At 61.0% G+C, this 57,671-nt stretch carries 46 protein-coding genes, 2 tRNA genes and 1 other annotated feature (2 of these 49 only partly in view); of the genes, 15 read left to right on the forward strand and 33 right to left on the reverse strand.

Features of this window, described 5'->3' with window-relative positions; all coding sequences use genetic code 11:
- The 8 genes from T518_RS00285 to uvrB form a co-directional block, all read right to left on the reverse strand.
- A protein-coding gene (locus T518_RS00285) for a restriction endonuclease subunit S (RefSeq protein WP_036373507.1) crosses the window boundary here: on the reverse strand, positions 1-619 show its 5' end (the start). It extends 665 nt beyond the left edge of the window; only the first 619 of its 1,284 coding nucleotides appear in the window; it begins with the start codon at positions 617-619; the stop codon falls past the left edge of the window.
- 1 nt (position 620) lies between these two features.
- Positions 621-2,036, reverse strand: a complete 1,416-nt coding sequence (locus T518_RS00290) for a class I SAM-dependent DNA methyltransferase (protein WP_036373510.1) — start codon at positions 2,034-2,036, stop codon at positions 621-623.
- Positions 2,033-5,341, reverse strand: a complete 3,309-nt coding sequence (gene hsdR, locus T518_RS00295) for a type I restriction-modification system endonuclease (protein WP_036373513.1) — start codon at positions 5,339-5,341, stop codon at positions 2,033-2,035. The genes T518_RS00290 and hsdR overlap by 4 nt, the downstream gene beginning before the upstream one ends.
- 159 nt (positions 5,342-5,500) lie before the next feature.
- Positions 5,501-6,949, reverse strand: a complete 1,449-nt coding sequence (locus tag T518_RS00300) for a sodium:solute symporter family protein (protein WP_036373515.1) — start codon at positions 6,947-6,949, stop codon at positions 5,501-5,503.
- A 58-nt stretch (positions 6,950-7,007) separates the two neighbouring features.
- Positions 7,008-7,340, reverse strand: coding sequence for a hypothetical protein (locus T518_RS00305; protein ID WP_036373518.1), 333 nt, complete (start codon positions 7,338-7,340; stop codon positions 7,008-7,010).
- Positions 7,341-7,390: 50 nt separating this feature from the next.
- Positions 7,391-8,635: an RNA-guided endonuclease IscB gene (gene iscB / locus T518_RS00310; RefSeq protein WP_036373520.1), complete on the reverse strand. Its 1,245-nt coding sequence runs from the start codon at positions 8,633-8,635 to the stop codon at positions 7,391-7,393.
- 387 nt (positions 8,636-9,022) lie between these two features.
- Positions 9,023-11,851 carry an excinuclease ABC subunit UvrA gene (uvrA, locus tag T518_RS00315; protein ID WP_036373523.1) on the reverse strand — a complete coding sequence of 943 codons (2,829 nt, stop codon included), beginning with the start codon at positions 11,849-11,851 and terminating at the stop codon, positions 9,023-9,025.
- Positions 11,852-11,921: 70 nt separating this feature from the next.
- Positions 11,922-13,988: an excinuclease ABC subunit UvrB gene (gene uvrB, locus T518_RS00320; RefSeq protein WP_036373526.1), complete on the reverse strand. Its 2,067-nt coding sequence runs from the start codon at positions 13,986-13,988 to the stop codon at positions 11,922-11,924.
- Between the two features lie 264 nt (positions 13,989-14,252).
- Between uvrB and T518_RS00325 the strand changes: the two genes are divergently transcribed.
- The 7 genes from T518_RS00325 (at position 14,253) to T518_RS00355 (ending at position 21,006) form a co-directional block, all read left to right on the forward strand.
- On the forward strand, positions 14,253-14,744 hold the full coding sequence (locus T518_RS00325) for a PTS sugar transporter subunit IIB (protein ID WP_036373528.1): 492 nt from the start codon (positions 14,253-14,255) through the stop codon (positions 14,742-14,744).
- 86 nt (positions 14,745-14,830) lie between these two features.
- Positions 14,831-15,649 (forward strand): PTS mannose/fructose/sorbose transporter subunit IIC, encoded by an 819-nt coding sequence (locus tag T518_RS00330; RefSeq protein WP_036373531.1) that lies wholly within the window; start codon positions 14,831-14,833, stop codon positions 15,647-15,649.
- Positions 15,621-16,496 carry a PTS mannose transporter subunit IID gene (gene manZ / locus T518_RS00335; protein ID WP_172674652.1) on the forward strand — a complete coding sequence of 292 codons (876 nt, stop codon included), beginning with the start codon at positions 15,621-15,623 and terminating at the stop codon, positions 16,494-16,496. Before T518_RS00330 ends, manZ begins: the two co-directional genes overlap by 29 nt.
- Before the next feature lie 183 nt (positions 16,497-16,679).
- A complete protein-coding gene (locus T518_RS00340) occupies positions 16,680-17,645 on the forward strand; it encodes a sugar ABC transporter substrate-binding protein (RefSeq protein WP_036373537.1) in 966 nt (321 codons plus the stop codon).
- A complete protein-coding gene (locus T518_RS00345; protein ID WP_081828371.1) occupies positions 17,646-18,998 on the forward strand; it encodes a sensor histidine kinase in 1,353 nt (450 codons plus the stop codon). It abuts the gene before it with no gap.
- Entirely contained in the window at positions 18,995-19,687 is a 693-nt protein-coding gene (locus T518_RS00350; protein WP_211248158.1) for a response regulator transcription factor, read from the forward strand. Before T518_RS00345 ends, T518_RS00350 begins: the two co-directional genes overlap by 4 nt.
- Complete coding sequence (locus T518_RS00355) at positions 19,684-21,006, forward strand: ABC transporter substrate-binding protein (RefSeq protein WP_036373539.1); 1,323 nt, start codon at positions 19,684-19,686, stop codon at positions 21,004-21,006. Before T518_RS00350 ends, T518_RS00355 begins: the two co-directional genes overlap by 4 nt.
- 66 nt (positions 21,007-21,072) lie before the next feature.
- On the opposite strand, the gene T518_RS00360 is transcribed toward T518_RS00355, so the two are convergent.
- From T518_RS00360 to T518_RS00400, 9 genes are all read right to left on the reverse strand, one after another.
- A complete protein-coding gene (locus tag T518_RS00360) occupies positions 21,073-21,876 on the reverse strand; it encodes a Cof-type HAD-IIB family hydrolase (protein ID WP_036373543.1) in 804 nt (267 codons plus the stop codon).
- A gap of 18 nt (positions 21,877-21,894) precedes the next feature.
- The gene (gene leuS / locus T518_RS00365; protein ID WP_036373546.1) at positions 21,895-24,375 is read right to left on the reverse strand and encodes a leucine--tRNA ligase; all 2,481 of its coding nucleotides are present in this window, start codon (positions 24,373-24,375) and stop codon (positions 21,895-21,897) included.
- Positions 24,376-24,421: 46 nt separating this feature from the next.
- Positions 24,422-24,626 (reverse strand) — a binding site (T-box leader).
- Positions 24,627-24,673: 47 nt separating this feature from the next.
- On the reverse strand, positions 24,674-25,615 hold the full coding sequence (locus T518_RS00370) for a YitT family protein (RefSeq protein WP_036373548.1): 942 nt from the start codon (positions 25,613-25,615) through the stop codon (positions 24,674-24,676).
- 43 nt (positions 25,616-25,658) lie between these two features.
- Positions 25,659-26,465, reverse strand: a complete 807-nt coding sequence (locus T518_RS00375) for a Nif3-like dinuclear metal center hexameric protein (RefSeq protein ID WP_036373551.1) — start codon at positions 26,463-26,465, stop codon at positions 25,659-25,661.
- Positions 26,459-27,148 (reverse strand): tRNA (adenine(22)-N(1))-methyltransferase, encoded by a 690-nt coding sequence (locus T518_RS00380; RefSeq protein ID WP_036373554.1) that lies wholly within the window; start codon positions 27,146-27,148, stop codon positions 26,459-26,461. The genes T518_RS00375 and T518_RS00380 overlap by 7 nt, the downstream gene beginning before the upstream one ends.
- Before the next feature lie 106 nt (positions 27,149-27,254).
- Positions 27,255-27,330 (reverse strand) — tRNA-Asn (locus T518_RS00385).
- Between the two features lie 131 nt (positions 27,331-27,461).
- A complete protein-coding gene (gene rpoD, locus T518_RS00390) occupies positions 27,462-28,583 on the reverse strand; it encodes an RNA polymerase sigma factor RpoD (protein WP_036373556.1) in 1,122 nt (373 codons plus the stop codon).
- Between the two features lie 47 nt (positions 28,584-28,630).
- Positions 28,631-30,412, reverse strand: a complete 1,782-nt coding sequence (gene dnaG, locus T518_RS00395; RefSeq protein ID WP_036373558.1) for a DNA primase — start codon at positions 30,410-30,412, stop codon at positions 28,631-28,633.
- A 235-nt stretch (positions 30,413-30,647) separates the two neighbouring features.
- Positions 30,648-31,655 (reverse strand): deoxyguanosinetriphosphate triphosphohydrolase, encoded by a 1,008-nt coding sequence (locus tag T518_RS00400; protein WP_036374411.1) that lies wholly within the window; start codon positions 31,653-31,655, stop codon positions 30,648-30,650.
- Positions 31,656-31,854: 199 nt separating this feature from the next.
- Between T518_RS00400 and T518_RS00405 the strand changes: the two genes are divergently transcribed.
- Positions 31,855-32,421 (forward strand): LptA/OstA family protein, encoded by a 567-nt coding sequence (locus T518_RS00405; protein ID WP_148485421.1) that lies wholly within the window; start codon positions 31,855-31,857, stop codon positions 32,419-32,421.
- A gap of 107 nt (positions 32,422-32,528) precedes the next feature.
- On the opposite strand, the gene glyS is transcribed toward T518_RS00405, so the two are convergent.
- The 3 genes from glyS to ppx form a co-directional block, all read right to left on the reverse strand.
- Positions 32,529-34,583, reverse strand: coding sequence for a glycine--tRNA ligase subunit beta (glyS, locus tag T518_RS00410; protein WP_036373564.1), 2,055 nt, complete (start codon positions 34,581-34,583; stop codon positions 32,529-32,531).
- A gap of 2 nt (positions 34,584-34,585) precedes the next feature.
- A complete protein-coding gene (gene glyQ / locus T518_RS00415) occupies positions 34,586-35,464 on the reverse strand; it encodes a glycine--tRNA ligase subunit alpha (RefSeq protein ID WP_005841847.1) in 879 nt (292 codons plus the stop codon).
- A 289-nt stretch (positions 35,465-35,753) separates the two neighbouring features.
- Positions 35,754-37,301 (reverse strand): exopolyphosphatase, encoded by a 1,548-nt coding sequence (gene ppx / locus T518_RS00420; protein ID WP_036373572.1) that lies wholly within the window; start codon positions 37,299-37,301, stop codon positions 35,754-35,756.
- 246 nt (positions 37,302-37,547) lie between these two features.
- Between ppx and T518_RS00425 the strand changes: the two genes are divergently transcribed.
- Both T518_RS00425 and ppk1 read left to right on the forward strand, forming a co-directional pair.
- Positions 37,548-39,092 carry a Ppx/GppA phosphatase family protein gene (locus T518_RS00425; RefSeq protein WP_036373574.1) on the forward strand — a complete coding sequence of 515 codons (1,545 nt, stop codon included), beginning with the start codon at positions 37,548-37,550 and terminating at the stop codon, positions 39,090-39,092.
- 1 nt (position 39,093) lies between these two features.
- Complete coding sequence (gene ppk1, locus T518_RS00430) at positions 39,094-41,151, forward strand: polyphosphate kinase 1 (protein WP_036373577.1); 2,058 nt, start codon at positions 39,094-39,096, stop codon at positions 41,149-41,151.
- A gap of 63 nt (positions 41,152-41,214) precedes the next feature.
- Here the strand turns inward: ppk1 and recO are convergent, their stop codons facing one another.
- From recO to T518_RS00455, 5 genes are read right to left on the reverse strand one after another with little or no spacing between them, the layout of a single operon-like run.
- Positions 41,215-41,952 (reverse strand): DNA repair protein RecO, encoded by a 738-nt coding sequence (recO, locus tag T518_RS00435; RefSeq protein WP_036373580.1) that lies wholly within the window; start codon positions 41,950-41,952, stop codon positions 41,215-41,217.
- A 1-nt stretch (position 41,953) separates the two neighbouring features.
- Entirely contained in the window at positions 41,954-42,619 is a 666-nt protein-coding gene (locus tag T518_RS00440) for a DUF502 domain-containing protein (protein WP_036373582.1), read from the reverse strand.
- Complete coding sequence (gene era, locus T518_RS00445; RefSeq protein WP_036373586.1) at positions 42,619-43,524, reverse strand: GTPase Era; 906 nt, start codon at positions 43,522-43,524, stop codon at positions 42,619-42,621. Before era ends, T518_RS00440 begins: the two co-directional genes overlap by 1 nt.
- A gap of 48 nt (positions 43,525-43,572) precedes the next feature.
- Complete coding sequence (gene ybeY / locus T518_RS00450; protein WP_036373589.1) at positions 43,573-44,037, reverse strand: rRNA maturation RNase YbeY; 465 nt, start codon at positions 44,035-44,037, stop codon at positions 43,573-43,575.
- Positions 44,034-45,047 carry a PhoH family protein gene (locus tag T518_RS00455; RefSeq protein WP_036373592.1) on the reverse strand — a complete coding sequence of 338 codons (1,014 nt, stop codon included), beginning with the start codon at positions 45,045-45,047 and terminating at the stop codon, positions 44,034-44,036. Before T518_RS00455 ends, ybeY begins: the two co-directional genes overlap by 4 nt.
- 203 nt (positions 45,048-45,250) lie before the next feature.
- On the opposite strand from T518_RS00455, the gene bioB reads away from it, so the two are divergent.
- Positions 45,251-46,261 (forward strand): biotin synthase BioB, encoded by a 1,011-nt coding sequence (gene bioB, locus T518_RS00460; RefSeq protein ID WP_036373594.1) that lies wholly within the window; start codon positions 45,251-45,253, stop codon positions 46,259-46,261.
- 84 nt (positions 46,262-46,345) lie between these two features.
- Here the strand turns inward: bioB and T518_RS00465 are convergent, their stop codons facing one another.
- From T518_RS00465 to T518_RS00480, 4 genes are all read right to left on the reverse strand, one after another.
- Positions 46,346-46,741, reverse strand: coding sequence for a desulfoferrodoxin family protein (locus T518_RS00465; protein ID WP_036373597.1), 396 nt, complete (start codon positions 46,739-46,741; stop codon positions 46,346-46,348).
- Between the two features lie 82 nt (positions 46,742-46,823).
- Complete coding sequence (locus tag T518_RS00470) at positions 46,824-47,729, reverse strand: DUF2156 domain-containing protein (protein ID WP_036374413.1); 906 nt, start codon at positions 47,727-47,729, stop codon at positions 46,824-46,826.
- A 121-nt stretch (positions 47,730-47,850) separates the two neighbouring features.
- A complete protein-coding gene (gene dhaM / locus T518_RS00475; protein WP_036373598.1) occupies positions 47,851-48,240 on the reverse strand; it encodes a dihydroxyacetone kinase phosphoryl donor subunit DhaM in 390 nt (129 codons plus the stop codon).
- Positions 48,241-48,336: 96 nt separating this feature from the next.
- Positions 48,337-52,113 carry a phosphoribosylformylglycinamidine synthase gene (locus T518_RS00480; RefSeq protein ID WP_036373601.1) on the reverse strand — a complete coding sequence of 1,259 codons (3,777 nt, stop codon included), beginning with the start codon at positions 52,111-52,113 and terminating at the stop codon, positions 48,337-48,339.
- 314 nt (positions 52,114-52,427) lie between these two features.
- On the opposite strand from T518_RS00480, the gene T518_RS00485 reads away from it, so the two are divergent.
- From T518_RS00485 to T518_RS00500, 4 genes are all read left to right on the forward strand, one after another.
- Positions 52,428-52,907: an Lrp/AsnC family transcriptional regulator gene (locus tag T518_RS00485; protein ID WP_036373605.1), complete on the forward strand. Its 480-nt coding sequence runs from the start codon at positions 52,428-52,430 to the stop codon at positions 52,905-52,907.
- On the forward strand, positions 52,904-54,091 hold the full coding sequence (locus T518_RS00490) for a pyridoxal phosphate-dependent aminotransferase (protein ID WP_036373608.1): 1,188 nt from the start codon (positions 52,904-52,906) through the stop codon (positions 54,089-54,091). The genes T518_RS00485 and T518_RS00490 overlap by 4 nt, the downstream gene beginning before the upstream one ends.
- Positions 54,092-54,298: 207 nt before the next feature.
- Positions 54,299-54,535, forward strand: coding sequence for a hypothetical protein (locus T518_RS00495; RefSeq protein ID WP_036373611.1), 237 nt, complete (start codon positions 54,299-54,301; stop codon positions 54,533-54,535).
- A 71-nt stretch (positions 54,536-54,606) separates the two neighbouring features.
- Positions 54,607-54,681: transfer RNA gene (locus tag T518_RS00500), tRNA-Arg, on the forward strand.
- Between the two features lie 81 nt (positions 54,682-54,762).
- Here the strand turns inward: T518_RS00500 and udk are convergent.
- From udk to T518_RS00520, 4 genes are all read right to left on the reverse strand, one after another.
- Positions 54,763-55,383, reverse strand: coding sequence for a uridine kinase (udk, locus tag T518_RS00505; RefSeq protein ID WP_036373614.1), 621 nt, complete (start codon positions 55,381-55,383; stop codon positions 54,763-54,765).
- Between the two features lie 97 nt (positions 55,384-55,480).
- Positions 55,481-56,323 carry a metal ABC transporter permease gene (locus tag T518_RS00510; protein ID WP_036374416.1) on the reverse strand — a complete coding sequence of 281 codons (843 nt, stop codon included), beginning with the start codon at positions 56,321-56,323 and terminating at the stop codon, positions 55,481-55,483.
- A complete protein-coding gene (locus tag T518_RS00515; protein WP_036373617.1) occupies positions 56,323-57,180 on the reverse strand; it encodes a metal ABC transporter ATP-binding protein in 858 nt (285 codons plus the stop codon). Before T518_RS00515 ends, T518_RS00510 begins: the two co-directional genes overlap by 1 nt.
- Before the next feature lie 22 nt (positions 57,181-57,202).
- On the reverse strand, positions 57,203-57,671 hold the 3' portion of the coding sequence (locus T518_RS00520) for an ABC transporter permease (protein WP_036373619.1). The gene runs 284 nt beyond the window's last position; only the last 469 of its 753 coding nucleotides appear in the window; the start codon falls outside the window, past its right edge — the gene reads right to left on this strand; it ends in the stop codon at positions 57,203-57,205.

Genomic DNA, 57,671 nt, shown 5'->3' on the forward strand with positions numbered 1-57,671 from the left:
GCAGCGCAGCCTTGCGCGTTTCATGGGCGTCGAAGACAGACTGCACCTTTGCCTTGGCAGCATCGAGCTTGGCAAACAACGACTCAATGCGCGCCACAAGGCGCTGCTGCTCAGATACCGTTGGATATGGAACAGGCATGTCTGAAAGAACTTTTCCGGTGACTTGTAAAAAAGTACTACCTGTCGCATGCTCATATAGATAAGATTCTGACTGAATGAGATAGTATCTGATCCAGTCGACTGCTCCTGCAATGGTTCGTATGCCTGCCACGCCACGGCCTAAACAATACTCACCATCAGATACAACAGGTCGCCCCAATGTTGCGCGGATACATAAAACCAAATCATTTTTCCTAGAAAGTTTTGTCACTACCTTTGTGTATTTATGGGGAGTAAGTTCCTTAGCCCCCATATCAGCAGCACCGCCAATCAGTGGCGTATACGAGCTATCATCCGTTGTATCAAATCCACGCGGCGACTGTCCCATGATGATATCAGACAAGCCATCGAGTCTTACCCACTTCCATCCCTCTGGCAACTCATACGGCTGCTCTTCCTCTGGCACAAGGGCGGCGGCAAGGCGTTCTTCTGGTGTCATTTCTTTCTTGTTCTTGGCCATGTCACTTCTCCTTTGCGGCGCGCAGTTCGTCGGCGACTTCCCGCAGGAGCTTGGCGGCTTCTCGAAGGCTGGCGATGGCGCTCTCGGCGCTCTCGACGGGGTCGGGCAGGTCTTCGTAGTCGATGATGGAATCGTCTTTGATGAGGCCGAGGTCGAGGCTGTCGTCTTTGGCGGCGATCTCTTCGCGCGTGTACGAGTGCCAGCGCTCGTCCTCGACGCTGTGGCGGTCGGCGGCCTCATAGGCCTTGACGAAGCCCGCGAAGTCCTCGCGCTTGAGCGGGTGCGTCTTGCCGAAGGACGGCATGTTCGTGCGCAGGTCATAGAACCAGACTTCGTGCGTGTTCCCCTGGTCGGACGTGCCGCGCGTAAAGAAGAGCACGTTTGTCTTGACGCCCTGCGCATAGAAGATGCCCGTCGGCAGGCGCAGGATGGTGTGCAGGTCGCACTTCTCCATGAGGTCGCGGCGGATGGCCTGACCGTCGCCGTCGGCGAACAGGACGTTGTCGGGCAGGACAACGGCGGCACGCGCTCTGCCGTTTGCCTTAAGGCTGCGGTAGATGTGCTGGAGGAAGTTGAGCTGCTTGTTGCTCGTCGTGTAGGTGAAGTCGTCGCGCGTCGCGCGCTCGCCGCCCTTCTTCGTGCCGAACGGCGGATTCGTCAGCACGACGTCGTAATCCTTGAAGCGCTTGCCGAAGTCCGAGAGCGTGTCGCCAAGGTAAATCGGGCCATCGATGCCGTGCAGCATGGCGTTCATGAGCGCGAGGCGGTGCGTGTCGTGGACGAGCTCGCAGCCGGAGAAGGCTTCCTCGACTTCGAAGTTGGCCAGCTCCTCGGTGAGGTCGGCGTAGTCGTCCGTCATGTCCCTGACGTACTGCGCAGCGGCAATCATGAAGCCGAACGTGCCGCAGGCCGGGTCGTTGCAGCGCTCGCCGGGCTGCGGCTTCACGAGACGCGTCATGACGTCGATGAGCACGCGCGGCGTGAAGTACTGGCCCGCGCCGGATTTCTTCTCGTTGGCGTTCTTCTCGAGCAGTCCTTCATAGAGGCTGCCGAGCCCCTCTTCCTTGGCGGAGAACCAGTCGAGCTCGTCGATGCTCGTGATGATCTTCTCGAGGTTCTTCGGCTCGTCGATGTTTGTCGCGGCTCCGGCGTAGATCTCGCGCACGCGGCCCTGCGTCTCTGTGCCAAGCTTGTCGAGGACTTTCTTGTAGTGGTTCTTGAGGTCGAGGCCGCGCAGGTCGCGCAGCGCATCCCAGCGGCAGTCCTCCGGGATCGGATCCTCGGTGTACGTCTCCTTCGCCATCTTGAGGAAGAGGATGTAGGTCAGCTCCGTCACATACTGATGATACGTGATGCCGTCGTCGCGCAGGACGTTGCAGAGATTCCAGAGCTTCGCTACGATTTCTTGTGTGTTCATGCGGATTTTCCTCCATCGTCATAGTCGTCATAAAGGTAGGTGTTGAGCTTGTCGATCACTTCCGCCAGATGGCCGTCGAAGATCCTGTCGTAGCGCGGCTGGCCTCCGTCTCTCCTGAAACGGCTGTCGTCGCGGAACATCTGCATGCCGATGACGTAGTTCTCGTCGGCGAGGAAGTATTTCTCGATCTTGCGCAGGACATTCTCCTGCGGCTTGGTCAGCTTGCCATGATGGCGCAGCTCGTCGATCAGGCGGCTGACGGCACCATGGATGCGCTCTTCGTGGCTCTTCAGCGGCGTGCCGATCGTCGCACGGCGAATGAGGCTGATGATGTCGGCCGTGACGGCTGCGCCATCGCCGCCCGCGATGGCGTCGGAGAGCTGGCGCTCGGTGAAGTGGAGCGCGCTGAGCTGCTTGCGCAGGCTCTTGAGGTCCTGCACGGTGAGGTCCTGCGGCCGCGTGCAGATGATGTTGAGCGCCTCGACCTTGTCGCGGTTCTCGCGCACCCATGCGGTGAAGGACTCGAGGTAGTCCTCCGGCCGCGTCTCGCCCTCGCCGTAGCCGTGGTAGACCCTGGTGACTTTGTCGGTGTGGTCGTCGATGACGATGCCCTTGCGCGTGTGGTGGATAGACTCGAGCGCCTCGATGGCGGCACGGTTCGCCAGGAGGACGGTGCGCGCCTGCTCGGGCTGCATATCCTTCACCGCATTGATGAAGGCGGTCAATGAGGCAGGTGCTTTCCCGTCGATGGCGAGCGAGGCGGCGGCCTCCTTGTCCTGTGACGTGTCGAGCAGTTTGCTCTTGCGGCGCAGCCGGCCCGTGAAGCGGCCGAGGCGCGCGCTCAGTTTCTTCTGGCGCAGCGCGCTGTCAGCGGCCAGCGATGCCTCTTCGAGGCCGTCGAGCAGTTTTGCGAATGTCTCCTTGGGGTTCGCTGCGACGGGCTTCATGTCGCTGACCTTCTCGAGCGCGGCATACGTGCCGACGGGGTCGTAGATGTCGAAGGCCGCCTTGTGGATGGCGGGACAAAGTCGCGTTGCGCGGCCGAGCATCTGCTCGAAGAGGATGCGCGACTTGACGCGGCGCAGGAAGACGAGCGTCGTTATTGCGGGGACGTCGATGCCCGTCGTGAGCAGGTCGACCGTCACGACGATGCTCGGATACGCTTCATTCTTGAAGTGCTGCACGGCCTCGCGTATCTTCTTCTGGTTGCCGTTCTCGATGGTGCCCGTGATCTTGCGGATGGCATCGGCCGGTGCCATGCCTTCATAGAGCTCCCTGAGCAAGCGCACGATGAGGTCGGCGTGCTGGTCGTTCGCGGCGAAGATCATCATCTTCCCCTGCGAGGGCTCCGTCGGGTCGAAATTCTTGGCAATCTCCTTGAGCACTTCCCGGTTGAAGTTCTCGGTGATGACCTTGCGATTGAAGTCATCGATGTCGAAGTCGAGCTCGTCCTCGAGCTGCGCGCCATTGAGGAGTTCGCCCGTCTCCGGGTCGATCATCGCGACCTGCTCCCCCTTCTTGTAGTGGATGCCCTTCGTCGAGAGCTCCGTCTCGATGTGGATGGGCGCATTGTGGTCGACGAGGTAGCCGTCGACGACGGCCTCGCGGTAGGAATACGTGAAGACGGGCGCGCCGAAGATCTGCGTCGTGTGCAGTGCCGGCGTGGCCGTCAGCGCGATCTTCACGGCGTCGAAGTACTCGACGACATTGCGGTACTTGCTCAAGTAGTCGCGCTGGTCGCGGTAGAGGGCCGCGTCCTCGCTCATATCGCGGTCGAGGATGTAGCCGCGGTGCGCTTCGTCGATGATGACGAGGTCGAAGTCCGTGACAGCTGGCATCGACTCGCCTTCCTGATAGAGGATGCGGCGCACGAGGCTCTGGACCGTCGCGATCTGCACGCTCGTCTCACGCTCGATGGCGGCATCGTCGGCGATGCCCTGGACGTTGTAGATCTGTGTGAGTGTCTGGAGCTCGGCGAGCTTGACCTCGCGGAAGGTGTCCTCTGCCTGTGAGCCGAGGACGTTGCGGTCAACGAGGAAGAGGATGCGGCGGAAGCGCCGCGTCTTGAGGAAGCGGTAGATCAGCGCGAGGACCAGGCGCGTCTTGCCCGTGCCGGTTGCCATCGCGAGCAGCATCGAGGTCTGTCCGTCAGCGAGCGCCTGCTCGACGGCCTCGACGGCCCTTATCTGATAGTCGCGCAGGCTCAAGCCCTGCGGGTCGCGCAGTTCGTCGTAAGGCTCGGCGGCGAGTCGCTTCTCCCCTTCTGACTTGTCGTGTTTCAGGAGCGCGAGGATGCCGTCTGGCGACACCCAGCCGTGCAGGACGTGCGGGATGTTCATCGGATCGCGCAGGTCCTGGAACCAGATGCCCGACTTCTCCTTGTACTGCTCGATGTAGGGACGGCCGTTCGTCGCAAAGATGAACGGCACCTGATAGTCGCCCCACTTGCCAACGGTGTACGGAGCCGCGCCCTCGGCGACCGTGGCATAGCGCTTGCCCTGACCGTCGAGGACGGCGGAGACATCCTTGTACTCAGCCTTCGCCTCGACGACGGCGACCATCTTCTCGCCGCAGAACAGGGCGTAGTCGACGGGGCCCGTGCACGTCGGCCACTCGGCGATGGCGATGTTACGCCCTTTCTGCGGCCGCGTGCCCGCGCTGTGGCGCAGGTGTTGCGTGTCCGCCTCCCAGCCGACGCGGCGCAGCTGCTCGTCGATGAGCAGGCGCGTCTCGGCCTCACTCTTGTAGCGGTGTGCAGCCGCAAGGTTCGCGCGCTTCTGGCGCTTCTCGCGCGTCAGCCGCTCTGCCGAGGCCGACTCGATGGCCTTGGCCGCCACCTCTTCGTCATGGGCCGCTTCTTTCCGGCGTTCCTCGGCCGTCTCGCGCGCCTCCATGACCTCCGGCGGCACGAAGTCGCGGTGCTCGTAGTGGTAGTCGCCGTACGTCTCGTAGAACCACTCTGCCAGCGTGTAAGCAAGCGGCAGCAGTACCTTGCAATCCTCGACCGACTCATAGCTCTCGTGGACGGCGAGGTTGCGCTTCTTGCGCAAGGCGTGCAGGATGGCCGTGAGGTCCTGCGTGATGTAACCCTCGCGCTCGAGCAGGTTGATGCGGTGCACGGCGTCATCCTTCAGCGGGTGCTCGATATCGTCGATGTCGTAGATGAGCTGGACGACCGTCTCCCCGATCATGCCGAGCTTCATGAGGCAGGCATTCGCGTCCGACTGCCAGTAGCGCTCCGCCTGCTGCCCGAAGCGCGCGAGCACCGGGAAATGTTCGGCCAAGAACGAAAAGTTTGATTCCATTGTACAAGCCCCCCCTCTGCTGACTTTGACGGTCAAGTCCTATCAAACAACAAGAGCCCCCGCCGTGAGAGACAGCAGGGGTTCCTGAATATCTTCATCATCTTGTTAATTATTCCACAGAAATTTGAAAAACCCTGCCTGCGCTGCTTTGACGAGTCATCAGCGATGGCGCAGCCAGCACGGGATGAGGCAGAGGGCGCTGACGGCGAGGCCGAAGAAGAGCGGGTTGCCGGCGGCGCCGAGGAAGACGGCGATGAGGGCGGCGGCGGTCGAGAGGGCCATGGAGAGCGTGGCGCTCATGGCGGTGATGGTGCCTGGCGCAAAGATGGCGAAGCTCAGCGGCAGGAAGATGCCGCCGCTCCGGAGGGCCATGGACAGGAAGTTCCAGAAGAGGACCTGACTGCCCTCGTTGGCCAGCGCGATAAAAGCGGCCAGCGTGATGGTCAAAAGGACGATCAGGCGCGTGACGGCGAGCTCTGAGAGGTGGTACGGATGGTTGGGTGTCGGGATTTCCGTGATGTCGATGATCTGGTTCTCAGGATCTTCGGCGAGCTTGTGGATCTTGCGCGCGCGCAGCGTCACGCGAGCGCGGTGGAAGATGTCGCGCGAGAGCATCGTGCCGATGCCGAGCGACAGGCCGGCAATCGAGCCGATTAGGGAGAGCATGATGCCGCCCATGGCGATGCCGCCGAGCAGGGATGGCTGCTCCGTCAAGAGGTACGTCGGCAGCGAGAGGATCGGCATGATCTCAGGATGCGCCGCGCCCATGTAGATGCCGACCATCGCGCAGGGCAGTCCGACCGGCAGGCTGATGAGCGCTGCCGTAAAGGCCGCGACGGATGCCGTGCGCGGATTCGAGGCCGAGAAGATGGCCTGGATGTACGACTGCGTGCAGAGCATGCCGATGACGACGGACGAGAAGTTCGCGAGGATGTGGCTCATGTCGCCGCGCAGCAGGTTGAAGGTCCCCTCCGGCAGGGTTGCCGAGACGGCAGGATCGGCAAAGAGCGAATGCGAGGCCATGATGCCGGCGATGGCCATCGTGACCCAGATGACGATCATCTTGAGGATGCCTCCGACACCGGCACTCTTCATGCCGCCGAAAAAGGCATAGGCTGCGACGGTCAGGACGAGCAGGATCGTCGCGGGCAAAAACGAGATGCCGAAGATCGCGGCGATGATGTAGATGGCCGGCAGGCAGCTTGCCACCGCGCTGAACAGGATGCCGATGGATGAGACGACACTCGAGAAGATGCCGCAGGTCACGCCGAAGTTCTGGGCGAGGAACTGCGGGATCGTCTCGAGTGCCGTGCGGCGCAGGGGCTTGGCATAGAAGAGGCCCATGATGATGAGTCCGACGCCGGAGCCGATGGTGAACCACCAGGCCGACAGTCCGACGGTCGCGGCGAGCTGCGCCGTGCCGACGGTCGCACCGCCGCCGACACATGTGCCCGCGATGCCGCCTGCGACGAGCGGCACACCGGCCGACCGGCCGCCGACACTGAAGCCTTTCGTCGAGTGGACGGACCGGGCCGCCCGGATGCCAAACCCCAGCACGACAGCGATCGTCGCGCAGATGGCGATGATCTGCAAGAGAGAAATATCCATGAAATACACACCTCAAAAAAAGAAAGCCCCCCGCTCGATGAGCTGGGGCAATGAAAAATCATTCAAACCAGATCCAGAACACGCCGATGACCGCGATGGCGATGGCCGCGATGTTGCGGTGATAGTAGTCGGCGAGCCAGCCGATGTGCGTCACATCGTAGAGCCAGCCGAGCACGCGCAGCGCGATGTAGTGGATGATACAGCCGACGAGATAGGCGAGGCCGACCTCGATGGCGATGACCAGCATCGTGATGGACAGGCCGATCATCGCGAAGATGCCCGTGAAGAACAGGCCGATGATGATGAGGGCCGCCACGATGACGAAGAGCGAGCCGCCGAGCGCAACGCCGATGCCCGCAAGGGCTGCCAGGAATCCCTTCAAGCTATCCATAAGAACTCCTCCTTTTAAAAATATGGTCAAATGTGTCCGGAAGTGTTTGTCTAAGCACATTTGAACCAATATATCTTGTCATATCTCCACAAAAGCCTTGCTTTCAGAGCATTAACCCGTTTGCAATGCTTTGTAGGGGATTGGAAATTCAACTGGTTTTTGTCGGGATACATTGCGGTAACGTAACCCGTATGAGTTTCACCGTTGCGATAAGTGTAGGTCACATAATCCCGATGATGGAAACCGCAGACTTCATCGACTCCAGCTTTGTTTTTGCGACGCATAGGCTTTATAGTCCACTCTTCGATGTCTATGTTCTCTGGCTTCAAGTCAGTTATACAGACTGCATCATTGGAGTGAGTCTTTGCAATATCCCAGTCTTCACGTTTATTGGCGGTGTTGCCGCCAGTAGTCAAAACTAGCGAACCTCTTTGTTGCAGTTGTTCTCTGAACCAATGCTTGCCCTGCATAACACGCTGGGCATCATCAAGTCCTTCGACATGACCTGTGGAGCCAATCAAAGCATAGTACCTATCTGCAAACTGTGATTCCCTGCCAAAAGTTTTAGCATGGCATTTAGGGCATAGTGTTATCAGATTACTTATAGTATCAGCCCCGCCGGTCTTTCGTGGAGTAATGTGATGTACTTCAAAACGAGTTTTGGTCTTGCCGCATTCCACACACTTGCAGCCATCACGATGAATAGCTGCCAGCCGAAGATTGTTGTCCAGCCTGTTCGACTTCTGGTATTGCCAACGATAAGGCTTGTAGCCATCGGTTAGTGCCCGAATGTCAATTTTTACGTCTTCCAACCAGTAGCCGTCAATGCGAACCCACTGCCTAAGTCTGTCAATTACTCGAAGAATTGCCTGTTTTCTTTGGATTATCGAAGGCATTAGCCTGCCGCTACGCCTTGATGATGCACGGTTTAGAAACCTGGCGGGGCGATACTGCTTATGGTATCTATGATACCTGCGATAGCCACGACGAACGGTCAGCAAATGCTTGACATCCTTGCGCTGCTCGATAGTGCCTTTGAACAAAACCTTGTTTCTGGTCTGGCATTTCTGCACCAGAGCCATGCCGACATGATTCGCACCATCGTCAATACCACAACGAATTTCATCATTGTTGGGATTATCCATGACTTTATTCAATTGAATTATCATTGGAAACTTCGATACCAGTCGAGCTTTATATTGACGAACAAGCCGCCAAGCATTCTGCTCGATTGTTGGGTCAAGTTGTTTTCTTTTCGCGTCCAAAACGAACGCATATTTCTTGATTTTTGGCATCTCTGCCACCTTTCCTTTTGGAAGAATTTTCCTTCTTGCCCATGTCGTCAGGAAGCCCATGTGTTTCCCTGTTATCACCGCAGGACATTAGCGATGTTTCTTAGTTGGCACTCTCAGAGCAGCGGACTGATGGTTTACATCCGCAGGTGAGTCTTTAGCTTATTCTGATAACTTAGTTCATCCCGCAAGCAGCTTTCGCTGAACACGGTCACTGGGGCTTGAAACGGCTTCATAAGCATCTATGCATGAGATATTTGTCCACTTATGCGTAGATTTATCGATACTATCGACTACTTATTAGTTCGTCCTTTCAAGTTCTGTCATGCAACTTCATGATTCACCTTCATTATAGGAAGAACGTCTGCCCTCCGCAAGATGCTTTTTGCATCAGCCGTTCTTTTCTTCGAGCAAGGGCCTGAGGAACTTGCCCGTGTACGACTCCGGCACTTTGACGATGTCCTCGGGGCGCCCCGTCGCCACGATGGTGCCGCCCTTGTCGCCGCCCTCCGGGCCGAGGTCGATGATGTAGTCCGCCGTCTTGATGACATCGAGATTGTGTTCGATGACGACGACCGTGTCGCCGCCTGAGACGAGGCGCTGCAGGATGTCGAGGAGCTTGTGGATGTCGGCCGTGTGCAGGCCCGTCGTCGGCTCGTCGAGGATGTAGAGCGTCTTGCCCGTCGAGCGGCGCGAGAGCTCTGTCGCGAGCTTGACGCGCTGCGCCTCGCCGCCCGAGAGCGTCGTCGCAGGCTGGCCGAGCTTGATGTAGCCGAGGCCGACGTCCTGGATGATCTTCAGCTTGCGCGCGATGCGCGGCACATTGGCGAAGAAGTCGACGGCCTCGTCGATCGTCATGTCGAGGACTTCGGAGATGTTCTTGCCCTTGTAGCGGACCTCGAGCGTCTCGCGGTTGTAGCGCGCGCCCTTGCAGACCTCGCAGGGCACGTAGACGTCGGGCAGGAAGTGCATCTCGATCTTGAGGATGCCGTCGCCCTTGCACGCCTCGCAGCGGCCACCCTTGACGTTGAAGCTGAAGCGGCCGGCCTTGTAGCCGCGCATGCGCGCCTCACTCGTCTGGCTGAAGAGCTCGCGGATTGCGTCGAAGACGCCCGTGTACGTCGCCGGATTCGAGCGCGGCGTGCGGCCGATCGGCTGCTGGTCGATGTCGATGATCTTGTCGATGTTCTCGAGTCCCTTGATCTTCTTGTGCTTGCCCGGCTTGCCCTTCACGTGGTAGAGGCGCGAGGCGATGCCCTTGTAGAGGATCTCGTTGACGAGCGTCGACTTGCCCGAGCCCGAGACGCCCGTGACGAGCGTCAAGGTACCGAGCGGGAACTTGACCGTCAGGTTCTTGAGGTTGTTCTCGGCGGCGCCGACGACCTCGATGAACTTGCCCGTGCCTGGCCGGCGCTTGGCGGGGACCGGGATGAACTTGCGGCGCGCGAGATAGGCACCTGTGATGGAGTCTGGATTCTCCTTGATCTCCTCAGCCGTTCCCTCTGCGACGACGCGCCCGCCGTTCGCGCCGGCGCCCGGGCCGATGTCGATGATGTGGTCGGCCGCGTACATCGTGTCCTCGTCGTGTTCGACGACGATCAGCGTATTGCCGAGGTCGCGCAGGTGCTTGAGCGTCGCGAGCAGGCGGTTGTTGTCGCGCTGGTGCAGGCCGATGCTCGGCTCGTCGAGGACGTAGAGGACGCCCTGAAGGCCCGAGCCGATCTGCGTCGCGAGCCGGATGCGCTGTGCCTCGCCACCGGAAAGCGTCCCCGCCGAGCGCGAGAGCGTCAAATAGTCGAGGCCGACGTCCAGGAGAAAGTTCAGGCGCGCGTGGATCTCCTTGAGGATCTGGCGCGCAATCTTCGCCTCGCGCGGCGTCAGCGTCAGCTGCGTGAAGAAGGCGTCGGCCTCGCGGATCGTCATGCGCGTGACCTCGTCGATGTTCTTGCCGCCGACGGTGACGGCGAGCGTCTCCGGCTTTAAACGCGCGCCGTGGCAGGCCTTGCAGGGGATTTCGGTCATGTAGTTCTCGTACGACTCGCGCATCTCGTCGCTGTCCGTCTCGTGGTAGCGGCGCGCGAGCAGCGGCATGACGCCCTCGAACGGCACGAAGTACTCCTTGTCCTCGCCGAACATGTTCGTGTAGCGGAAGTGGAAGCGCTCCTCGCCCGAGCCGTAGAGCAGGGCCTGCTTTGTCTTCTTATCGAGCTCCTGCCACGGCGTCTCGAGGCTGTAGCCGCGATTCTCGAGGATGGCCTTCATCACGCACATCGCGTACGAGTGCAGGTTCTTCGAGAGCGGCGCAAAGACACCGCCGCCCACACTCAGCCTCGGATCCGGAAGGACGAGCTCTTCATCGAACTCCATGTGGCTGCCGAGGCCCGTGCAGACGGGGCAGGCGCCGTAGGGATTGTTGAACGAGAACATGCGCGGCGTGAGTTCCGGCAGGCTGATGCCGCAGTCCACGCAGGCAAAGTTTTCGCTGAACATCAGGAGCTCGCCGTCCACGATCTGCACATAAGCGACGCCCTCGCCGAGCTTCAGTGCCGTCTCGAGCGAGTCGGCCAGGCGCGCCTCCATGCCCTCGCGCACGACGAGGCGGTCGATGACGACCTCAATCGTGTGCTTCTTGTTCTTCTCGAGCTGGATGTCCTCACCGAGCTCCATGACCTCGCCGTCGATGCGCACGCGCACATACCCCTCGTGGCGGATGTGCGCGAGGATCTTCTTGTGCTCGCCCTTCTTGCCGCGCACGACCTGCGCCATGATGAGCAGCTTCGTGCGCTCCGGCAGCGCCCGGATCTGGTCAATCATCTGGTCGACGGACTGCTGCGTGATGGACTTGCCGCACTTCGGGCAGTGCGGATGCCCCACGCGCGCGAAGAGCAGTCTGAGGTAGTCGTAGATCTCGGTGACCGTGCCGACGGTCGAGCGCGGGTTGTGGCTCGTCGTCTTCTGGTCGATCGAGATGGCCGGCGAAAGGCCGTCGATCTGGTCGACATCCGGCTTGTCCATCTGGCCGAGGAACTGGCGCGCGTACGACGAGAGCGACTCGACGTAGCGGCGCTGCCCCTCGGCGTAGATCGTGTCAAAGGCCAGCGACGACTTGCCGGAGCCCGACAGGCCCGTGATGACGACGAGCTTGTCGCGCGGGATGTCGACGTTGATGTTCTTGAGGTTGTGGGCTCTTGCGCCCCGTATCTTGATGTATCGTTCCATTGCTTTTACCTATTATCTAGTATCTACTCATTATCTAGTATCGATGTATCTATGATCGCACCCGTGGCGCTCACTTCTTGCTTCGCCTGCTCTTGGAGGCCTTCTTTGGTGCCGCGCCGGGCAGACTGCCGTCGAGCTCGAGGATCATGTCGCGGAGCTCTGCGGCCCGCTCGAACTCGAGCGCGCGAGACGCCTGCTGCATCTCGCGCGTCAGCGTCTTGATGAGGTTCTCCCTGTCCTTCTTCGTCAGCTTCTTCTTGCCCGGCTTCACCTCGTACTTGCCGCCCGACTCAGCGACGAGTGTCGTCTCAATGAGCGGCTTGATGGGCTTGACGATCGTCTTCGGCGTGATTCCGTGCGCCTTGTTGTAGGCCTGCTGGATCTCGCGGCGGCGCGCCGTCTCGTCGATGGCGCGCTTCATGGAGTCCGTGATGCGGTCGGCGTACATGATGACGTGGCCGCGCGCATTGCGAGCCGCGCGGCCGATGATCTGGATGAGCGACGTGTCGGAGCGCAGGAAGCCCTCTTTGTCGGCATCGAGGATGGCGATCAGCGAGACTTCCGGCATGTCGAGGCCCTCGCGCAGGAGGTTGATGCCGACGAGCACATCGAATTCGCCGGCGCGCAGGTCGTGGATGATCTCCGCGCGCTCGATCGTCGCGATGTCGGAATGGAGGTAGCGCACCTTGACGCCGACCTCCGTGAAGTAGTCTGTGAGGTTCTCCGCCATCTTCTTGGTCAGCGTCGTGACGAGCACGCGCTCGTGGCGCTCGATGCGCAGCTTGATCTCGGCGAGCAGGTCATCGATCTGCCCCTCGAGCGGCCGCACTTCGATCTCAGGATCTAAGAGTCCCGTCGGGCGGATGATCTGCTGAGCGACCTGCTGGGCCCGCTCGAGTTCGTATTTGCCCGGCGTCGCCGAGACGTAGATGATCTGGTTGATGCGCGCGGCAAATTCCTCGAAGGTCAGCGGACGGTTGTCGAAGGCCGACGGCAGGCGGAAGCCGTTCTCGACGAGCGACACCTTGCGGCTGCGGTCGCCGGCGTACATCGCGTGGAGCTGCGGCAGCGTCACATGCGACTCATCCATGACAATGAGGAAGTCCTCCGGGAAGTAGTCGAGCAGGGTGTAGGGCGCCTCCCCCGCCTTGCGGTGCGTCAGATGGCGCGAGTAATTCTCGATGCCTGAGCAGTAGCCCATCTCCTGCATCATCTCGAGATCGTAGCGTGTGCGCTGCTCGATGCGCTGGGCCTCGATGAGCTTGCCCTCCGCCTTGAACTTCTTGACCTGCTCCTCCATCTCCGCCTCGATGTCCTTCATCGCGATCTTGAGGTCCTCGTCCTCCGTGACGTAGTGCGAGGCCGGGAAGATCATCGAATGCGTGCGCTCGCCGTAGACCTCCCCCGTCACGACATCGAACTCGACGATGCGGTCCACCTCATCGCCGAAGAGCTCGATGCGCACCGCGCGGTTGTTGTAGCCGGCCGGGAAGACTTCGATGACATCGCCGCGCACGCGGAACTGGCCGCGCTCAAAGGCGACGTCATTGCGCTCGTAGCGGATGGAGACGAGCTTCTTTAAGATCACGTCGCGGTCGACCGTCTGCCCCTTGTGCAGCGACAGCACCATCTCGTGGTAGCTCTCCGGCGAGCCCAGGCCGTAGATGCAGGAGACAGAGGCGACGATGATGACATCGCGCCGCTCAAACAGCGAGCACGTCGCGCTGTGGCGCAGCTCATCGATCTCGTCGTTGATCGACGCATCCTTCTCGATGTACGTATCGGTCGAGGCGATGTAGGCTTCCGGCTGATAGAAATCGTAATAGCTGACGAAGTAGCCGACGTAGTTGTTCGGGAAGAACGCCTTGAACTCACTCGCGAGCTGCGCCGCGAGCGTCTTGTTGTGGGCGATGACGAGCGTCGGCTTCTGCACCTTCTCGATGACCTTGGCGATCGTGTACGTCTTGCCCGTGCCCGTCGCGCCCAGGAGGACCTGCGCCTGCTGTCCGTTCTCGACGCCTGCAGCCAGCTCCTCGATGGCCTGCGGCTGATCGCCCATCGGCGCAAACGGCGCCACGACCTCAAAGGGCTTCTCCTCATCAAAATGCATCGTATTGAGCTTTGGCACCTTCGCCATGCAATCCCCTCCTGTAATCAAAAAACATTCTCCATATCAGACGTGTAACTCTATTATATACGTCCACTTCAAAAAAATCCACAGCAAGTGCAGGCGGCCCGCATGACAAATGTCATATCCCGTTCATGCGATATTGTGACGCATATCCAATGTATTTCTTCTCGATTTATCGTATTATAGGAACTGTCAGATAGATAAAGCAGTCGAGCGGAAATGATTCAGACTGCTCCGCTATTCCGGTACAAGGAAAGAGAGGTACTCATTATGGAAATCGCATTCTGCCGCATCGACGACCGCCTGATCCACGGCCAGGTCGCTACTGTATGGACGAAGGTCACGGGCTGCAACCGCATCATGTGCTGCAACGATGAAGTCGCACAGGACACGCTGCGCAAGAAGCTCCTGCTGCAGGTCGCTCCTCCGGGCATCAAGGCGTACGTCATCCCGGTCGAGAAGGCCGTCGCCGCCTACAAGAACCCGAAGTACGCGCCCTTCAAGACGCTGTTCCTCTTCACGAATCCGCGCGATGTCGTGCGCGCCGTCAAGGGCGGCATCCCGTTCAAGTCGGTCAACCTCGGCGGCATGACCTACAAGGACGGCGACACGCTGATCTCGCAGGCCGTCGCCGTCAACAAGGATGACGCCGCTGCCATCAAGGAGCTCGTCGACATGGGCATCGAGGTCGAGATCCGCAAGCTCGCCAACGAGCCGAAGAAAGACGCCATCGAAGCACTCAAGGCAAAGGGCCTGCTCTGAGCGGCTGATCCGACTGATTTTGGGAAATGAAACAAGCGGCAGCCTTGGGGAGGCTGCCGCCATATCCTGAAGGGGGAACATTCAAAATGACTACAATCCAGTTCATCCTGCTCATCCTCGTCGCAGCCGTCGCCGGCATGGGGTCGGTCCTCGACGAAGCACAATTCCATCGCCCGCTCGTCGCCTGCACGCTCGTCGGCCTCGTGCTCGGCGATATCACAACCGGTATCATCCTCGGCGGTACACTTGAAATGCTCGCACTCGGCTGGATGAACGTCGGTGCAGCCATGGCACCAGATGCCGCGCTCGCATCCGTCGTCTCCGCCATCCTCGTCATCGTCGGCCACCAGAGCATCGGCGCCGGCATCGCGATTGCCGTGCCGCTCGCCGCTGCAGGCCAGGTCCTGACGATCTTCGTCCGCACGATCACCGTCTTCTTCCAGCACCTCGCCGATAAGTTCGCCCTCGAGGGCAATGGCTTCGGCATTGAGATGTGCCACCTCGGCGGCCTCCTTCTGCAGGCCATCCGCGTTGCTGTACCGGCTGCCCTCGTCGCTGCCATCGCCGGCACGGACACCGTCAACGCCATGCTCGCTTCGATCCCTGAAGTCATCACGCGCGGCCTGCAGGTCGCCGGCGGCTTCATCGTCGTCGTCGGTTATGCGATGGTCATCAACATGATGAACGCGAAATCGCTCATGCCGTTCTTCTTCCTCGGTTTCCTCGTCGCCGTCTTCACGAACGTCAACCTCATCGGCTTCGGCGCCATCGGCCTGATCGCTGCTTACTTCCACGTCAAGGGCCTGCAGCGCGACATCGCCATCGAAGAGGCCGCCAAGACGGGCGGCCCTGGCGCAGCTGGCGGCACGGGGCTCGATGACATCGACGACTCCGATCTCATGTAAGGTGAAGGAGGAAAACACGATCATGGAAAAGAAACTCAACAAAAAAGATCTCATCAACATCTTCATCCGCTCGAACTTCCTCCTGGGCTCGTTCAACTTCGAGCGCATGCAGGCCATCGGCTTCTGCGTCTCGCTGCTGCCGGCCCTGCGGAAGGTCTACAAGGACGATAAGCCGGCAATGGCCGCCGCTATGAAGCGCCACCTCGAATTCTTCAACACGCAGCCGTTCCTCGCCACGCCGATCATGGGCATCACGGCCGCCATGGAGGAGAAGAAAGCCAACGGCGCGGACATCAGCGACCAGACAATCTCCGGCGTCAAGGTCGGCCTCATGGGCCCGCTCGCCGGCGTCGGCGACCCGATTTTCTGGGGCACGCTGCGCCCGGTCCTCGCGGCCCTCGGCGCTGGCATCGCCCTGACGGGCAGCATCATGGGCCCGCTGATCTTCTTCCTCGTCTTCAATGCCATCCGCCTCGCCACGAACTGGTACGGCGTCATGTACGGCTACTCGAAGGGCACGGAGCTCGTCGATGAGATGGGCGGCAACAAGATGCGCTTCCTCACGGAAGGCTCCTCCGTCCTCGGACTTCTCGTCATGGGCGCCCTCGTCGCCAAGTGGACGACCGTCAACATGCCGCTCGTGCTCTCGAGCTACACGAACAGCGCCGGCGAGCAGGTCACAACGACGGTCCAGACCATCCTCGACAGCCTCATGCCCGGCATCGTGCCGCTGCTCATGACCTTCGCCTGCATGTGGCTCCTGCGCAAGAACGTCAACCCGCTCATCATCATCCTGGGCCTCTTCGCCCTCGGCATCGTCGGCTATGCAATCGGCCTGTTCGCCTGATTGCCTGACTGCAACAAGAGCCTGATTCCATACCGCTCATGCAAGCATCCCGCAAAGACCAAAAACGTCTTTGCGGGATTTTTTGCCCAAATACGCAGCCGGCGCGGCCTGATTGACTGACCCTTATGGTATAATCAATACAGCAACGATTTTCTAGCCCCACTTGAAAAGAAAGGAATTACCATGATCCGGGAAATACGGACAATCGCCCTCCTGATGGCCATCATCATCGTCTGCCTCGCCCTCGGCACGCTCAATGCGCCGCAGCGCGACCTCAGCGCGAAGCAGGAGGAACACCAGAAGCGCTTTGGCGCCGTCTACATGACACTCAACAACCCGTTCTACGAGATCATCGACGAGGAGATCCGGACGGAGGTCGAGAAGCACGGCGATGTGCTGCTCTCGCGCGACCCGGCGCTCTCGGTCGAGAAGCAGACCGAGGAGATCGAGGACCTCATCCGCGAGGGCGTCTCCGTCATCTTCCTCAACCCCGTCGACTTCGAGCGCATGGGGCCAGCGCTTGAAGCTGCGCGCGCAGCCCACATCCCCGTCATCACGATCGACACAAATGTCCAGGATAGCGACTTTGTCGCCTCGACCATCGAGACGGACAACTACGCGGCCGGCCGCGCCTGCGCCGAGCACCTCCTGCAGCACGCTGACCACGCGAACATCCTGCTTCTCAAGCACAGCAGTGCGCACTCAGCCGTCGACCGCATCACGGGCTTCCGGCAGACGATCGCGGGCCATCCGGGCTTCACCATCGTCGACGAGGCGGAGTGTGACGGGCAGCTCGAGCGCGCCATGCCGGCCATGCAGGAGATGCTCAGCCGCCATCCCGAGGCCGACACTGTCATGGCGCTCAACGATCCATCTGCACTCGGCGCTATGGCTGCGCTCGAGTCCTGCGGCAGGCTGCAGTCGTTCCGCGTCTACGGCGTCGACGGCGTCCCCGAGACGAAGGAGCTGATCCTTGCGGGGCGCATGACGGCGACGGCGGCCCAGTCGCCGCGCCGCATCGGCCGCCTAGCGGCACAGCAGGCCTACCGCCTCTTGGACGGCGAGCCGGTCGACCGCCTGATCCAGCTGCCAACCCATCTATGGACGCAGGAAAACCTGACGCCCGCCAAGACAAAGGAGTGGGATTGAATGAGCGACACAAGCCTACGCCGCGCCAAGCGCCTCGCGCGCGCGCTCGACGCCAGCGAGCTGCACCAGATGCACGACGTCCTGATCATCTACAACGGCATGGTCGTCACGCTGACTGCCGCCTTCATGAGCCTCACGCAGGACAAGATCATCCGGTCGTTCCACGCGCGCGCCTTCCTCGAGCAGCTGTCGAGCGTGCCGCTGCCGCCCGTATCGGGCTTCTTCACTTCAGTCGGCGCCTTCCTGCTGCTCGCCCTGCTCGGCTGGCTCTACCGCGAAGGCAAGATGATGCCGACGATGCGCTACGCCTGCCTCACGGCAGAGATCTTCGTCTGCATCGTCCTGCTGCGCAGCTTCGACCTCGCCTACGACGGCGTCGTGCTGCTCGTCGTCGCCGACCTCCTGCACCGCTATTCCGGCCGCCACCAGCTCGTCGTGCTGACCTGCGCCATGCTCGGCCTCTACGCCATCGTCGACTACAATGCGATGTTCTTCGAGCATCAGGTCACGCCGTTTGACGTCTACACCTCGTACTACGCGCCGTCTGCGCGGTCCTGGATCCACCTGATGCACACGGGCCTCGCCTCGTTCAACCTCATCCTCTTCGTCTTCTACCTGACGCTGCTCATCCGCCAGAACCACCAGGAGAAGCAGCGCATCGCGAGCCTCAACGCCCAGCTCGAAGAGGCGAACACGCGCCTGCGCGCCTACGCGATCGAAGCGGAGTCCATGGCCGAGACGCGCGAGCGCAACCGCCTCGCGCGCGAGATCCATGACACGCTCGGCCACGCGCTGACCGGCATCGCCGCGGGGCTCGACGCCACCGCGCTGCTCGTCGACCTCGCCCCCGACAAGGCCAAGGAACAGCTCGTCAAAATAAAGGAGACGGCCCTGCGCGGCCTCAAGGATGTGCGCCGCAGCGTCAAGAAGCTGCGGCCCGACGACCTCGAGCACCTGCCGCTGCGGCAGGCCATCGCGAACATGGTGGAGGAATTCGCGAGCTCGACCGGCATGAAGATCGACTTCGAGGTCCTCGAGTGGCCCGAGCGCCTGCGCCCCGACCAGGAAGAGGTGCTCTACCGCGTCGTGCAGGAAGGCATGACGAACGCAAGGCGCCACGGCCACGCCAAGCACCTCGAGATCACCATTGGCGCCAAGCGCGGCGCCATCTACCTGCTGCTCGCCGATGACGGCGAGGGCGCCGACATCGCCGAGCTCGAGAAGGGCTTCGGCCTGCGCCACATGCAGGAGCGCCTTGCCCTGCTGCACGGCAAGCTCCGCTACTGGAGCGACTCCGGGTTCACACTCGAGGCAATCCTGCCAGAAAATGAGGAGGCATCGAACTTTTTATGATGGACAAGATCAAGATCATGATTGCAGATGACCAGGAGCTCATCCGCGACAGTCTCAGCATCGTACTGGGCGCCAATGCCGATATGGAAGTCACGGGGCTTGCAGGCAACGGCCGCGAGCTCATCGAGCTCATCGAGAAGGGCAGGAAAGCACTGCCTGACGTCGTGCTCATGGATGTGCGCATGCCGGAGCTCGACGGCGTGGAAGCGACGCACGCCGTCAAAGAACGCTGGCCGCAGGTCCGCATCATCATCCTCACGACGTTCGACGACGACGAATACGTCTTCAACGCCCTCAAGTACGGCGCGAGCGGCTACCTCTTGAAGGGCGTGTCGGTGCCGGAGCTCAGCGCGGCCATCCGCACGGTCGCGCAGGGCGGCGCCATGATCAACCCGGGCATCGTGACGAAGGTCGTCAAGTTCTTCAACCAGATGGCACAGTCGAGCCTCACGACCTCGCCTGAGGAGACGATGGACGCCGCTGTCCTCGGCCACACGGAGCGCAATATCGCGCTGCTCGTCGGCCGCGGCCTCTCGAACAAGGAAATCGCGGCAAAGCTCTCGCTCTCAGACGGCACCATCCGCAACGGCCTCTCCTCAGCCCTCTCTAAGCTCAATCTGCGCGACCGCACGCAGCTCGCAATCTGGGCCGTGCAGACGGGTCTTGCAAATGAAGAGGTACATCCATGAGCGGGAAGCGTCGCCTGCGCTCTCCCTTTGCTTTGCTGCTGCTCGTCGCGTACGCCTTCGTCTTCTTCTCGCTCTATCTCATGGAGCCGTGCGCCATCGAGCTGCGCGTCGGGACGTTTGCCGGCAGCAATTGGGACGTGCCGCAGGGCGAGAGCTACGCCTATCTCGACCATGTCATCGCGCGCTTCGAAGCGGAGCACCCCGGCGTCAAAGTCACCTACCAGAGCGGCATCCGCAAGTCCGACTACACGGAATGGCTAGCGGGGCGTGAGCTCGCCGGCGAGATGCCCGACGTCTTCCTGATCCCGCAGGACGATTTCAACCTCTACGCAGGGCTCGGCGCCCTGCTGCCGCTCGATGCGCTCGCCAAGAAGGACGATGCCTTCGCGCTCGACGACTTCTACCCCGCTCCGCTCGCCTTCGGCCGCAGCGCAGATGACGCCGCGCTCTACGCCCTGCCCGCCGAATGCGTGCCGCGCCTGATGTTCGTCAACCGCACGCTGCTCGACCGCGAGGGCATCCCCATGCCGCAGGACGACTGGACCTGGGACGACTTCCTCGCCATCTGCCAGAAGGTCACGCGCGATACGGACGGCGACGGCCGCCTCGACCAGTTCGGCGCCTACGGCTACAACTGGCAGGATGCCGCCGTCACGAGCGGGGCCGAGCTGTTCCGCGAGGACGGCAAGGCGTCGTATTTCACCGACGAGCGCATCGAGAGCGCCGTGCGCTTCGCCAACGCGCTGCACCAGCTCCAGCGCAACCAAGTCGTGCAGGAGCGCGACTTCGACATCGGCCACGTCGCCTTCCGCCCCTTCAACTTCGCCGCCTACCGCACGTACAAGCCCTATCCCTGGCGTATCAAGAAGGCCACGGACTTCGAGTGGGACTGCATCCGCCTGCCCCGCGGGCCGGAGGGGCGCAACACCTCGCCCGTGCAGACGCTGCTCATGGGCATCAGCGCCAAGACGAAAGAACGTCAGCTCGCCTGGGAATTCCTCAAGGCATACTGCCACGACAGGGAGAACCAGACATTGCTGCTCTCGCTTTCAGCGGCCCTGCCGACGCGGCGCGGCATCATCGAGGAGGCCGCCCCACAGGAGCTCTTCGGCGCGGAGGCCAGCGGCCGGACAGGCCGCAGCCCGCTGGCCGTCAGCCAGGTCATCGAGGAAGGCACCGTCCCCTACCGCTTCCCGCGCTACGTAGCGGCCATGAGGCTGGCCGACCAGGAGATCCAGAAGCTCATCGACAGCGACGCGCTCGAGGTCAACTCCATGAACCGCATCCAGAAGGAAATCAACGACCTCCTTCTCAAGTGAACGCACAAAAAAATCGACCGACAGATTCCTGTCAGTCGATTTTTTTTGCATGTTTGTTTTCGGCGCTCAGCCAATCAGATGGTGCTCGCTGAGGTACGCGTAGATGCCGTCCTCTTCGTTGGAGGTCGTGACAATGCCAGCGGCCTCCTTCACCGGCTGCGGCGCGTTGCCCATGGCGACGCTCGCGCCTGTATAGCGGAGCATCTCGAGGTCGTTGTAGTTGTCGCCGAACGAGAGCGCATCGCTCGCCTCGAGGCCGAAGTGCTTCAGCATGACCTCGATGCCGCTCGCCTTGTTGACGGAAGCATCCATGATCTCGAGCAGGTGCGGCGCAGAGCGCACGATATTGAGCGCCGGGAACAGCGCCTGGAGTTCCCGCTCAGCCCGCTCGCAGTCCGCAGGCTCCATCATGAGCAGGATCTTGTGCGGCAGGGTGCCCTCAGTCAGGCAGTCCGCGAAGGAGCGCCTCTCGGCCACGGCTCCCGTAATCTTCATCTCCAAGGCGACGCGCGGATTGCTCGTGTCCTTGACGTACCAGTGATGGCCGGCGTAGTAGTTGACGGTCGCCTGGGGGAAGTGCGCCTCGACTGCCTCGAGGAAGGCTGCCGCGTGCTCCGCCTTCATCGTCAGGCTGTAAAGCGTCTCTCCCTCTTCCGTCAGCACGAGCGCACCGCTGTAAGAGATCAGCGGGATCTTGACGCCCATCGCCTCAGTGATCGGGTAGATGGCCTCTGGCATGCGCGCCGAGACGAGTACAAAGGGAATCCCCTGCTGCACGAGGCCCTTGACGGCCTGCTCCGTCTTTTCGGTGACGCGCTTGTCATCCGTCAGCAGCGTGCCGTCGATGTCCGAGAATACAATCCTTGCCATGCGAACCCCTCCTGAATGTCAGCCCTTGACGACGATGTTGACGAGTTTCTTCGGCACACAGATGACCTTGACGATCGTCTTGCCGTCCGTGAGTTCCTGCGTGCGCGGCAGTTCCATGGCGATCTTCTTCATGCCCTCGCGATCCGTATCGGCAGGGATCATGAGCTTGTCGCGTACCTTGCCATTGATCTGCAGGACGATCTCGACCTCCGCGAGCTTCGTGGCCTCTTCGTCAAATGCCGGCCACTTCTGCTGATGGACGCTGCCCTGGCCCTCAAACAGGCGGCTCCAGAGCTCTTCCGTGATGTGCGGGGCAAACGGTGCCAGGAGCTTGATGAGATTCTCGGCGACTTCGCGCGCGAGGCCGGCGTTCATCTCCTTGTCCTGGAAGGCGTAAAAGGCATTGACGAGCTCCATGATGGAAGAGACGGCCGTGTTGAACATGAAGCGGTCGCGCACATCTTCCGTGACCTTGCGGATCGTCACGTGCAGGATGCGGCGCAGTTCCTTCTCGTCCTTCGTGAGCTTCGTGACATCGTAGTCCGGCTTGCCCGCCTTGATGGCATCCTCGAAGTGGCCGAGGATGCGCCAGACGCGGTTGAGGAAGCGGTACGAGCCCTCGACGCCCTTGTCGCTCCACTCGAGGTCGCGGTCGACCGGTGCGGCGAACAGGATGAAGAGGCGGGCCGTGTCGGCGCCGTACTTCGCGATGATCTCCTCCGGCGAGACGACGTTGCCCTTCGACTTCGACATCTTCGAACCGTCCTTGAGGACCATGCCCTGCGTCAGGAGGTTCGTGAACGGCTCATCGAAGTCGACGAGGCCGGCGTCGTGCAGGACCTTCGTGAAGAAGCGCGAGTACAGGAGGTGCAGGATGGCGTGCTCGATGCCGCCGATGTACTGGTCGACAGGCGCCCAATAATTGACCTTGTCCTTGGCGAACGGCTCCTTGTCGTTGTGCGGGTCCGTGTAGCGCAGGTAGTACCACGAAGAGCAGATGAAGGTGTCCATCGTGTCCGTCTCGCGCGTCGCATCGGCGCCGCACTTCGGGCACTTGCAGTGGACGAAGCTCTCGCTCGACGCCAGTGGCGACAGCGAGCCCTGGTCAAACGAGACATCCTCTGGCAGCATGACCGGCAGGTCTTTTTCCGGCACGAGGACTTCGCCGCAGTGCGGGCAGTTGATGACCGGGATCGGCGCACCCCAGTAGCGCTGGCGCGAGATGAGCCAGTCGCGCAGGCGGAAGTTGACGCGGCGCTTGCCGAAGCCTTCCTTCTCGGCCTTGTCCATGATGCCCTTCATGGCCTCTTTGATATCGAGGCCCGTGAATTCAGCCGAGTTGACGAGCACACCGTCCTTGTCCGTGTAGGCCTCTGTCATCTCCTCGAGCTTGAGCTCGTGGTCGCGCGGCTGCAGCGTGATGATCTTCGGGATGTCGTACTTCGTCGCGAACATCCAGTCACGCGAATCCTCCGACGGAACGCCGATGACGGCGCCCGTGCCGTAGTCAGCCAGGACGTAGTTCGTGACCCAGATCTGTACCTTGTTGCCGTTGAACGGGTTGATGCAGTAAGCGCCCGTGAAGATACCTTCCTTCTCGGACTCGCTCGACGTGCGCTCGATCTCGCTCTGGTTGCGCGTGCGCTTGACGAAGGCCTGGATCTCCTCGGCCTTCGGATTGTTCTCGCAGATCTTGTCGACGAGCGGATGCTCAGCTGCGAGCGCGAGGAAGGTGATGCCATAGACCGTGTCGGGGCGCGTCGTGTAGGCGGCGATCGACGTGCCGAGCTCCGGCGCCTCGAGATTGAACTCCAAGCCCTCGCTGCGGCCGATCCAGTTGTCCTGCATCGTCTTGACGCGCTCCGGCCAGCCCTTGAGCTTGTCGAGGTCCTTCAGCAGGACATCGGCGTAATCCGTGATCTTGAGGAACCACTGCGAGAGGTCCTTCTTGTGGACCTCGTGGTCGCAGCGCCAGCACTTGCCGTCGATGACCTGCTCGTTCGCGAGGACCGTGCCGCAGGTATCGCACCAGTTGACCGATGCCTTCTTCTTGTAGGCGAGACCGCGCTTGTAGAAGAGCTCGAAGAGCCACTGCGTCCACTTGTAGTACGAAGGATCGCACGTCTTGACCTCGCGGTCCCAGTCGTAGGAGAGGCCGAGCTTCTTCTGCTGCTTCTCCATGTTCTCGATATTGCTGTACGTCCAGTCGGCCGGCTTGACACCGTGCTTGATGGCCGCATTCTCGGCCGGCATGCCAAAGGAGTCGAAGCCCATCGGGTGCAGGACGTTGAAGCCTTCCATCGTCTTGTAGCGCGCCATGACGTCGCCGATGGCGTAGTTGCGCACGTGGCCCATGTGCAGGTTGCCCGACGGATACGGGAACATCTCGAGTGCGTAGTACTTCGGGCGACTAGCGTCGGCCTCCGTCTTGTAGACCTTGCCCTCTTCCCACTTCTTCTGCCATTTCGACTCGATGTCCTGCGGCGAATATCTTTCCATCTCAATTGCCTCCTAAAACTAAAAAATCCCTGACCGTCATGTGACGATCAGGGACGATGATTCGCGGTACCACCCTGCTTGATGCCAAAGCATCCTCTCGGTGCCGTAACGTGGCAGGCGTCGGCCGTTTCGCTCGAAGGCTCCCCGGCCGCTCCTCCGCAGTGAGTTCAGCGCTTCCCGTCACCGGCTCCCACCTGCCGCCGGCTCTCTTGAGACGTCCTGCACCTACTGCTCTGCATCCTCGGATTTACGTGTTTACATATGCTCCTATTATAGCGGGGATTGCGTGTATCGTCAACTACTTCTCGCGCCTGCCGTGCAGCTGCTCGAACTCGAGCTGCTTCTCGTGCGTCTGCTGCCACTTGCGCCGCGCGTCCTCGTAGCTCTCGCAGGCGAGCGTGAAGCCCTTGCCAGAGACCTCCGACGTATCGGAGACGATCATGAATGCCTGCGGGTCGTGATGGCTGACGATGGTCTTGACGCGGCTGACCTGCGTGAGGCTCACGACGACGAACAGGATGTTCTTCGGTTCCTCCGCAAGGCCGCCGCGGCCGTCGAGGAACGTCGCACCGCGGTGCACGTTCTCCATGATGTCGTTGCAGATGGCCTTGGCCTGCGGCGAGACGATGAGGATGGACTTCTCGCGGTTGAGGCCGGCGGCCACGCGGTTCGTCAGCTCCGCCGTCACGTAAATGGAGACGATACTGAACAGCGCGACCTCGACGCCGAAGAGCGCAACCGAACCCATGATGATCAGGAAGTTCAGCATAAAGACGACCGTGCCGACATCGAGGGAGTAGTACTTCTTGGCCACGGCCGCGATGACGTCGAGGCCGCCCGTGTTCGCGTTGGCGCGGAAGACCATGCCGAAGCCGACGCCAGCGAGCACGCCGCCGAAGATGGAGTTGAGCATCGGGTCGCTGCAGATGCTCCAGTCGACGAGGAAGTGCGTCGCATCGAGGAAGACCGACAGCGCCACCGTGCCGAAGATCGTGTCCGCGGCGTAGAGGCGGCCGAAGACACGGTAGGCGAGGTAGAGGATCGGCAGGTTGTAGACGAGGTTCTGCATGCCGACGGGCAAGCCAATCAGGTAGTAGATGATCAGGGCCACGCCGCTGATGCCGCCCGTCAAGAGATGTGCGGGGATCAGGAAGAGGTTGAAGCCCAGGCAGACGAGCAGGCAGCCGAGCGTGATCTGGAAGTAGCGCATGGCGTGCTTGCGCCAGAGATTCTGATTCATAGTGCAGCCTTTCGCGCAAAAGCGCAGATGTGAGAAACGTATATCAGGCCAGCGAGAAGAAGTCCTTCGACTCGCGGTCGGCGATGACTTCGACCTCGCCTTCGCCGCGCAGCTCTTCGCGCAACCGGCTCACGAGCGTGGCGACGACGGGGAACTCCGTGCCGAAGTGGCCAGCGTCGATGACGTGCATGCCGAGCTCGGCGGCGCGCTGCGCATCGTGGTAGCGCACATCGCCCGTGACGTAGGCATCCGCCCCCATCATCGCGGCCCTATCCACGAATTCCGCACCGGCACCGCTGCAGAGCGCGACCTTGCGCACCGGGCGGTCGCCGGCGTCGACGAAGCGCACATGCTCCGTCGGCAGGGCCTCGCGGACCTGCTTGGCGAAGTCGCGGATCGCCATCGGCTGCGGCAGCGAGCCGATGCGGCCAAGACTCTCGGTCTCTCCGCCCTCGCCCTGCTGCGTGATGACGAAGCTCGAGAGCTTCGAGAGGCCGATGGCCTCCGCGAGCACATCGTTGACGCCGCCGCGGGCGATGTCGAGATTCGTGTGCGCGGCGGCCACGGCGATGTCGTGCTGCAGGAGGACCTGCAGGCGGTGGCCGAGCGGCTCGTCCGTGCGGATCTTCTTGATCGGCTTGAAGAGCAGCGGATGGTGTGCGACGATCATCTCTGCCCCTTCGTGCACGGCCTGGCGCACGACAATGTCGCTGACGTCGAGCGCGACGAGGATGCGGCTGACCTGCCGCTCCGGGCTGCCGACAAGCAGGCCCGGGTTATCCCAATCCTCTGCGAGATGATGCGGCGCGATGCGCTCCAGCGCATCCATGACAACTTGACATTTTACCATGACAGATGCTCCCCCAGTTCCTTGATGTGACGGATGACGGCCTGATACTTCTTCGACTTCTTCGCGGCATCGCTCTTCTCCATGCCCGCTGCGACGCGGCGCTCCTGGAAGAGCAGGGCCTCGATGTGATGGCGCAAGAGAGGCGGCTTCTTCTGCCAGAGGACGGGACCGATCTCGAGCATCAGCTGCTCCGGCATCTTGCGGCGGCCGCGCTTGGCCATGATGATCTCGTAGATGCGCCCATCGTCGAGCGCGAGCGATTCATCCTCGATGTGCCAGTGCTTGCGGTAGATCCAGCGGCGCAACTCCGGCGCCGCGCTCTGCGGCTGCAGGATGAGTGTGTCAAGCGTCTCGACGACATCAGGCGAGCCTTCGAGGATCTCGACCATCAGCGCACCGCCCATGCCGGCGATGCAGACTGTGTCAACCTCGCCGGGCTTGAGTCTCTTGAGGCCGTCCCCGAGGCGCACCGAGATGACGTTGTCCGCCAGTCCATTCTCGCGGACGGTACGCACGGCAGCCTCGTAGGGACCTGTGTTCTTGTCGCTCGCCACGACGAACTTCGCCTTGCCCGACTTCACGAGCTCTACCGCAAGGTAGCCATGGTCCGTGCCGATGTCAGCCACGCGGCTGCCCTGCGGCACGAAGTCGGCCACGGCCTGCAAGCGATCTCCCAGATTCATGAAAATCCCTCCTCATAGACGTCTATACTTCCAGTTTTCCTCTATCTTAGCACAAGCTTAGCACAAGAAAAAGGGTGTAACAAGCGTTACACCCTGGATGTTCAATTGGCTCCTCGAGCAGGATTCGAACCTGCGACAGCCTGATTAACAGTCAGGTGCTCTACCGGCTGAGCTATCGAGGAATATCAACAACAGGTATTATTATAGAGGGTCCCGGCGCCTTTGTCAACACCTTTTTTCATTTTTCCCCTGCGAGCACAAATCTTTTTCCGCAAAAGAAAGACCAGAGCATCATCACTCTGGTCTTCAGCAATCAGTCTAAGAAATCCTTGAGCTTGCGGCTGCGGCTCGGGTGACGCAGCTTGCGCAGGGCCTTGGCTTCGATCTGGCGGATGCGCTCGCGCGTGACGCCGAAGTTCTGGCCGACTTCCTCGAGCGTGCGCGCACGGCCGTCATCGAGGCCAAAGCGCAGGCGCAGGACTTTCTCCTCACGCGGCGTCAATGTGTCGAGGACATCCTCGAGCTGTTCCTTGAGCAGCATGAACGAGGCAGCATCGGCAGGAGCGGGCGCATCCTGGTCCTCGATAAAGTCGCCGAGATGCGAGTCTTCCTCTTCGCCGATAGGCGTTTCGAGGGAGACTGGCTCCTGCGCGATCTTCATGATCTCGCGCACGCGGTCGACGCCGATCTCCATCTCCTTCGCGATCTCCTCCGGGGTCGGTTCGCGGCCGAGCTGCTGCAGCAGCTGGCGCGAGACGCGGATGAGCTTGTTGATCGTCTCTACCATGTGCACCGGGATGCGGATGGTGCGGGCCTGGTCAGCGATCGCGCGCGTGATGGCCTGGCGGATCCACCAGGTCGCGTACGTACTGAACTTGTACCCCTTGTTGTAGTCAAACTTCTCGACCGCCTTGATGAGGCCGAGATTGCCCTCCTGGATGAGGTCGAGGAAGAGCATGCCGCGGCCGACATAGCGCTTCGCGATGCTGACGACGAGGCGCAGGTTTGCCTCAGCCAGGCGCTTCTGTGCCTCTTCATCGCCGGCCTCCATGCGCTTGGCTAGCGCGACCTCTTCTTCTGCCGTCAGCAGGGGCACGCGGCCGATCTCCTTGAGGTACATGCGCACCGGATCATCGATGCTGACACCCTCTGGCACAGAGAGGTCGATCTCGACGTCCTCGTCGGACTTGTCGAGGTCCACATCATCGTCATTCGAATTGTCCTGCGAGTCATCGACGATCTCGATGCCACGCTTGCTGAAGGTATCATACATGGTGTCGATTTCATCGGGAGTGAGGTCCTGCTTCTGCAGCGCATCGATGAGCTCCCCGTATGTCAGAGTACCTCCGTTCTTCTTGCCCTTGGCCAGGAGATTCTCCACTATCTCAGAACTGCGGCTCTTGCCGGCAGCACTTGCTGTCTTTGATTCAGCCATTCGACTGCCTCCTTTCCACACGTTCCATCCATCTTTTACCAAGTGATTCACCATTCATCCATTTCATGTTTGATCTTATTAACCTCATTCAATTCCTGCAGGCAGGCCTCATGCTGGCCGTTCTGCGCATATTCATTCGCCTTGCGGCTGTGCTCCGTGTAGAGGGCATTGAGATATGCCTTGCGGAGCACCCGCAGAGAATCATCGTAAGCTCCTGTCTCATCGCGCCCGCCGAGGTCTTCGACGAGCGAGCGCGAGAGCTCAGCCGCCGCCTCGTCGCTCAGCGACGCGGCACTCATATCATCCACCGGACGTCCCTCCTCGGCAGACTCCTTGAGAAAGGTCAGGATCTCGCGCTGGACCGGGTCGCGTATGCCCGCAAGCGGCACGATCGTCTCGAGATGCGCGATGATGGCGGCATCCTGCCAGGCCATGCGGATGACGAGGCGCCCCGCTTTCCTGAGTGCCGTGTCGGGCTTCGCGATGGCCTGACGGATGGGCTGGCGCGCAGGCGCCTCCTCCGCCTCGGGGCGGTAGTGCCGGAGCTCCTCGCGCACGATGCCCTCATCGAGCATGAGCGCCTGCGCGAGCTTCCGCTCGTACTCGCTGCGCACGGCCGACTCGTGGATGCCCGCGAGCACGGGCATCATCTCATGGAGTGCCTTGACCTTGCCGTCGAGCGTGTCGTAGTTCGTGTGCGAGAGAACGTAGCGCAGCCGGTACTCCACAAGCGGCAGCGCCTGCCGCACGAGCTCCCGGAATGCATCGGCTCCGTGCTTGCGGATGAATTCATCCGGGTCCTTGCCGTCCGGCACGACGATGACGCGGACGCGGGCCCCTGTGTCGCGCACGATGGTGAGCGCGCGTATCGTTGCCTTTTGGCCCGCCTCGTCACTGTCGTAACAGAAGCAGATTTCCGGCGCATAGTGCAGGAGCTTCTTCGCGTGCTCCGGTGTGAACGATGTGCCGAGTGATGCGACGACATTGTGCACACCGGCATCGAACACGGATATCGCATCCATGTAGCCCTCAACGACGATGGCACGGCCCTCCTGCTGGATGGCGCGGTGCGAGCGGTCGAGGCCGAAGAGCAATTTCCTCTTGTTGAAGAGGACCGTCTCCGGCGTGTTGAGGTACTTCGGCGTCGAATCGTCGAGGACGCGGCCGCCGAAGCCGACGACACGGCCGCGCTCATCCGCTATGGGGATGATCACGCGCCCGCGGAAGCGGTCGTAGAGGCCGCTGCCCTGCTTGCGCTCGGCAGACAGGCCGCTTGCCAGCAAAAACTCCTGCTTGATTCCACGTTTGAGAAAAGCCGTGGACAACTTATCCCAGGCAGGCGGTGCATAGCCGAGCTGGAACTCTTCGATCGTCTCCTGACGGATGCCGCGCCCGGCGAAGTAGGCCTTGCCCCGCTCCCCCATGCGCGTCATCGTCAGGCAGTTGTGGAAGAAGTCGCGCGCGAGCTCATTGACCTTGCGCAAGTCCTGTATCTCGCGTTCTCGCGCGATCTCCTGCGGACTCCTCTTCCGCTCCGGCAAGGGGATGCCCAGCTTCTCTGCCTGCAGCTTGATCGCGTCAAAATACGAGATGTTTTCGATAAGCGAAATGAACTTGAACGCATTGCCGCCGGCATGGCAGCCGAAGCAGTAGAAGAAGCCCTTATCGGGTACGACAGAGAAGGATGCCGTCTTCTCGTGATGGAACGGGCAGCACCCCCAGTAGCGATTGCCCCGGCGCTTAAGCGGGACGTAGCTCTGCACGATGCGCACGATGTCTGTGTTCTCGCTCACGCGCTCGACGAAGGCGTCCATCGCCTCATTCCGCATTCGTTCCAATTGATTCCATCCTCCCGTCCTCCGCTGGAGCCTGACGGCACACACCGGAGTGACACTCTAGTATATTCGCTGTCATCTGGAAAAAACCTTCTTCGCGCGGATAAAAAACTCGTCCAGCCCCTTGACAAAGTGACGGGCATGCACTCCACGCAGGTTTTTCAGATATATATTCCGCAAAAACTCCCAATATCCTTTTTCATCCCGAAAATTTCCTGGCACACAGCTGTCATCGGCTGTAGCGGATGACGCGCCCGACGGGCGGGATGAAGATCTCCGAGAAGAGCTGCACGGCGTAGCTGTCCGTGAGCCCCGCGACGTAATCCGTCACGATCTGCTGGCGGCCCCAGCGCGCCTCGCGCTCGCAGAACTCCTGCGGGAGCTCCTCTGGATGCGCGAGGAAGTGCGCGTAGAGCTGGCGCAGCATGAAGCCCGCCTGGCGGCGCTCATGCGCGAGCGCGTCGGACAGATAGATGTGCTCGAACATGAAACTCCTGAAGAGGTCCATCGTCTCGCGCACCTCATCCGACTGGCGGATGTCCGTGAGGTCTGCCGAGCTCTCGATCATGTCTGAAACCATGCTCGTAATCATCGAAGAGGTGTCCCGGCCAAAGCGCTCGTAGACGGCTGCGGGCAGGTCTCCTTCCCTCAGCAGGCCCGCGCGCAGGCTGTCATCGTAGTCGTGCGTCAGGTAGGCGATGCGGTCGGCCGTGCGCACGATGCGCCCCTCCAAGGTCTTCGGCAGGTGAGGCCCCGTGTGATTGACGATGCCATCCTTGACCTCGTAGGTCAGGTTCAGCCCCTTGCCGCCCTTCTCGAGGAACTCGACGACGCGCAGGCTCTGCTCGTTGTGGGCGAAGTGGCCCGCGAGCTCCGCCATCACCGACTCGCCCGCATGTCCAAAAGGCGTGTGGCCGACATCGTGGCCGATGGCGATGGCCTCGACGAGGTCCTCGTTGAGGCGCAGTCCGCGCGCAATAGTCCGCGAGATCTGCGCGACTTCCAGGCTGTGCGTCATGCGCGTGCGGTAGTGGTCGCCCGCCACGATGTAGACCTGTGTCTTGTGCTTGAGCCGCCGGAAGGATTTGGAGTGCAGGATGCGGTCGCGGTCGCGCTGGAAGCTCGTGCGCAGCGCGCACTCCTCGCCTTTCTCCTTGCGCCTGGCAGCGCGGCTCTTGGCCGCCTGCGGCGCCAGGTACGCGTACTCAAGTTCTTCTGTCCGTTCCCGGATATTCAAGGCCATTCCCCTCTCCTTCCCCTTCCATGAAGAGAATCGATTGACAAGTGGTGACAAATCCACGCTTTTGTCATATAATTATATATTACGCGCACAGCGCGGAATTTCCTGCTTCCTGCCTCGCTTTTCTTGTGATTTTGCAAAATGTGAATGGCAGGAGTAGAATAGAATCATCGAAATCTTCTACGAGGTGATCCTCTTGCTCAAATCATGCGATATACTCGCCACAGCACTCGGCCTGCTCATCGGCCTGACCGCGCCCGCTGCCGCCGAGGGCACACAGCCTGTCACGAAAGATATGGAAGTTGCTGATGTCACAGAAGTCCATCCCGTCAGTTCCTTCATGCAGGGCGAGCAGCCCGCCATCTCCGCCCGCTCCGTGCAGTACGACGAGAAGACGGGCCGCTACATCTGCCACGGCAGTGTGCAGATCCATCTCGGCGACCGCCTGATCACAGCGGACGAGGCGCAGATCACCAGCGACCTCAGCGCCATCTGGACGCAGGGCACAGCGCGCCTCATCGACGGCGAGAACATCTTCTGCAGCGAGGCGATCTACGCGCGCCCCTTCGAGGGGCAGGCCTACTTCTTCGGCACGCGCTGCAAGCTCAAGCGCCCCGGTCTCGCCATCGACAGCGACTCAATCGAGTACCGCTGGCAGGACAAGATTGGCGTCTTCGACGGCCACGTGCTCTACATCGACAGCGACGGCGAGAAGGCCTTCGTCCACCTCGAGTACGACTTCAACAAGAACAAGATCGCCTGAGCACCGCAGAAAATGCTATCCAGAGAACAAAAAGAAGGGCCTGGCAGCCAGCACCGACTGGCTGTCAGGTCCTTCTTCATTTTTTTACCAGTGTCCCGTTCTGCTCGTTACGCGAGGACGATCTTCGTGAAATCGGCGACGCGGCCTACGATTGCATCGATGCTCTTGAGCAGGCCGAGGCGGTTGTTCTTGATGGCCTCGTCCTTGTCCATGACCATGACGTCTGCAAAGAACGCGTCGATCGGAGCGGCGAGTGCCGCGAGGGCACGGATAGCCTCCGCATATGCCTCAGAAGCGATATCTGCCTCGACAGCTGCAGCTGCCTTCTCGTAGGCGGCGAAGAGCGTGCGCTCTGCATCCGTCTGGAAGAGCTCTGCCGAGACTTCGGCGGACTCCGCCTTCTTGGCGAGGTTGGCCACGCGGACAAATGCCTGGATGCCTGCTGCAGCATCGGCAGATGCCACATAGTCTGCCACGGCCTTTGCGCGCAGCGAGACGGCGTAGATGTCGTCGACATCTGCGAGCACGGCGTCGACGACGTCGTAGCGGATGGACTCGAGGACATTCTTGAGGCGCAGGCGGATGAAGTCTGCCACATCCTGCTGCATCTTCGCGCGTGCCTTCTCATCCTCGATGGCGTAGAGGTCCATGGCCTTCGCGACGATGGATGCGAGGCTCAGGTGATACTTGGCCTCGATGATCATGTTGACGAGGCCGAGTGCCTGGCGGCGCAGTGCAAAAGGATCCTGCGAGCCCGTCGGGATCTTGCCGAGGCTGAACGTGCCGACGATCGTGTCGATCTTGTCGGCCAGGCTCACGATGCGGCCGGCCGTCGTCTGCGGCTGGCTGTCACCGGCAAAGCGCGGCTTGTAGTGCTCGTCGATGGCAATGGCGACCTTCTCGCACTCGCCGTCGAGCTTCGCGTACTCGCGGCCCATGATCCCCTGCAGTTCCGTGAACTCCGTGACCATGCCCGTGACGAGGTCGGCCTTCGAGAGGATGGCGGCGCGCTTGGCGTGCTTGTGGTCCTTCTCGTCGGCGCCGATGGCATCAGCGATGAAAGAAGCGAGCTTCTCGAGGCGCTCCGTCTTCTCGTACATCGTGCCGAGGCCCTGCTGGAAGACGACCGTCTTGAGCTTCTCGCGATGCTCTTCAAGGCTCTTCTTGCGGTCTTCGTCGAAGAAGAACTGCGCATCGGCGAGGCGGGCGCGCAGGACGCGCTCATTGCCGTGCTGGACCGTCTCGAGGTATTCCTTGCCACCGTTGCGGACCGTGATGAAGAGCGGCAGCAGCTTGCCGTCAGCCGTCTTTACCGGGAAGTAGCGCTGATGGTCGCGCATCGGCGTGATGACGGCCTCCGGCGGCAGCTGCAGGTACTTCTCCTCGAAGTTGCCGCAAAGCGCCGTCGGATACTCGACGAGGTAGAGGACCTCTTCTAAGAGGTCTTCCGTGATCTCGGCCTGGCCGCCATTCGCCTTGGCGACGGCCTCGATCTGCTCGCGGATCATCTGCTTGCGCTTGTCCTGGTCGACGATGATGAAGTTCTCCTCGCAGGCCTTCTCGTAGCTCTTCGCATCGGCAATCTCGAAGTCGCCCTGCGAGAGGAAACGGTGGCCGCGCGACGTGCGGCCCGACTTGACGTTTGCGAGCTCGAACGGGATGACATCGGAGCCGTAGAGCGCGACGAACCAGCGGATCGGGCGGATGAACTTGAAGTCGAGGTCGCCCCAGCGCATGTTGTTGGGGAACGAGAGGCCGCAGACGAGCTCTGGCAGCAGCGTTTCGAGGATCTTTGCCGTCGGCTGGCCCTCCTCGTGGACTTCCGCGTAGACATAGCCGTCCTTGACGACGAGGTCTTTCGGGTCAACGTGCTGGCCACGCGCAAAGCCCTGCGCAGCCTTCGTCGGATTGCCGTCCGCATCGAAGGCGATCTTGACGGACGGGCCGCGATTCTCGCTCGCGACATCTTCCTGCTTCTCCGCGACTCCCTCGACAATGAGTGCCGTGCGGTGCGGCGTGCCGAGCGTGCGGATGGCCGTGAAGGCGATGCGGTTCTCGTTCAGTGCCTTCTCGGCGTTCTCCTTGAGCTGGGCGAGTGTGCCCGGCATTACGTGGGCCGGAACTTCTTCCGTGCCGATTTCAAATAACAGATCTTTAGCCATGCTCACTTCTCCCCTCTGTGGAGCATCGGATAGCCGAGCTCCTCACGCTGTTTCAGATAGCACTCTGCGCAGAGACGCGCGAGCTTTCTCACGCGGCCGATGAAAGCGGCACGCTGCGAGACGGAGATGGCACCGCGCGCATCGAGCAGGTTGAACGTATGCGAGCACTTGAGCACGTAGTCGTAGGCCGGATGGACATAGCCCTTGTCGATGACGCGCACAGCCTCTTTCTCGTACTTGTCGAACAGGTCGAAGAGCAGCGCCTCATCCGAGAGGTCGAAGGCGTAGACCGACTGCTCGTACTCGTTCTGGTGGAAGACATCGCCGTACGTGTAGTCATCCGTCCACTGGATGTCGTAGACGTTCTCGACACCCTGGATGTACATCGCGAGGCGCTCGAGGCCGTACGTGATCTCCGAGGCGACCGGCTTGATGTCCTGACTGCCGACCTGCTGGAAGTACGTGAACTGCGTGATCTCCATGCCGTCGAGCCAGACTTCCCAGCCGAGGCCCCAGGCGCCGAGCGTCGGCGACTCCCAGTTGTCCTCGACGAAGCGGATGTCGTGCTGCTTCGGGTCGATGCCGAGGCGCTCGAGGCTCTCGAGGTAGAGCTCCTGGATGTTGTCCGGCGACGGCTTCATGATGACCTGGAACTGGTGGTGCTGATAGAGGCGGTTCGGGTTATCGCCGTAGCGGCCATCGGCCGGGCGGCGCGACGGCTCGACGTAGGCGACGTGCCACGGCTCGGGGCCGAGCACGCGCAGGAACGTCGACGGGTTCATCGTGCCGGCGCCCTTCTCGACATCATACGGTTCTGCCAGGATGCAGCCCTGCTCCGACCAGAATTTCTGCAGGGCCAGGATGATTTCCTGAAATTTCATGGGAACAACTCCTTTTCACCATTTCGAATGTCACAGAAACAAATAAAAATCTCGTTCCTGCAACGTAACGTTACAGGGACGAGACTTGTCTTTCAAGTACCGCGGTTCCACCCTGATTGGCTTCCAGAAGGAAAGCCCGCTCAAATTATGGGATTGCGCTCCGAAGTGCCGTTCATCTCATTGACTGCCTCACACCATCGCCGTCTCGCTGACTGCTGAGATTACTCTTCTTCCTCATTGCTATCTACGAGTCTAGCAAAAGTCACGTGACTTGTCAACTGGTCACTGATCAGCCCTTCTGCCACATGATGATCAGCGGCTTGCCGTACTCCTTCTTGAACTGCTTGCAGTACGACTTCATCTCGAACTCTGCCGCGCTGTGATCTTCGCCCTTCTTGCCGCGCAGCGAGAGCACGACGGCCTCTTCGTCGTCGGCGACGTCGATTCTGCGCACGACGCCCTCGTACGTCACATCGGACGCTTCGGCGAGTGCCAGGAGAAGCGAGAGCCGGCGCACCTTCTTCCAATCCTCCGGCGTCAGCATCATGCCGTATCGGTAAGCCCGCATGATCTTGTTGCTGATGCCGTGGTGGAAGCCCGCGATGAATGCAGCCCGGAGCTGCTCGAGCTGGCGCATGCCGTAGAGTGGCGCATGTGCGATGATGAAGGCCGAGTGGCGCGCGTGGTCGTAGTAGTTGACGACCTTGCCCGAGTCATGCAGCCAGGCTGCGACCTCCAGCAGGCTGCGGTCGCGCCGCGTCCCGCCGTGCGAGCGCTTGAGCTGGTCAAAGAGGCTCAGCGCAAGCGTGCGCACGCGCTCGAGGTGCTCCATGCGGCGGTCGGCGCTCAAGAGGTAATTGTGCACACTCTCCTGCAGCACATCCGGGATGATCGGGCCCTTATAGCCATCGCCGTAGCCATACGTCTCGCCGTAGTACTCGAAAAAGACGCCGTCGCGCAGGCCGCAGCCCGAGACGATGATGTTCTGACCGCCCGTGAACTCCATGAGCGTGTTGATGATGATGGCACCGGCGACAATGAGGTCGGCACGCTCTGACGAGAGTCCCTTCATGCGCTTGCGGCTCGAGAGGTTCGACTTGATGATACTCGTGTACGTCTCCTCGAAGCGGCGGCGCGGGATGATGTAGTTGTGGATGCGCGAGAGCTGGTAGTTCGTCTGCGCCTGGTCCATCTTCGCGAGGTTTCGGACGGTGCCGCCGACGCCGATGACGGGCAGGTTGAGTCCCTCGGCCCACGGGATCATCTCCTCGTATTTTCTCCGCACGAATGCGCAGCAGCGCTCGATGGCCGCAGGCGTCACCTTGTCACCGAGGTTGAAGGCATCCGTGACCGTCACGGCGCCGATTGGCACGGAGACGGACTCGACGATCTTGCGGTCGCGCACGAGCGAGACTTCGATGGAAGCGCCGCCGAGGTCGAACTGCACGTAGTTGCGCTCGTCGATTGTGTTGACGACGCCGAGGTAGCCGAGGTACGCCTCGCGCTCACCCGAGATGACCTCGATCTCGATGCCCGTTTCCTGCTTGATGCGCTCGATGAACGCCTCGCCATCTGAGGCATTGCGCGCGGCCGCCGTCGCGACGGCGATGCACTTCGTGACCTGCATGACTTCCATCATGTGCTTGTAGACGTGCAGGCATGCAAGGGCGCGCTCCACGCCCTCCGGATTGAGCTTGCCCGTCTCCGACATGCCGCGGCCGAGACGGATAGCCTCTTTCTGCTGATATTCGAGGTGATACGACTTGTTGTCCGCCACCTGCATGACGATGAAGCGGATCGAATTCGAGCCCATATCGATGATTGCCACTCTCTCCATAGAAGAACTCCCCTTTTTGATTGCCGTCCGCATTTGCGCGCAATTCCACAGATTCTTACAGTTTCTTCCAGTATAGCAATTCGCGCGCGATGCTTCAAGACGATTCGAAATTTCCCTTCGCATTGCGCCACATAAAAAAAGGAATTAACAAGAATTTCACGAAAAAGTAACGCAGAGCCCTCTCCTGTTTCCTATAATGAATCCAGGCCCCTCTCCAGAGCCGCCCTTCCAGAAAGGATGTTATCTATGAAGAAAACAGCCACATTCGGCATCATTCACATCGGCTCCATCCACACGAGTATGGCCATCGTGAATTATCACTCTCCGACCAACATCGAGATCATCGAATCGGCAAACAAAGAGATCCCTCTCGGTGAGGAAGTCTTCCGCACGCACCACCTCTCCTTTGCCTCCATCCATGAACTCTGCCACATCCTGCAGGGATTCCGTCAACTCCTGCTCGACTACCGCGTCGATGAGGTCTACCCGATCGCCACGACAGTCATCCGCGAGGCCGAGAACCGCCTGGGCATCCTCGACCTCTTATACATGCGCACGGGCTTCCGCTTCCACGTCGCCGACATGACGGAGGAAGTCTACTACAAGTTCTTCGCGCTGCACCACTTCCTGAAAGAGGACGAGCATGTCGGCACGAAGCCGACGCTGCTGCTCGACGTCACCTCGGGCGGCCTCGGCTTCACGGGCTGGCAGGACAGCACGCTGCTCTTCCAGACAAATGTCACGGGCGGGCGCCTCAGCGTCCTCGAGCACTTTACCGAGGAAGAGCGCGTCAGCGTCATGTTCCCCGCGGCCGTGCGCGACTATCTGCACGCCTCGCTGTCCTCGCTCTGGCCCCGCATCGAGCACGCGGACATCCACACACTCGTGCTCACGGGCTTCGAGGCGCGCATCCTCGTCTCGCAGCTCTCCGGAGGTGCACCGGGCACGACGCAGTATCCCGCCGTCATCGATCCCGAGAAATTCCTGGAGATCACGGAGTCGCTGATGCCGCTGACGACCCACAAGCTCATGCAGGCCTTCGAGATCAGCGAGCGGCGCGCCCAGCTGTTGCTGCCTACGCTGCTGCTCTACGAGGAAGTCGTGCGCACGCTCCACATCGACACGATCCTCGTCATGAACACGACCTTCCTCTACGGCTATGCAGCCTGGTGCGGCGCGCAACGCATCAGCCCGAAGGCGATCTCAGAGCAGGCCGACCTGCTCCTGGACCTCGCGCGCAGCACGGCCATGCGCTACAACTGCAACCTGCCGCACATCAGCCGCATCGACGAGTACGCGACGAAGCTCTTCGACGGCCTGCGCCGCGTGCACGGACTCTCGACGCGCCATCGCCTGCTGCTGCGCATGAGCGCGCTCCTGCACGAGACGGGCAAGTTCGTCAACCTGCGCAATTATCCACTGCACTCGTGGCAGATCATCATGGGCACCGACATCTTCGGCATCACCGATGCCGAGAAGGAAGTCATCGCCTGCATCAGCTATTACTACCACCGCGACAATCCCGGCAAGAAGGACATGCACTATCAGCGCCTGACGCAGGAGCAGAAGATTGTCGCCGACAAGTGCTGCGCGATCCTGCGCCTCGCCGATGCCCTCGACCAGGGCCATAGTGGGCGCATCCAGAGCCTCGCCGTGCGCCTCGTCAAGGAAAAATTATACGTCAATTACACCTCAGAGTACGACATCTCTCTGATTCGCTGGAGCTTCGCACAGGCCTCGACGCTCTTCCGCGAAATCTTCGGCATCGAGCCTGTCTTAAGGAGGAAATGATATGGACTTCAATGACCGTCAATACTACCTGAACCGCGAGTGCACCTGGCTGAGCTTCAACCAGCGCGTGCTGCGCGAATCGACGAGCAAGGACAACCCCCTGCTCGAGCGCCTACGCTTCATCGCCATCAGCTGCTCCAACCTCGATGAGTTCTTCATGATCCGCGTCGCCGGACTCAAGCACCTCATCGAGAGCGGCGTCAAGCACCACGACATCAGCGGCCTGACGCCGCAGGGCCAGATGGACGCCGTCAGCCGCATCGCCCACGAGCAGATGCACGACATCGACCGCTGCCTCAAGGCGACGCTCGCCGAGCTCAAAGAGCACGGCATCCGCTTCGTCCGCCCGGAAGATCTCGATGCACAGCAGGACCGCTGGCTGACGGAATTCTTTGAGCGCGAGATCTTCCCGGTCGTCACGCCGATGGGCATCGACCCGTCGCACCCCTTCCCCTTCCTGACGAGCAAGAGCCTCAACCTCGCCGTCCACCTCAAGCGCCCCGAGGACAAGGAAATCCGCCTCGCCATCCTGCCCGTGCCGGTATCCGTCCTCGGCCGCCTCATCAAGGTACCGGAGCTCCAGCACTACCTCTACCTTGAGGACATCCTGAGCTACTTCGCCGAGCGCTTCTTCACCGGCTACGAGATCCTCGAGACGACGCCGTTCCGCATCACGCGCGACGCCGACCTCGACATCCGCGAGGACGTCGACGACCTGCTGCTCGAAGTCGAGAAATCCCTCGAGAAGCGGCGCAAGGGCGCGGCCGTGCGCCTCGAGATCGCCAAATCGTGCTCGAAGGAGACGCGCAAGACGCTCCAGAAGGAGCTCGAGCTCGACGAGCTCGACATCTACACGATTGACGGGCCGCTCGGCGGCGCCTTCTTCTCGTCGTTCGCCAACCTCAGCGGCTACGATGCGCTGCGCTACGAGCCCTTCGTGCCGCAGCCGTCGGTCGAGCTTGCCGCGCGCAAGACGAAGGACATCTGGAAGGCCATCCGCGAGAAGGACGTGCTCGTCCACCATCCGTACGAGACGTTCGCGACGGTCGAGAACTTCATCCGCACGGCCGCCGATGACGATGCCGTACTCGCCATCAAGCAGACGCTCTACCGCGTCTCGAGCAAGTCGCCAATCATCTCGGCGCTCGCCGACGCTGCCCGCAACGGCAAGCAGGTCACGGTGCTCATGGAGGTCAAGGCGCGCTTCGACGAGGAGAACAACATCATCATGGCGCGCCGCCTCGAGGAAGCCGGCTGCCACGTCATCTACGGCATCCTCGGCCTCAAGACGCACTCCAAGATCACGATGGTCGTGCGCCGCGAGGAAGACGGCATCCGCCGCTACTGCCATCTCGCGACGGGCAACTACAACGGTTCGACAGCCAAGATCTACACGGATATCGGCCTGATGACGGCCGACAACGAGATCGGTGCCGACGGTTCCCGCTTCTTCAACTTCCTCTCCGGCTTCTCTGACCCGCCGGCCTGGAACAAGCTCATCGTCGCACCGCTCAACCTGCGCGAGACGATCATGGCAGAGATCGACCAGGAGATCGAGCACGCCAAGCGCGGCGAGCGCGCCTACATCGCCGCCAAGATGAACTCTCTCCTAGACCGCCTGATCATCGCCAAGCTCTACGAGGCATCGGCCGCCGGCGTCAAGATCGACCTCATCGTCCGCGGCATCTGTGTCCTGCGCCCGGGCCTGCCGGAGGTCAGCGAGAACATCCACGTGCGCAGCATCGTCGGCCGCTTCCTCGAGCACAGCCGCATCCTCTACTGCTACAACGGCGGACGCGAAGATGTCTTCATCTCGTCAGCCGACTGGATGCCGCGCAACCTCAACAACCGCGTCGAGCTCATGATCCCGATCCGCGAGCAGGACCACAAGAACCGCCTGCACGCCATCCTGCAGACATACCTTAAGGACAACACGAAGGCTTACCTCATGCGCTCCGACGGCTCGTACGTCCGCGCCTCGTGCCGCCAGGGCATGACGCCGATCGGCGCCCAGCAGACCTTCATGGAGACAGCGCTTTCCGGCAAGACGCTCGGCTGAGCGGCCATCATACGGCATAAAAAAACGCTCACATCCAAGAGATGTGAGCGTTTTTTTGTTGTCTCATCCTGTCATGCTGAGCTGCTGGATGAAGGCCAGCGACTTCAGTGGCCGGCCTAAGAGGTCCTGCAGGTAAGTGAGCAGGACCTCTTCCGCTGCAACGAGCAGGGACGATGAGAGGCGCAACTCCCCGCCCTGCCAGTCGAAGTCGCGCAGTCCGATGATGAAGCGGCGCAGTTCATCGGGAAAGGGCTTCGCGTCAGGCGTCGCACAGTCCTGGCAGAGCACGCCGCCCTCGCGCATGGAGAAGGCAGCATCTCCCTCGATCTTCCTGCCGCAGTGGACGCAGTTCTCATAGCGCAGCTGGAGGCCCGTGAACTCCATGAGCTGGTAGACAGCCGCTACGGCCGTTATGCGCGGGTTGCGCTGCTCAAAGGCCGCGAGGATGTCGAGCAGTGCCGAGAACATCTGCGGCTCCGGCTGACCCTCCGGCAGGAACTCGCGCAGGAACTCCGCGACGAAGCTGCCGTAGGCCATCACCATGAGGTCTTCGCTGAGCTTCCTGTAATGGCGGCGCAGCAGGCACTGGCGCACCGTGTCGACGCGCCTGCCCTCCGAGAGCTGCAAATCGAGGTGCGAGAACATCTGCATGCCGCCCGCCAAGGGGCTCCTCGGCCTGCGGCAGCCAAAGGCAGCCGCGCGCACGAGGCCGCGCTCCTTCGTGAAGAAGGTCATCATCTTGTCGGCATCGCCCCAGTTCTTCGAGCCGAGCACGACGGCTTCTGTCTGATAGATTGCCATGTCAGCCCTTCTTCTTTTTGGCGAGCTCGGCTGCCGCCTCTGCCGACACATCCGGCTGCATCTCTGCGTCGCTTTCCAAGCGCCGCGGCATGACAGCGCCGGCTGTCAGCATGTACTGCAGGGCCGACTCGCTGCTGATGTCGAGGTAGATGACATCTTGCTTGCGCACGAAGAGGTTTGTACCCGACGTCATGTTGAGGCTCCAGGGCACGAAGACGCAGACGTAATCATCGCCGAGCTTCTCCTTGAGCATCTGCGGCACATCGGCCATGATGAAGCCGAGCGCCTTCGACTGGTGGAACGGCACGAGCACGACGTGGTCGAACATGTTGTTCGACTCAAAGACGGCCGTCGAGAGGTGCTTGACACTGTTGTAGATGAACTTGACGACAGGGATCTTGCCGAGCAGCGCTTCGCCGTAGTGGATCAGGCGGCGCATGATCCAGTACGACGAGATCCAGCCGACGAAGTAGATGACGAGCACCACTGTGATGATGCCGAGCCCCGGGAAGTAGAACGGCAGGTGCTTGCCGAGCACGCCCTCCGTGAAGTGCAGGACCTCGCTGACGACGAGCAGCGTGATGACGACCGGCACGAGCAGTATAAGGCCGTTGACGAAGCGGCGCGAGACGCGCTTCGACAGACAGCTCTTGCGCTCTTTTGCCATTACGATTCCACCCCGAAGCCGAAGTTGTGGAGCACGCCTTCGCGGTTGCGCCAGTCCTTCTTGACCTTGACCCAGAGGTCGAGGAAGACGCGCGAGCCGAGCAGCGCCTCGATGTCCTTGCGCGCCAGAGCGCCGATCTCCTTGAGCATTGCGCCCTTGGCACCGATGATGATGCCCTTCTGCGAATCGCGCTCGACGTAGATCGTCGCGCGGATGTAGACATCGCCATTCGGCCGCGTCGTCATCTCATCCGTCTCGACGGCCACCGCATGCGGCACCTCGTCACGCGTGAGCTGCAGGACCTTCTCGCGGATGAGCTCGGCGACGATGAGGCGCTCCGGCTGGTCCGTGACCATGTCCTCCGGATAGTACTGCGGGCCCTCCGGCAGGTACTTCTTGACCTCCGTCAGCAGGGAGTCGAGATTCGTCTCCGCCTTGGCCGAGATCGGCACGACACCGACGAACGGGTACTTGTCGGCATAGCGCGAGATGATCGGCAGGACCTGCTCCTTCTCGATGAGGTCGAGCTTGTTGACGACGAGGATGACGGGCTTGCGCGTCGCCTGCAGGCGCTCGAGGATGTAGTACTCGCCCGGGCCCATCTTCTCCGTCGCATCGACGACGAAGAGAATGGCGTCGACTTCCTTGAGTGTGCCCTCGGCTGCCTTGACCATGTACTCGCCGAGCTTGTGCTTCGGCTTGTGGATGCCCGGCGTGTCGAGGAAGACAATCTGGGCATCGGGTTCCGTCAGAATGCAGAGGATGCGGTTCTGCGTCGTCTGCGGCTTGTCGCTCATGATGGCGATCTTCTGGCCGATCAGCGTGTTGATGAGCGTCGACTTGCCGACGTTCGGGCGGCCGATGACGGCGATGAAGCCCGATCTATGTTTTGCGTTCTGTTCCATACCTTCACTTCTTTCTATTCGATTGGTCTTTATGCAATGCTTACCGCGTCATTCGCGCGGGATGCCGAGCTTCTCCATGACGAAGCGCTGCTCCCGCTCCATCTCGAGGCGCTCCTCCTCTTCCATGTGGTCGTAGCCCAGGAGATGCAGCATGCCGTGCACCGTCAGGAAGGCCATCTCGCGCTTGACGCTGTGACCGAAGTCCTTGGCCTGCTCCTCGGCGCGCTCCACCGAGATGACGAGGTCGCCGAGCACATTGAGGTCGGCGCCGCCCGTGACTTCCGGCTCCTCGCTCTCATTGAGCGCAAACGAGAGGACATCCGTCGGACGGTCGATGCCGCGGTACTGACGGTTGAGCTCGTGGATGTAATCGTTGTTCGTCAGCGTGATGCTGACCTCGCCGTTCTCGACGCCGTAGATCTCGCCGACCTTCTGGGCCGCCGCCGTCACATTCTCGACGTATTCCTGCGGCACTTCGAGATCCTCTGGATAATTGCTGATGATGACATTCACTTCGCGCGCACCTCCCGCTGCTTATCTCGCTGCTCCTTCTCTTTCTTCTTTTTCTCTTCCCAGGCACCGTACGCCTCGACGATGCGCGTGACGACATCGTGGCGGATGACATCGACAGGCGCCATGCGCACGATGCCGATGCCCTTGACGTCCTTCAAGACCTGGCTCGCCTCGCGCAGGCCCGACGCGACGCCGCGCGGCAGGTCGACCTGGCCGAGGTCGCCCGTGACGACCATGCGCGAGCCGAAGCCGAGGCGCGTCAGGAACATCTTCATCTGCTTGTCCGTCGTGTTCTGTGCCTCGTCGAGAATGACGAAGGCGTCTTCGAGCGTGCGGCCGCGCATGTAGGCGAGCGGCGCAATTTCGATGATGCCCTTGGCCATGAGCTTCTGGTAGCTGTCCTGGCCGAGGATGTCCTGCAGCGCATCGTAGAGCGGGCGCAGGTACGGGTCGACCTTGTCCTGCAGGTCGCCCGGCAGGAAGCCGAGACGCTCACCAGCCTCGACAGCCGGGCGCGTCAGGATGATGCGCCGCACCTCCTTGTTGCGCAGGGCCGCGACAGCCATGACGACAGCCAAGTATGTCTTGCCCGTGCCGGCCGGCCCGATGCCGAACGTGATGGAATTGTGGCGGATCGTGTCGAGATAGAGGCGCTGGCCGAGCGTCTTCGGGCGTACGTGGCGGCCGCGCGCGGTCACGAGGATCGTGTCGCCGAAGAGCGTGTGCAGTGCCTCGCCCTTGCCGCCGCGCACGAGACCGATGCCGTAGCGGACCTCATGCATCGTGATCGTCGTGCCCTGACGGTAGAGATACTGGAGCTCTTCGACGAGCGTTGCTGCCATCTTCACCTCAGCGGCTTCGCCGAGGATCTCGAGCTGCTCGCCGCGGCTGATGAACTGGCAGTCAAAATTCTCGCGGAACACCTGCAAAAACTCATCCCGGTCCCCGAGAAGTGCGTATGCTTCTTTATGGTCTTCAAAGACAATCTGTCTTTTCAATGCCTGCTGCAAAGAAATACTTCACCTGCTTCTTTCCACTATATAGAGATAAAACTTCCAATATAGCTTCATTTTACAACACCTGCCCGATTTGTCAATGAAATACCGCTTTTTGTCAAGCACTCTTATCCTAAAGGTTGACGGTTAACCGATATTATCCTATAATGTTGACCATAATCCCACACCACGACGCACATATGAATCGAGGTCTTATCATGTCCGAATCCAATTGCCTGAAACTCGCCAAAAGCATTATCGCCGGCCGCCGCATCAAGCGTGGAGACGATCTCTCGATCTTCCTCACCGCACCGCTCCCGGAACTGCAGGAAGGCGCCCGCCTGCTGCAGGATCACTTCTGCGGCAATCACATCGACTTCTGCACGATCATCAACGGGCGCAGCGGCCGCTGTGGAGAGAACTGCAAGTACTGTGCACAGGCGGCCTGCCATCACACGGGCATCGAAGAATACGCCTTCCTGCCCAAGGAGACGATCATCGCCTACGCGCGTGCGAACGAGGAAGCCGGCGCCAACCGCTTTGCCATCGTGACCTCCGGCCGGGCGCTCTCAGGACGCGACTTCGACCGGGCCATCGAGACGTATGAGGCCATGCGCGATACACTCCACATCGACCTCTGCGCATCGCACGGCCTGCTGACGCGCGCCCAGCTAAGACGCCTGCGCGAGGCTGGCGTCACGAGCTACCACCACAACATCGAGACGAGCCACCGCTTCTTCCCACAGATCTGCACAACGCACACGTACGACGACCGCATCCGGACCATCAAGATGGCGCAGGAAGAGGGCTTCTGCGTCTGCTCCGGCGGCATCATCGGCATGGGCGAGACATGGGAGGACCGCCTCGACATGGCTCTCTCCCTGGCGGAGCTCGGCATCGAGTCCATCCCCATCAACGCCTTGATGCCGATTCCCGGCACGGGCATGGAAGGCCGCGCGCAGTTGCCGGCAGATGACATCCTGCGCACGATCGCCTTCTTCCGCTACATCAATCCAGCAGCCAACATCCGCCTGGCCGCCGGGCGCAAGCTGCTGCCGAAAAACGGCGCCACCGCCTTTTGCGCCGGTGCCTCGGCTTCAATCACGGGCAACATGCTCACGACCTCCGGCACGACGATCAAGGAAGACATGGCCATGATCGCGAAGCTCGGCCTGACGAACCGCGAGGAAGACTGCCATGCTGTCACAGGAACATGCGGCGCACGCTGACGCAGGAACGCAGGACATAGAAAAGAGGAAGGACCCTCACGTCCTTCCTCTTTTTTCGTGCCTTCCGTCTTCAGACCTCCGTTCTCAGTCCTCGTGGAACTCTGCCTTCCAGAGGCCGTGGAGGTTGCAGTAAGCAAACGCCGCGACCGGCTTTTCGCCGCCGGCCAGCATGAATACTGCCTCCGGCGTCTCACCCGGTTTGAGGTGCTTGATCTGTGCGCCGTTCTCCGTCTCGAGGTGGATCCACTCGATGAAGTGCTCCGGCAGCATCGGATGTGCGACCGTGCCGACCTGTACCGTGACCTCACCGCCCTCGCGGTCCAGCGTGATGACCGGCACGTGCTTCTCAGCAGCCGCATCGACCGTATTGGGGATGAGTTCCTTCATCGGCTGGCCGCAGCAGCTCAGCGGGCCGCCAGCGTCCTTGATGAGCCCGACGATGTTCCCACATTTCTCACATACGAAAAAACGCTTTGCCATAAAAATACCTCCCCTGATGAATCGATCTTTTACAGACTTACACCTTTATTGTAGCGAATCCAAACGCATGTTGCAAGGCGGATCACTTGCGGCGTGCGTTGAATTTCTCGATCATCTTGAATGGCTTGTACGATTCCTTCGCCTTGCGCAGTCCCTCATGGCCCATGTCCTCCTCGCGGTTGATGTAGGTCATCGCGCTCCAGGCGTGCTCGACGAAGCCCTGGTTGATGGCCGGGTACGCGCCGCGGATATTCGGGTCCGCCTTCTCGACATGGATGACGGCCGTATCGGCATTGAGCGCCTCGCCGAACGTGAAGGCGATGATGCGGTCATCGAGGCGGATGGCGCCGCCCTTGAGCTTGAAGTAGTCGAAGTCGTTGAAGATTTCGAGGATAGCCTTGCGCTCCCAGCCGATGAAGGGGTCGTCCGGCTCATCCTGGATGCGCAGCTTGTACCAGTTGTTGAGCTCGATCTTGCAGGCCGTGATGATGTCCTCCGTGATGGGCAGGTACTCAGCCTGCGGGTACATCTTGCGGAAGGCGTTGAGATGGTTCTTCTTGGAGTGGAGCTTGCGGCCCGAGAGACTGATGAGTTTCTCTGCCTCGTAGACGTAATCCCAGTTGTCGCGGTCATCCTCGATCTCAAAAGAGGCACCGTCGTACTGCTCGAGGAACTCTGCGTAGGCCTTCTCGATGCCCGTGAAGAGCACGGGGCGGCCCTGTTCTTCAAAATAAGAGAGAATCTTCGCCGTCGCCTCAGGCCACTTCTCCTCTGCACAGAACGGCTGGATGGCCATGAGCTCGCCTTCCCACTCGCACGTCATGTAGAGCACATCGCCATCCTCTGCCCATCTGACATGGTACGGCTCGCGCCACATGAAGAAGTTCGTGAAATTGAAGTGGGAATTCTCGTAATAGCCGCTGGAAAAATGACGGTCCAGCACCGGCTTGTCTTCTTTCGTCAAATCCTGGAAATCGATGATTCTCATCCTCCCGATGCGCGCCGATGGGTCCCAAACGAAACGGATGCCGAGCGCGCGCGGCATCTGTTACGTATACTCTTACAGCTATACATTATATCAACTTTGTCAAATCGAGTTTGTGACTGACTCACGGCCTGACGATCTTTTCCATATGGCGAGATGATTCCGCCCTGCGCACAACTTCGTCAAGGCCTGCCCCGCTCGCCGCAGCGAGAGCCGCGAGCACGGCGCCCTCGGCGATTGGGCAGTCTACGAGGCGCACGGCCTCGTCGCGGCACTCCTCGACCGCGAGCTCGGCCGTCATGACGGCCGAGCCCATGTCCATGAGCACGACGGCACCATCCGTGCCGCAGACATCCTCGATGGCGACCTTGACGCGCTCGTAGCTCGTGCCGAGCAGTCCTTCATCGAGGCCGCCCGCCGCCTCGATGTGCACGTTGTTTGCCATCATCTCCGCCAGCTCCTTGACGCCCTCCGCCAATTTCTGGCTGTGTGAAACGATTACGATACCAACCAAAGTGATGCCCCCCTGATAGTAAGAATGCGGCCAGTAGGCACTGACCGCATTTGTCAATTATTCTTTATTGTATCACGCCGACGGCGCAGCGTCTACTCATTTGTAGTAGCGGACACCAGCCTCGAAGAGCTGCTGATCCTTGCTGCCCGGGACGTTCTTGGCGACATCTTCGCCAATGCGCTCCGAATGGCCCATCTTGCCGAGCACGCGGCCGTCCGGGCTCGTGATGCCTTCGATGGCATCGACAGAACCGTTCGGGTTGAACGGGATGTCGAGCGACGGATTGCCGGCTGCATCGACGTACTGCGTCGCGATCTGGCCGTTTTCCTGAAGTCTCTTGACCGTCTCGGCGTCAGCCACGAAGCGGCCCTCGCCGTGCGAGATGGCGATCGTGTGGACGTCGCCGACCTTGACGTTGTTGAACCACGGCGAGAGGTTCGAGATGACGCGCGTGTCGACCATGCAGGAAGCATGGCGGCCGATCGTGTTGTGCGTCAGCGTCGGGGAGTTCTCGGAGAGATCGCGGATCTCGCCGTACGGCACGAGGCCGAGCTTGATGAGCGCCTGGAAGCCGTTGCAGATGCCGAGCATCAGGCCGTCGCGCTTCTGAAGGAGTGCCATGACCTCTTCCTTGATGCGCGGGTTGCGGAACATCGCCGCGATGAACTTGCCCGAGCCGTCCGGCTCATCGCCGCCGGAGAAGCCGCCCGGCAGCATGATGATCTGCGAGCGCTTGATGCCATTGACGAGCGCCTCGACCGTCTCCTCGACAGCCGTCGGCGTCAGGTTGCGCACGACGATCGTCTCGGCCGTAGCGCCGGCGCGCTCCCAGGCACGGGCCGAATCGTACTCGCAGTTCGTGCCGGGGAATACCGGGATGATGACATGCGGGCGAGCGATCTTTGTCGCAGCGGTGATGCCGTTGCCCTTCGTGTACGGGGCATACGATACCTCGCCCTTGACCTTCTTCGTCTGCGTCGGGAAGATCTTCTCGAGCGGCGTCGTGTAGGCCTTCTCTGCCTCTTTGATGCTGACGGCGATGCCGTTCACGCGGATTTCCTGCTCTGCCGTCGTCTGGCCGAGCTCATAGGCGCCCGTCTCGGCAAGCGCTGCCGAGACATCGACATCGTCCGCAAGCTCGAGGACGATCGTGCCATAGTCGGCGCAGTAGAGCTGCTCTTCCGTCATCTCCTTCGCGAACGCAAAGCCGATGCGGTTGCCGAGTGCCATCTTTGTGACGGCTGCGGCAATGCCACCGACGCCGATGCTCTGCGCAGCGCGCACCTTGCCCGCTGCCGTGAGCTGGCGGATCTTCTCGAAGTTTGCGCGCAGTTTCGGGAAGACCGGCAGGTCCTGCTCGTCCTTCTCGGCCGGCACGACGTAGACGCGGCTGCCCGCCTGCTTGAACTCCGGCGAGACAGCACGGTCGGCCTTCATGACGTCGACAGCGAAAGCTGCGAGCGTCGGCGGCACGTGGATGTGCTCGAACGTGCCGGACATGGAGTCCTTGCCGCCGATGGCCGCGATGCCGAGCTCATGCTGTGCCCAGAGAGCGCCGATGAGGGCTGCGAACGGATTGCCCCACTTCGCCGGGTCCTTGCCGAGACTCTCGAAGTACTCCTGGAACGTCAGGCGGATCTTCGCGGCGTCACCGCCGAGCGCGACCATCTTGGCCGCTGCTTCGACAACCGAGTAGAGGGCGCCGTGGAACGGGCTCCACTCCGTGAAGGCCGGGTTGAGGCCGAACGTCATGGCCGTCGCCGTCGTCGTCTCTGCGCCGAGCACCGGCAATTTGGCGACCATGCCCTCAGCCGGCGTCAGCTGTGTCTTGCCGCCGAACGGCATGAGGACCGTGTTGCCGCCGATCGTCGAGTCGAAACGCTCAGCGAGGCCCTTCTGGCTGCAGACGTTGAGGTCCTGGAGGTTTGTAAGCCACGCGGCCTTCGCGTCAGAGCCGCAGGCCTTGACGGCTGCCGGGACTTCGGCGAGGTAGCGCTTTGCCGTGTCCGGCTGTGCGATGACGGCCGTGACATGCTGGCGCACGCCGTTCGTGTCGAGGAAGGCGCGGTTCATCTGGACGATCTCGTTGCCGCGCCACTTCATGATGAGGCGAGGCTGCTCCGTGACGACGGCAACAGGCGTTGCCTCGAGGTTCTCATCATCCGAGAACTTCTGGAAGGCCTCGACATCCTTCGGGTCGAGCACGACGGCCATGCGCTCCTGCGATTCAGAGATAGCAAGCTCCGTGCCGTCGAGGCCCTTGTACTTTTTCTTGACGGCATCGAGGTCGATGACGAGGCCGTCGGCGAGCTCGCCGATGGCGACAGCGACGCCGCCCGCACCGAAGTCATTGCAGCGCTTGATCATGCGGGAGACCTTCGGGTTGCGGAACAGGCGCTGGATCTTGCGCTCCGTCGGCGGATTGCCCTTCTGGACCTCTGCGCCGCACGTCGTCAGCGATTCTTCCGTGTGCTCCTTCGACGAACCCGTTGCACCGCCGCAGCCGTCACGGCCCGTGCGGCCGCCGACGAGCACGATGATATCGCCGGCTGCCGGGCGCTCGCGCACGACATTCTCCTTCGGCGCCGCTGCGATGACCGCACCGATCTCCATGCGCTTCGCCATGTAGCCCTCATGGTAGACCTCGCGGACCTGGCCCGTGGCGAGGCCGATCTGGTTGCCGTAGGAGCTGTAGCCGGCAGCAGCGCCGAGCGTGATCTTCTTCTGCGGCAGCTTGCCCGGCAGCGTCTCGCTGAACGGGCGGCGCGGGTCGGCAGCACCCGTCACGCGCATGGCCTGATAGACGTACGAACGGCCCGAGAGCGGATCGCGGATAGCGCCGCCGAGGCACGTCGCCGCGCCGCCGAACGGCTCGATCTCCGTCGGATGGTTGTGCGTCTCGTTCTTGAACATGACGAGCCAGTCTTCCTGCTTGCCGCCGATGTCGGCCTTGACGACGATGCTGCAGGCATTGATTTCCTCGGACTTGTCGAGGTCATCGAGCAGGCCTTCCTTGCGCAGCGCCTTGGCGCCGATGACGGCGATGTCCATGAGCGTGACCGCGCGGTCTGTATCCTCGCCGTAGAGCGTGTCTCTGTCTTCCTTGTACTTGCGGTAAGCTGCCGTCAGTGCCGGAGAGAAGTAGCCGTCCTCGATCGTGATATCGTCGATGGCCGTCGTGAACGTCGTGTGGCGGCAGTGATCCGACCAGTAGGTGTCGATGACGCGCAGCTCCGTGATCGTCGGCGCGCGGTGTTCCGTGTCGCGGAAGTACTCCTGGCAGAACTTGAGGTCCTCAAAGCTCATGGCAAAGCCGCGCGCATCCATGAACGCATGGAGCTCGTCTTCGCTCATCGCGTTGAACGAAGTCAGCACCTCGACATCGGCCGGCTCTTCCGTGACCATGTCGAGCGACTCCGGCTTTTCGAGCGACGCCTCGCGGCTCTCGACGGCATTAATGCAGTAATCCTTGATCTCCTGCAGCGCCTTGTCATCGACTGTTCCCGTCAGCACGATGACGCGTGCCGTAGCGATCTGCGGACGCTCCTTCTGCGTGACGAGCTGAACGCACTGCGCTGCAGAATCCGCCGTCTGGTCGTACTGGCCCGGCAGGTACTCGACGGCAAACATGCGGGAATCCTTGAATGCTGGCAGCGTCTCTTCATAGACTTTGTCAACAGGTGCTTCCGCAAAGACGACAAACTTGACCTTCTCGTACTCCTCATCGCTGAGGCCCTCGATGTCGTAGCGGTTGATGATGCGGACCGCCTCGAGGCCATCGAGATGGAACGTCTCCTTCAGATCGTCGCAGAGCTGCTGAGCCGGGATGTCGAATCCCTGTCTTTTTTCTACGAAAATTCTTCTTACCGTCATGAGTGCTTTTTCCTCCAAACGCAAAACAGATCGGGAACACTTCGTCCAAGGATCGCCACCTCGCGGATGGGACCCCTTCTACGGTTTATTGTACCGAAAGTGAACGGCCATTGCAAGAAGGCTTCCTAATCTTTTCGCAAAGAGACGCTTGACCGCATGCCATTCTCCATTTGTCTCTATCGAGTGGAAGGGATTGTCTCATGATTCATTCTTGCTTTCCCTCATGGTACAGATATGATATAATTATTCTGATTTCTACGAATTGATTTCACACGATGTTTCACTCAGGTTCCAGATAGCAAGGGGGATTTTACATGAAAGAATTGCTGGAGCTCCTCGAGCACGACGCGCGCCGTCCTGTCAACGAGCTGGCCTCGATGCTGCACCGCAGCGAGTACGAAGTCGAGCAGGATATCAAGAAGCTGGAGAAGGACAAGATCATCCTGTCCTACAACACGCTGATCAACTGGGAGAAGTTCGGCACGGACACTGTGACGGCCGTCATCGAGATCAACCTGACGCCGCAGCGCGAGGTCGGCTTCGACGCCATTGCAGAACGCATCTACCGCTTCGATGAGGTCCGCACCGTCTACCTCATGAGCGGCAGCTTCGACCTGCTCGTCATCATCGAGGGCAAATCCCTCAAGGATGTCGCCAACTTCGTCGCGACGCGCCTCGCCACCATTGAGGGCGTCACGCAGACGCGCAGCCACTTCATGCTCAAGCCCTACAAGAAGGACGGCGTCATCATCAACGACGAAGAGCGCGACCGCAGACTGGTGGTGACACCATGATCGAGAAGAGAAACGACTGGCAGGAGCGCCTCTCGCCGCGCGTCAATGCCATCGCCCCGTCGGGCATCCGCAAGTTCTTCGACATCGCCGCGCAGATGGAAGACGTCATCTCACTCGGCGTCGGCGAGCCAGACTTCGTCACGCCCTGGTCCATCCGCGAGAGCTGCGTCTACGGCCTCGAGCAGGGATACACCTCGTATACGGCAAACCGCGGCCTGCCCGAGCTGCGCGAGGAGATTGCCCGCCACTACGCCGACGAGTACGGCTGCTCATACGATGCCGACACCGACATCCTCGTGACGGTCGGTGTCAGCGAAGCGCTCGACCTCGTCATGCGCGCCATCCTCGCGCCAGGCGACGAGGTCCTGATCCCTGAGCCGTGCTACGTCTCCTACCAGGCCTGCACGATCCTCGCGGGCGGCAAGCCCGTCGCCGTGCCGGCCAAGATCGAGAACGAGTTCCGCATCACGCCGGACGAGCTCGAAGAGCACGTGACCCCCAGGACGAAGGCGCTGCTCATCGGCTATCCGAACAACCCGACGGGCGCCATCATGACGCGCAAGGATCTCCTGGCCATCGCGGCCTTTGCCGAGAAGCACGACCTCATCGTCATCTCCGACGAGATTTACGGCGACCTGACGTACGGCGGCGAGAAGCACGTCTGCTTCTCCTCCCTGCCCGGCATGCAGGAGCGCACGATCCTCCTCAACGGCTTCTCGAAGGCCTACGCGATGACGGGCTGGCGCATCGGCTATGCGCTCGGCAACAAGGCCTTCATCAGCGCCATGACGAAGATTCACCAGTACACGATGCTCTGCGCGCCGATCACAGCCCAGATTGCGGCCATCGAGGCGCTGCGCCACGGCGAGAAGTACATGAAGAAGATGGTCGCTGAGTACGACCGCCGCCGCCACCTGATCTACGACGGCTTCACGAAGATGGGCCTGCCGTGCTTCGAGCCGAAGGGCGCCTTCTACATTTTCCCGGACATCACGAGCACGGGCTACACCTCCGACGAGTTCGCCGAAGAACTCCTCAAGGCCGAGCACGTCGCCCTAATCCCGGGCTCCGCCTTCGGTGCCTGCGGCGAGGGCCATGTACGCTGCTCGTACGCGACATCCATCGACAAGATCTCCGAGGCGCTCGCGCGCATCGAGAACTTCCTCAAGAACCACAAGCGGTAATCCGCTGCACCGCGCTCCGTCCGTATTTCTCGTACTGACGGGGCGTTTTTTCTTGCTTGAATTTTCTTCATCGCATTGCTGTAAGATGCACCAAATCCTCCTTGATATTGGCCTGCTCCGTGCTATAATGGAACCATTCTCAAATTGAACATCAATTCGCCATTTCATTTGGGCCGGCGTCTATGGAGCCGGCAGAAAGGAGATCTTATGGACTGGGCAAAAGGCTACATGCTCATCACTCTCGTCGCATTCCTTTGCGAGTACATCCGCCTGCGCGTGGATTATCACATCCTGGAGGTCGTCATCATGGTGGCTGCCATACCGTTCGCCATCTTCGCCGTCTGCGTGCTCCTCTACCTCGTGCTCTCTGTGCTGACAGACCGCGTCTGTGACCTCATCGAAGTGAGCCGCGCCAAGAACCACGGCATGCGCACCGATCCCTGACGCACAGCAGACAAAATTGACAAGCCCGTGCGTTTCATGCTATACTATCTTTTGTTCCCAGTGAACAACATGCGCTCGTAGTCCAGTGGATAGGACGTTGGCCTCCGGAGCCGAAAGCGGCAGTTCGACTCTGCCCGAGCGCACCACTTGAAATCATGCCCGCTCTTTCGAGCGGGTTTTTTGATGCAAAAAGCAGCCTCCCTCGCGGGCAGGCTGCTTTTCTTGTATTAGGACTCCCCGTTCTCGAGGATGTCCTGTATCTTCGTCTTCATGATGTCGAAGGCCACATCGTTGAGGCCGCTGTTGATGACGATGTCGGCGAGATTCTTCGTCGGCTCGACGTAGAGATAGTGCATCGGCTTGACCGTCGTCAAGTACTGGCTGATGATGTTCTCGAGGTCACGGCCGCGCTCGTTCATATCGCGCAGCACGCGGCGCAGGATGCGCTCATCGGCATCGGCCTCGACGAAGATCTTGATGTCGAAGAGATTGCGCAGGCGCTCATCCTGGAAGATCAGGATGCCCTCGACGATGATGACCTGGCTCGGCTCGATGACCTTCGTCTCCTTAGAGCGCGTGTGGCGCGTAAAGTCGTAGACGGGACACTCGATGCTCTTTCCCTCACGCAGCGCCTTGAGATGCGCGACGAGCAGGTCCGTCTCCAAAGAGTCCGGATGGTCGTAGTTGATGTACTGGCGCTGCTCAAACGGAATCTCGTCATGTGCCCTGTAGTAATCATCGTGATAGATGACCGTGACGCGGTCCCCGAAATGCGCCTTGAGCCGGTTCGTGAATGTGGACTTGCCCGAGCCCGTGCCGCCCGCAATGCCGATAATCGTCGTCTTCAATTCTGAAAGCCCCTTCCTGTATCGTATGAACATTACCTATTATCCTATCACAGATTCCGCTCCCTGTCTGCCCCCAGCGGACCGATAATATCCACCTTCAGCAGCTGAAGTACGGCTTCAACAGGAGCGTCAGGAAGAACAGCACCGAGGAGATCACGACGATCGTCGCACCGGCGGCCATGTCGAAGTAGTAGGCGAGCATCAGGCCGAGAAAGCCCGAGAACATCGCGATGAGCACCGAGAAGAGGTGGTACTGCTTGACGTTGTTGGCGATATTGCGCGCGCCGGCCGCCGGCAGAACGAGCATCGCGTTGATGATCAGGATGCCGACCCACTGGATGCTGATGGAGACGACGACGGCGAGCAGCGAGGCAAAGGCGCTCTCGATCCAGAAGGCGGGAATGCCGCGGCTGCGCGCGAATGACGAATTGATGGAGAGCACGAGCAGCTGGTTGAAGAGCAGCCCCCAGGCGATGAGGCCGAGCACGAAGACGACGGCCAGCGCCGAGAGATCGTCCGGCGTGATCGACAGGATGTCGCCAATGAGGAACGAGGAGAACTTGTTGAAGCCGCCGCCGTGGCTCATGATCATGAGGCCGAGCGCGATGGCCGTTGCTGAGAACACGCCGATGATCGTATCCGTCGAAGCCGTGCTCTTGTTCTTGATGTAGGTGATGAAGAGCGCGAAGACGACCGAGAAGACGACGAGCGACAAGAGCGGCGAAACGGAGCCCAGGAGCACGCCGATGGCGATGCCGGTAAACGCGCCGTGGCCGAGTGAATCCGAGAAGAACGCCATGCGGTTCGAGACGACCATCGTGCTGATCAGGCCGAAGAGCGGCGTGACGAGCAGCACGGCCAGGAAGGCATTCTTCATGAAGTTGCTGCCGAGCCATGCAAACGGCAGGACCGCATCCATCAAGCTGTAAATCGTATCCATCATGCATCCGCCCCCCTCGCTTCATCTGCTGTATCCCCAGCCGTGTCCTGCGTGCCCGCAGGGATATCCGCCGCCGCTTCCTGTGCGGATTCACCAGCCAGCATGCCAAAGATCTTCTTGGTGCGCTGGTCGGCAAAGACCTCTTCCGGCGTGCCGCTCATGACGACGCCCTTATTCATCAGGACGACCTGGTCGGCGTGCTTGGCCACCATGTTGAGGTCGTGCGAGATCAAGATGATGGCCATGTCCTCCTTCTCGCGCAAATCTGCAACAATCTCATAGAAGAGTTCGAGGCCGTTCTGGTCGACGCCTGAGACAGGCTCGTCGAGAAGCAGGAGGTCAGGCATCGGGTCGAGCGCGAGCGCCAGGAGCACGCGCTGCAGCTCGCCGCCCGACAGCGCGCCGAGGCGGCGGTCGATGAGGTGCGCGGCGCGCACGCGCTCGAGGCTCCTCAGGACGCGCGGGCGCAGGGATTTGGCCGAGCAGAGCCAGACGGGCCGCCGCGTCAGGCAGGCCATGAAGATGTCCATGACGCTCGTCGGCGAGCTCACATCGAAGCGCAGGTACTGCGGCACATAGCCGATGACGGGATGGCCCGTATGCTTGCCCTTCGCGTCGACGTAATGGAGACTCCCTCCATGCGGCACCTCGCCGAGGATGGCTTTTAAAAGCGTGCTCTTGCCCGCGCCATTCGGCCCGATGAGCGCCGTGAGCTGGCCGCAATGGATGTGGATGTTGACATGGTCGAAGATGGTCAGGCGGCCGATCTTGACCGAGAAATCCTCGATCTTCGTGCAGCAGAGCTTCGTACAATCGCTGCACGACGAGGCGTGATGATGGAGTATGGTCTTGAACAAGATGCAGTTCCTTTCTTTTTATCTATTCGGTCAGCCTGCGGAAGGCACGGCTGCCCCAGAGCCAGCCGCCCGCCGCATAGGCGATCAGTACGAGAATGGAGAGATACGATACCTCCGCGCCGCTGCCGATGCCGCGCAGGAGGTAGCTCGTATGCGTGAGCGGCAGCAGCTCGATGAAATAGCGCACGACCGTCGGCAGCGACTGCGTCGTGAAGAACGTGCCGCAGAGGAAGGACATCGGCAGCAGGATGTAGGTATTGACCTGCGCCATCTCCTCATACGTGCGGATCTTCATCGCCGCGAGGAAGCCGATCTCCGCAAAGACGATGCAGTTGAGCACGAGTACGAGCAGGAAGAGCGGTGTCATCTGGAAATGCGCACCGAAGAGCAGCGCGAGGATGACGATGATGGCCGACGATATGAGTGCGCGCACGACAGCGGCCGCCACCTTACCGATCAGGAAGGCGTCGGGCCAGATTGGCGCGATCATG

The sequence above is a fragment of the Mitsuokella jalaludinii DSM 13811 genome (assembly GCF_000702905.1).
Lineage (GTDB): Bacteria > Bacillota > Negativicutes > Selenomonadales > Selenomonadaceae > Mitsuokella > Mitsuokella jalaludinii.

Bases quoted from the DNA above. Each gene is read 5' to 3' on its own strand.
- T518_RS00370 (WP_036373548.1), bottom strand. From the start codon at position 25,615: ATGAATCAGAATCTCTGGCGCAAGCACGCCATGCGCTACTTCCAGATC.
- T518_RS00380 (WP_036373554.1), bottom strand. From the start codon at position 27,148: ATGAATCTGGGAGATCGCTTGCAGGCCGTGGCCGACTTCGTGCCGCAG.
- uvrB (WP_036373526.1), bottom strand. From the start codon at position 13,988: ATGGCGAAGGTGCCAAAGCTCAATACGATGCATTTTGATGAGGAGAAG.
- T518_RS00485 (WP_036373605.1), top strand. From the start codon at position 52,428: ATGAAAGAATTGCTGGAGCTCCTCGAGCACGACGCGCGCCGTCCTGTC.
- leuS (WP_036373546.1), bottom strand. From the start codon at position 24,375: ATGGAAAGATATTCGCCGCAGGACATCGAGTCGAAATGGCAGAAGAAG.
- T518_RS00465 (WP_036373597.1), bottom strand. From the start codon at position 46,741: ATGGCAAAGCGTTTTTTCGTATGTGAGAAATGTGGGAACATCGTCGGG.
- manZ (WP_172674652.1), top strand. From the start codon at position 15,621: ATGACATCGACGACTCCGATCTCATGTAAGGTGAAGGAGGAAAACACG.
- T518_RS00300 (WP_036373515.1), bottom strand. From the start codon at position 6,949: ATGGATATTTCTCTCTTGCAGATCATCGCCATCTGCGCGACGATCGCT.
- bioB (WP_036373594.1), top strand. From the start codon at position 45,251: ATGTCCGAATCCAATTGCCTGAAACTCGCCAAAAGCATTATCGCCGGC.
- T518_RS00440 (WP_036373582.1), bottom strand. From the start codon at position 42,619: ATGGCAAAAGAGCGCAAGAGCTGTCTGTCGAAGCGCGTCTCGCGCCGC.
- T518_RS00510 (WP_036374416.1), bottom strand. From the start codon at position 56,323: ATGGATACGATTTACAGCTTGATGGATGCGGTCCTGCCGTTTGCATGG.
- ppx (WP_036373572.1), bottom strand. From the start codon at position 37,301: ATGGAGAGAGTGGCAATCATCGATATGGGCTCGAATTCGATCCGCTTC.
- recO (WP_036373580.1), bottom strand. From the start codon at position 41,952: ATGGCAATCTATCAGACAGAAGCCGTCGTGCTCGGCTCGAAGAACTGG.
- T518_RS00350 (WP_211248158.1), top strand. From the start codon at position 18,995: ATGATGGACAAGATCAAGATCATGATTGCAGATGACCAGGAGCTCATC.
- T518_RS00330 (WP_036373531.1), top strand. From the start codon at position 14,831: ATGACTACAATCCAGTTCATCCTGCTCATCCTCGTCGCAGCCGTCGCC.
- glyS (WP_036373564.1), bottom strand. From the start codon at position 34,583: ATGGCTAAAGATCTGTTATTTGAAATCGGCACGGAAGAAGTTCCGGCC.
- T518_RS00425 (WP_036373574.1), top strand. From the start codon at position 37,548: ATGAAGAAAACAGCCACATTCGGCATCATTCACATCGGCTCCATCCAC.
- T518_RS00490 (WP_036373608.1), top strand. From the start codon at position 52,904: ATGATCGAGAAGAGAAACGACTGGCAGGAGCGCCTCTCGCCGCGCGTC.
- T518_RS00355 (WP_036373539.1), top strand. From the start codon at position 19,684: ATGAGCGGGAAGCGTCGCCTGCGCTCTCCCTTTGCTTTGCTGCTGCTC.
- T518_RS00480 (WP_036373601.1), bottom strand. From the start codon at position 52,113: ATGACGGTAAGAAGAATTTTCGTAGAAAAAAGACAGGGATTCGACATC.
- T518_RS00325 (WP_036373528.1), top strand. From the start codon at position 14,253: ATGGAAATCGCATTCTGCCGCATCGACGACCGCCTGATCCACGGCCAG.
- ppk1 (WP_036373577.1), top strand. From the start codon at position 39,094: ATGGACTTCAATGACCGTCAATACTACCTGAACCGCGAGTGCACCTGG.
- uvrA (WP_036373523.1), bottom strand. From the start codon at position 11,851: ATGGAACGATACATCAAGATACGGGGCGCAAGAGCCCACAACCTCAAG.
- hsdR (WP_036373513.1), bottom strand. From the start codon at position 5,341: ATGGAATCAAACTTTTCGTTCTTGGCCGAACATTTCCCGGTGCTCGCG.
- T518_RS00470 (WP_036374413.1), bottom strand. From the start codon at position 47,729: ATGAGAATCATCGATTTCCAGGATTTGACGAAAGAAGACAAGCCGGTG.
- T518_RS00360 (WP_036373543.1), bottom strand. From the start codon at position 21,876: ATGGCAAGGATTGTATTCTCGGACATCGACGGCACGCTGCTGACGGAT.
- T518_RS00290 (WP_036373510.1), bottom strand. From the start codon at position 2,036: ATGAACACACAAGAAATCGTAGCGAAGCTCTGGAATCTCTGCAACGTC.
- dnaG (WP_036373558.1), bottom strand. From the start codon at position 30,412: ATGCGGAATGAGGCGATGGACGCCTTCGTCGAGCGCGTGAGCGAGAAC.
- rpoD (WP_036373556.1), bottom strand. From the start codon at position 28,583: ATGGCTGAATCAAAGACAGCAAGTGCTGCCGGCAAGAGCCGCAGTTCT.
- T518_RS00375 (WP_036373551.1), bottom strand. From the start codon at position 26,465: ATGGTAAAATGTCAAGTTGTCATGGATGCGCTGGAGCGCATCGCGCCG.
- T518_RS00305 (WP_036373518.1), bottom strand. From the start codon at position 7,340: ATGGATAGCTTGAAGGGATTCCTGGCAGCCCTTGCGGGCATCGGCGTT.
- glyQ (WP_005841847.1), bottom strand. From the start codon at position 35,464: ATGAAATTTCAGGAAATCATCCTGGCCCTGCAGAAATTCTGGTCGGAG.
- T518_RS00495 (WP_036373611.1), top strand. From the start codon at position 54,299: ATGGACTGGGCAAAAGGCTACATGCTCATCACTCTCGTCGCATTCCTT.
- era (WP_036373586.1), bottom strand. From the start codon at position 43,524: ATGGAACAGAACGCAAAACATAGATCGGGCTTCATCGCCGTCATCGGC.
- iscB (WP_036373520.1), bottom strand. From the start codon at position 8,635: ATGCCAAAAATCAAGAAATATGCGTTCGTTTTGGACGCGAAAAGAAAA.
- T518_RS00340 (WP_036373537.1), top strand. From the start codon at position 16,680: ATGATCCGGGAAATACGGACAATCGCCCTCCTGATGGCCATCATCATC.
- T518_RS00345 (WP_081828371.1), top strand. From the start codon at position 17,646: ATGAGCGACACAAGCCTACGCCGCGCCAAGCGCCTCGCGCGCGCGCTC.